The following is a 56207-nucleotide window of genomic DNA, read 5'->3' as shown; positions in this document are numbered from 1 at the left end:
GGCGGGGCAGGTGCTGGGGTCCCACGTCGCGCGCAGGTAGTCGGTTGCACCGAGCACGTACGCGCTATAGCGCGAGCGCATCAGTTCGAGCGCGCGCGGCGCCGCTTCGCCGCCGTCGATATAGCGGCCGCAGCATTGCGCGAAACGCGGGGCTTTGGTCGCGGTGCCCCCGCGTGCGTCGGGCGCGGCGCCGCCGCACGGACAGTCGACAGGTCTTTGCAGTGACAACAATGGCTCGTTCATTGAAATTTCAGTTGAGCGCGCGAGCGATCAGGATCTTCTGGATGTCGCTCGTGCCTTCGTAGATCTGGCACACGCGCACGTCGCGGTAAATCCGCTCGACCGGGAAGTCGCTCAGATAACCGTAGCCGCCGTGAGTCTGTAAGGCGGCCGAGCAGATGCGCTCGGCCGCTTCGGAGGCGAACAGTTTTGCCATCGCGGCTTCGGTCAGACACTGCTGGCCCGCGTCCTTCAGCGACGCCGCGTGCCAGATCAATTGACGCGCGGCTTCGAGTTGGGTCGCCATGTCGGCAAGGCGAAACTGCACCGCCTGGTGCGAGAACAGCGGCGCGCCGAAGCTCTCGCGTTCTTTTGCGTAAGTCAGCGCCGCCTCGAACGCGGCGCGTGCCATGCCGACGCTTTGCGCGGCGATACCGATGCGCCCGCCTTCGAGACCCGACAACGCGATCCGGTAGCCTTCGCCTTGCGCGCCGATCAGGTTCGCGGCCGGCACGCGGCACGCCTCGAATACGATTTGCGCGGTATCCGACGAATGCTGGCCGAGCTTGTCTTCGACCCGCGCGACCACGTAGCCCGGCGTGCCGGTGGGCACGATGAACGCGCTGATGCCGCGCTTGCCAGCGGCCTTGTCGGTGACGGCCATCACGATCGCGACGTCGCCGTTCTTGCCGCTCGTGATGAACTGTTTGACGCCATTCAGCACGTACGCGTCGCGCTCGCGTGTCGCGGTGGTGCGCAGCGCCGACGCATCCGAGCCCGCTTGCGGCTCGGTCAGGCAGAACGCGCCGAGCATCTCGCCGCGCGCGAGCGGCGTGAGCCAGTCGCGCTTCTGCGCGTCGTTGCCATAGGTGAGCAGGATGCTGCACACGGGGCAGTTGTTCACCGAGATCGCGGTCGACGTGCCGCCGTCGCCGGCCGCGATTTCTTCGAGGATCAACGCGAGCGCGAGCGCGTCCATGCCCGCGCCGCCATACGCTTCGGGCACCAGCACGCCATAAGCACCGAGCTCGGCGAGCTGCCGGTGCACGTCGCGCGGGAAGGTGCGCTCGCGGTCCCATTGCGCCGCGTACGGCGTGATCTCTTCGCGCACGAAGGTGCGCAGCGCGTCGCGCACCATCAGGTGATCCTGATCAAGCACCATGAGCGTGTCTCCGGTCCCATGCAACGTAGTTGTCTACCAGTCGAGCTGCGTGCCGTCGTGCTGAAAGAAGCGGCCGTGGAACGCGTCGCGCGATGCCGCCGCCTGCGCCAGCACCTCGCGCATGCCGGCGACGCTGCGCTCGGGATCGAGCGCGGCCTGCGCGCCGCCCATGTCGGTGCGCACCCAGCCGGGATGCAGCGACACGCAGGTCGCGCGCTGCGCGTCGAGCGACGCGAGCTTCAGCACGGCGTTCAGCGCCGCCTTGCTCGCGCGATACAGCCAGCCGGTCGTGCCGCTTGCATCGGCGATGCTGCCCATGCGACTCGAAATCACCGCGAGCACGCCGTCCGTTTCCTCGACGAGCGGCAGCAGGATTGGCAGCAGCTGCATCGGGCCGCGCACGTTCGTGTGCATTACGTGATCGAAGTCCTCGGCGGTGATCGTTTCGATGCCTTCGGTGCGCGGACCGTACACGCCCGACACCAGGATCGCGGCATCGAGCCGTTCGCCGTCGAGCTTCCAGCCGAGCGCCGCGATGTCTTCGGGCGCGGTGACATCGAGCGAGAAGGTTTCGGCGCCGAGTTCGCTGAGCGCGTCGAGCGCGGCGCCGTCGCGCGCGGTCGCGAGCACGCGCCAGCCGCTCTTTCTGTACTGCCGGACGAATTCCTGGCCGATGCCACGCGATGCACCGACGATCAACACTGTTTTCATCGTATTCCTCGAAGATTTTGTGGATGCATCAGATCAGTTCGACACCCATCGCGGTCGCCTCGCCGCCGCCGATACACAGCGTCGCGACACCGCGCTTCAGACCGCGATTCTTCAGCGCGCCGATCAGCGTGACGAGAATGCGCGCGCCCGAGGCGCCAATCGGATGGCCTAACGCGCACGCGCCGCCGTTCACGTTGACCTTGTTGTGCGGTAAATCGTGCTCTTTCATCGCGGCCATCGTGACGACCGCGAACGCTTCGTTGATCTCGTACAGATCGACGTCGCCGGCGCGCCAGCCGTTCTTCCCGAGCAGCTTGCGGATCGCGCCGACCGGCGCGGTGGTGAACTTCGCGGGCGCCTGCGCGAACGTCGAATGACCGACGACGCGCGCGAGCGGCGCCACGCCGAGCCGTTTCGCGGTCGACTCGCGCATCATCACGAGCGCGGCCGCGCCGTCCGAGATCGACGACGAGTTCGCCGCCGTCACGGTGCCGGTCTTGCTGAACGCGGGCTTCAGCGTGGGGATCTTGTCGAGGTTGGCCTTGAACGGCTGCTCGTCGCGCGCGATCGTGACGTCGCCGTTGCGGGCCGCTACGGTGACCGGCGCGATTTCCCAGTCGAACGAGCCGTCCTCGTTCGCGCGCTTTGCGCGGTTCAACGACTCGACCGCGAACGCGTCCTGCGCCTCGCGCGTGAAGTCGAACGACGCCGCGCACTCCTCGGCGAACGCGCCCATCAGACGGCCTTTGTCGTAGGCGTCTTCGAGGCCGTCGTAGAACATGTGGTCGAGCACCTGGCCGTGGCCCATGCGCATGCCGCCGCGCGCCTTCGGCAGCAGATACGGCGCGTTCGTCATGCTCTCCATGCCGCCCGCGACGATCACGTCGAGCGAGCCGGCGGCCAGCATGTCGTGCGCGAACATCGCCGCGCGCATGCCGGAGCCGCACATCTTGTTGACCGTCGTGCAGCCGGTGGCGAGCGGCAGACCCGCGCCGAGCGCGGCCTGGCGCGCGGGCGCCTGGCCGAGGCCGGCGGGCAGCACGCAACCGATCACCGCTTCGTCGATCTGCTCGGGCTTCAGACCCGCTCGTTCTACGGCCGCCTTGATCGCGACCGCGCCGAGTTGCGGCGCGCTCAGCGACGCGAAGTCGCCCTGAAAGCCGGCCATCGGCGTGCGCGCCGCGCTGACGATTACGATTGGATCGGCGTTGATACCACTGTGGTTTGCGTCACTCATGTTCGAGCTCCTTGGTCATAGCTTGGATGGCTACCGCCGCGCGTTGCCTGATGCGAACCCTTGTGGGATTCATCAAGCCACGCGCACATTTGGCTCGTTCGCCTGCGCATCGGTTGCTTCGGCGAACCGCTCCGGATAGCGCACGCAGAAGCGCACGCTCGGGTCGTACGGGAAAAAATCGGGCAGCTCGCCCTTTAGCAGAGAATCCTTGTATCGCTGCCACAGCTCGGGCTCGAAGAAATCCGCGTGATGCCGCATGAACGAGCGCCGCACGCGTGGATCGCCGAGCAGGAACGTGCCGTACGTCTCCGGGAAAATATCGTGCGGGCCTACCGCGTACCACGGCTCGTCCGACATTTCGTCTTCCTCGTTGCGCGGCGCCGGCACCGCACGCACGTTGCAGTCGGTCAGGTATTCGATTTCGTCGTAGTCGTAGAACACGACGCGGCCGTGTCGCGTGACACCGAAGTTCTTGTACAGCAAGTCGCCGGGGAAGATGTTCGCCTGGATCAGCTCCTTCACCGCATTGCCGTATTCCTTGATGCCGCGCTCGACGTCGTCGTCGTTGCCGTTCTGCAGGAACAGATTGAGCGGCACCATTCGTCGCTCTAGGTACAGATGGCGAATCACGAGGTTGTCGCCGTCGTACTCGATCAGCGACGGCACTTCCTTTTCGAGTTCGCGCAACAGCGTTTCGTCGAGCCGCGCGAGCGGCAGCGCGACGCTCGAATATTCGAGCGTGTCGGCCATCCGGCCGAGCCGGTCATGACGTTTGACGAGCAGATACTTCTGCTGGATCTGCGCGCGCGTGGTTTCCTTCGGCGGCGGAAAGTTGTCCTTGATCAGCTTGAACACATAGGGGAACGACGGCAACGTGAATACCAGCATCACGAGCCCCTTGATGCCGGGCGCGACGATGAAGCGGTCGCTCGAATGCTTCAGGTGATGCAGCAGATCACGATAGAACAGATTCTTGCCCTGCTTCTGCAGACCCACCGATGTATAGATTTCCGCCTTCGGCTTGCCCGGCATGATCGTGCGCAGAAACTCGACATACGCGGACGGCACTTCCATGTCGACCAGAAAATACGAGTGCGAGAAGCTGAAGATGATCAGCAACTGCTCGCGCTTGAGCAGCACGGTGTCGAGCGCGAGCACGCCCGGTTTCACGTGACGCAGCGGCACCGCGAACGGCAGCAGCGCCTCGCCGTTGATGATGCGTCCGACGATATACGCGCCCTTGTTGCGATAAAACAGCGACGACAACACGTGAATCTGGAAGTTCGGCGCTTCGTCGAACACGCCGAACGCTTCGCGAATCGACTGCATCACGCAGGCGACGTCGCGCGTCAGATCCTCGAACGGCGGATCGAGCTGGAAGTTCGTGACGACCCGTTCGAGCGTTGCGGCAAGTCCATCAGTACCGGGGTAATACGCGCGGTAGGTCGGCTTCGCGGCCGGTTCGTCGTTCTCGATGTATTCGGTCGAGATCGCCGGGCGCACGAAAATGAAATCGTTGTTGAAGTACGAGCGATGCAGAATCTTGCAGGAAACCGAATTAAAGAAGGTTTCCGCGCATTCCGGCTGACGGTGCGTGGTCAGGAGGCCGATGTAGTGCAGCTTGATCTGCTGCCACACTTCGCTGTCGATGTTCTCCGCGTCGTACTCGTCTTCGAGCAACTGCACGCATTCCTGCACGCGATCGTCGTACGACGTGATGCGGTCGCGCGCGAGCTTTTGCAGGCCGTGCCAGTCGCCGGCTTCGAACAGCGTCTTCGCGTGGATCGCCGCGTCGCGAAAGATCCGGTAGTGACGGTCGAACCCATCGAGCATCGTCTGCGCGACGTCGAAACCGATTTGCGACGATAACAGCTTGGGGAAGTGATTCATCACGCGCGCTCCGCAAACGCCGGTCAGAGTCAGGCCGCTTCAGGCAGGCTTCGCGTCGTGCCTCGCGCCATCGAGCAGCGCGCGCGCCTGCGCTTCATACTGCGCGAGATCTTCGAGCGTCGCGTCGAGATCTTCTCGCTGACGTTCGAGCACTTCGCGATGACGCGCGACCGTCGCGAGGAACGCGTGCAACTGCGATACGGTATCGGTCGGCGATTCGTAGACGTCGAGCAGGTCACGGATCTCCGACAGCGTGAAGCCGAGCCGCTTGCCGCGCAAGGTGAGCTTCAGACGCGTGCGGTCGCGGCCCGAATAGACGCGCCGCAAGCCGCTCGAACCCTCGCGGCTCGGTGAGAGTAAACCCTGGTCTTCGTAGAAACGGATCGCGCGTGGCGTGACGTCGAATTCGCGCGCGAGCTCGGTAATCGTGTATTGCGTATTCATCGGGACATCTCGTGGCCGCTTGGTCGGCACAAAACCGGATTGGACGATAGAATCGACGTTTACGTTATCGTCAACCTGAGCGGAAAGCAACCACAACCCGGCCGACCGGCATCGCACACCTCGCCATGCCGGAGGGTCGTCGGAGGAAGACAGTCCCCATGAATTCACTCGAACACCAGCTCGAATACCCCTTCAACGACACGATGCCCGACGCGGGCCGCACGATGGAAGTCGCGCCCGGCGTGCTTTGGCTGCGCATGCCGCTGCCATTCGCGCTCGACCATATCAACCTGTGGCTGCTGCGCGATGAGATCGACGGCCAGCAAGGCTGGACCGTGGTCGATTGCGGCATCACGTCGGACACGATCAAGGCGAATTGGGAGAGCGTGTTCGAATCGGTGCTCGACGGCCTGCCGGTGCTGCGCGTGATCGTCACGCATTGCCATCCGGATCACATCGGCCTGGCGCACTGGGTGTGTGGCGGTGGCGATAAAAAGCGTTGGGACGCGCGACTGTGGATGACGCTCGGCGAATACATGCAGGCGCGCGTGATGGCGACCGGCGACGGCTCGAACGCGGGTGGCGAGGCCGCGGCGCGGCACTTCGCGCGGCACGGTCTGACCGACACCGAATCGCTCGAAAAACTGCGCAATCGCAATAGCTACTACGCGAGCCTCGTGCCGGCGATTCCGGGGCAATACCGCCGTTTGCGCGAAGCCGAGGACGTGAGGATTGGCGGTAGGACGTGGCGCGTGGTGACGGGATTCGGCCACTCGCCTGAGCACTGCGCGCTGTACTGCGCGCAAACCGGCACGCTGATTTCCGGCGATATGGTGCTGCCGCGCATTTCGACCAACGTGTCGGTGTTCGATATCGAGCCTGAGGGTTCGCCGCTCGAACTGTATCTGGAGTCGCTCGGCCGCTACGAGACGATGCCTGAAGCTACGCTCGTGCTGCCGTCGCATGGCAAGCCGTTTCGCGGCGTGCGCACGCGCATTCAGCAACTGCGCGAGCATCACGACGCGCGGCTCGCCGAAGTGCGCGAAGCATGCGCGGAAAAGCCGCGCAGCGCCGCCGATATCGTGCCGTTGATGTTCAAGCGCCAGCTCGATATCCATCAGATGACATTCGCGATGGGTGAGGCGCTCGCGCATTTGCATCTGCTGTGGCGGGCGGGGGATTTGAAGCGGACGCAGGATGCGGATGGGGTGATTCGGTTTGCGGCGGTGTGATCTCGGCCGTTGGCTGCTGGCATAGAAGCGAGGACGAATAGGTCCGCGCTACGCGGAGGGCACTGAGCGGCGCAGCGATGCCAGGCGTCCTTTCGTGCGAACTACTTCAACGGCAAGTCAGAGGCAGCGTCGCGTAGTTGTTGGGCTCGCCGGTTGTTGAGTTCGGAAACGCAAGCCAAACGGCGCACTTCCTGCGCACTGCCGGCCCCACCACCACTTAGCGAAGCTGCGAATTCGCATTGAGTCTTACGGTACTCGGCGAATTTCCTGTTTGATGCGACGAATTTTGCCTTGGCCTGGTTGACGTACTTGTTGTCTTCATCCCATTTGGAGAGGGTGCCAGCCATCTTCTGCTCGGCTCGGCTGAGGGCCTTCTGACTGGCCTCTGCTTTTTCTGCCAGACAGTCCCGCATTCCCGCTTGCGAGAACGCGCTGCATTCTTCGCGCAGAGCCCGTTCGCTTGCAACGGGAGCAGTTGAGGCCGCAAGGACCATTGTTGGCAGGTAGGCGGTCAAACCGAAACAGATCAGCTTCATTGTGCGCATAGGGCTACCTTTCCTTGCGCACCATTGACAAAGCGTAATCAAGCTTCCTGGCGTAGTTGGGGTCGCCCCCTCCGTTGTAACGCTCCGCTATCACTGGCGCGGACATGGGACGCCAGCTTGTAACAGCGTTTTGAACTGAAGCTTTCCGGTACTTCAACACTTGTCCGGGGCGCAGAACAGTGGCGGTGGGATTCAGCTTTTTTAATGTGTCGATCGTGGTGCCCTGAGCCCTCGCCATCTTGTCGAGGCTATCTCCTGGCCTCACCGCGATTTCGTAAACCTCAGGGTCAGCACCAAGTACGCTTCTGTACTTAAAATGTGCCATGCGCATTAGCAAATAACCAATACCAGCACGAATGTTATACGCCGGTATCGTTCTGACAGAGGCCATTGTCAGCCGTCCTATCCAGGCTGACGGCACAATCAAATCACCGCCTTCTTTGCGTGAAAGCAGCGATGCTAATCCAGGATCGCCTGCAACCCCGATTTGCATCGGCTTGGCGTTCCACTGAGGATCGTGGGCACCTGTTTCGACCCACAACATCGCCTTGATAAGCTGCCAGTCCAAGGGAATGTACCCGGAATTGCCGCGAAGATGGCGGTTGTACTCATGGACTGCCATCTGGATCTCGCAGTCCCAAGAATTCCATTTGGCATCGCTTACAGCCTTGCTAACGCCATCCTGCCACCGTTCAAATCCTGTCCTCGTTGGAGCTTGCATTGCCATAACCATTCCTTCTGCCAAAGTGTGGGCGGCTACTTTGCAAGCAATTATCAGCTTCTTGCCTGAGGAAAATTGCATTAGGAATCGGTCTGGCGGGCGAAGGCCCGAGATCACGTCGAAAAAAGGTTACGCAGTGTCAGATGCAACCAGCCAATTCGCGCGTTGAATAAAAAAAGCCCGGTTCAAAAACCGGGCTTTCTTGCAGGGCCGCCTGCGCTAACCGCAGCGCAAAATCACTGCACCACCACCTCCCCAAAATTCTGCCGACCAAACGGACTCACGTGATACCCGCTCACGTTCGTGCGCGTGATCGCGGCAGCGGTCGGATAGCCGAGCGGAATCCACAGCGCTTCGTCGTGGATGATCTGCTGCGCGGCTTCATACGCTTTCGTGCGCTTGGCGATATCGGACGTCGCTCTGCCCTCGGCGATCAGCTTGTCGAGGTCCTGATCGCAGAAGCGCGCGAAGTTGATGCCCGACTTCACCGCGTTGCAACTGAAGAGCGGCGACAGATAATTGTCCGGATCGCCGTTGTCGCCGGCCCATCCCATGAACAGCGTGTCATGCTGACCCTGCTTCGCCTCCTTGATCAGCTCGCCCCATTCGATCACCTTGACGTCCGCCTTCACGCCGATCTTCGCGAAGTCGGCCTGCAGGAGTTCGGCACCGGCCTTCGGATTGGGATTGAGCACGCTGCCATTCGGACGCACCCAGATCGTCGTTTCAAAACCGTTCGGATAGCCCGCGTCGGCGAGCAGCTTCTTCGCCTTCGCCGGGTCGTACGGCCAGCCCTTGATCGAGTGGTTGTAGCTCCACGTATTCGGCGGAAACGGGTTGACGGCCGGCGTCGCGGTGTTGTCGAACACGGTCTTCAGATATGTCGTGCGGTCGAACGCCATGTTCAGCGCGGCGCGCACCTTCTGGTTTTCAAGTGGCTTCTGCTGCGTGTTCAGCGCGACGAAGGCTGTCATGAACGCGGGCGTCTGCACGATCGCGAGCGACTTGTCGTTCTTCGCGTCGGCGAGATCCTGCGGCTTCGGCGACAGCGCGATCTGGCATTCGCCAGCCTTCACCTTCTGCGCGCGCACGGTCGCGTCCGGCGTGATCGCGTAGATCAGGCGCTCGATCTTCGGCTTCGGTCCCCAGTAGGTCGGGTTCGCGTCATAACGGATCACCGCGTCTTTCGTATAGCTTTTCAGCACGAACGGGCCGGTGCCGATCGGCTTCGCATTCAGATCGACCTGCTGGCCGGCCTTCAGCAACTGATCCGCGTACTCGGCCGAATAGATCGACGCGAAGCCCATCGTCAGGATCGACAGGAACGTCGCGTTCGGCTCGTTCAGCTCGAACTTGACCGTGTTGTCGTCGACCTTGGTAATCGACTTGATCAGCTTCGGCAGCCCCATCGATTGCGCATGCGGGAAGCCGCTCGCGCCCGCCACCTTGTGCCACGGATTGCTGTCGTTGAGCATGCGGTCGAACGTGAAGATCACGTCGTCGGCATTCAGCGCGCGGGTGGGCTTGAAGTAGTCGGTGGTTTGGAACTGCACGTTGGGGCGCAGGTGAAATGTGTACGTCAGGCCGTCGGGGCTCACTTCCCACTTGTCGGCGAGCGCGGGCACGACCTTCTTCGCGGCTTCGTCGAACGACACCAGCGAGTTGAAGATCACGTCGGCCGATGCATTCGTCGTGACGAGCGAATTGAACTGCACGACGTCGAAGCCGTCGGGGCTCGATTCGGTACAGACGGTCAACGGTTTGGCGAGCACGAGCGCGGGCGCAGTGAGCAGGATGGCGGCTGCGAGCAGTTTGAAGCGCATAGGATCTCCGGTAACGAGCGCAGTCAGGCAGTGCGTCTGGTTGTGTTTATGGCGGCGATGCGTGAGCGGGCAGGTCAGCGGTCCCGGCGCGCGCGTCGCCACGATTGTGATACGTTCCCGGCGCCGTCGTACAAGTCGGGCGATCCCGGCCTGAGGCCTGGGCGCCAGGCCTTCGAGGCCTAGCCGGCGGCGCGCCTTCGCGAAAGCTTATCGAAGGGCCATTTTGGCGACAACAATTTAATCGACATATCCATATGGGGCGGCGCGGCCATGCTGCCGCCTCAGGCTGCGGTGGCCTGACGCAGCAGGTAGCCGATGCCACTTATTGCGCGCACGCCGTACCACGACGTCATTTCCCCATCGATCAGATCGATGCGCTTGCCGGTGAGACGCGGATCGCGCGCGAGCGCATCGCGATGCGCGGCCGTGAAGCGGTACGGCTCGCTCGACAGCAGCACGCGCTCGACCTGCGCGAGCCACGGCGCGTCGTCGAAGTCGAGCGTGGGGTAACGCGCGGCGCCCGCGCTGCCGCCGCGCACGTCGGGCAGCGTATGCCAGTTCACGAGGCGCAGCATCGCGGCGATATAGGTGTCGCGTGCGACGCTCATCCACGGTTCGCGCCAGATCAGGTACAGCACGCTCTGCGCGGCGAAGGCGTGAGCGCCGGCTTCGCGCAGACGCGCTTCGAGCGAGTCGCTCAAGCGCCGCGCTTCTTCTTCACGCCCGAAGATCGCGCCGAGCAGCGCGAACAGCGCGAGGTTGTCGTGCGGCGTCTGCGGATGGGTGACGACGATGTGCGGCACGAACGCGCGCAGTTGCTCGACGGTGTCGCGTTCGTTCTCGTCGACATTGACGATCAGATGGGTGGGGCGCAGCGCGCGGATCGCGTCCAGTTTGACGGCCTTCGTGCCGCCGACCTTCGGCACCGCCCGGACCTTGTCGCGCGGATGCACGCAAAAGCCGGTGCGCCCGACGATCTGCCGTTCGAGGCCGAGCGCGAAAAGCGTTTCGGTGAGGCTCGGCACCAGCGACACGATGCGCGCGTCGGTGCCCGCGGATTCGTGCGCGACGCCGGCTGCATCGACCGCACGGGACTGCATGGCTTACTCGGTGGCGGCGCGCGGCTTGCGCGGCGCGCGTTCGAACACGCGGTCGTAGAGCCAGCGCGGCAGCACATGCAGCAGCATCGCGGCCACGCGCATCTGCCACGGAAACACCCCGAACGACGTCTGCCGTTCGACTGCCCGCGCGACCTTCGCCGCGAAACGGTCGGGGTCCATCAGGAACGGCATGTTGTACGGATTGTGCTCGGTCATCGGCGTGCGGATATAGCCGGGCGCGATCGTGACGACCCCGATGCCGAACGGCCGCATCTCGACGCGCAACGCCTCGAGATACTTCAGGGCCGCCGATTTCGACGCGCTGTACGCGCCCGAACCGGGCAAGCCGCGCACGCCCGCGACGCTCGCAATGCCGACCAGCGTGCCGCGCTTCGATGCGGCCATCGCGGCGGCAAATGGCTCGAACGTCGCGACCATGCCGAAGTAATTGATGTCCATCACCTCGCGGAACGTGCGCAGATCGCCGTGACCCGTCAGCGCGCCGCGGCTGATGCCGGCGTTGGCGATCACGACGTCCGGCAGGCCGTGCGCGGCGATGAAGCGCGCGGCCGCATCGGCGAGCGCTTCTGCGTCGCGCACGTCGACTGCATAGATCGAGACGGTGCTCTGGGGATGGGACCGCTGGAACGCGGCGAGCGCGTCGCCGCGGCGGGCGACGAGGCCGAGAATCGCGCCGCGCCGTGCGTATTCGCCGGCGAGCGCAAGGCCGATGCCGCTCGAAGCGCCGGTAATGAAAACCTTCAGCGGAGAGCTCATACCGGCGCCTCGTGATTACATCTTCTTGGCGCGGACTTGCGAGACGAGGTAGTCGAGCACCTGGATCGTGCCCGGCAGGGTGCCGGTCGCGGCCGGGCCGGTTTCATACTTGCCCTGCACGGCGAGCGTCGGCACGCCGTCGATCTTGTAGTCGTCGAGCAGCTTCTTGTCCTTCTGCAGCGCGCTTTGCGTCGAGAACGAGTTGTACGCTTCCATGTACTTCTTCGGATCGACGCCGAGCGTCGCGAGGTATTTGCTCTGGTCTTCCGGCGTCAGCAGATAGTTCTTGTTGACATGGATTTCGTTGAACACCTTCGGCGTTAGTTCGTTCGCGACGCCGAGCGCGTCGAGCGCGTGGTACATCTTCGAGTGCGGGATGAAGTCGTCGCGGAAGGCGACCGGCACGCGGCGGAACACGACGTCCGGGCCCTGCTTCTTGACCCAGGCTTCGAGGAACGGGTCGAATTCATTGCAATGCGGGCAGCCGTACCAGAAGAATTCGGTGACTTCGATCTTGCCGGCCGGCACGTCGGTCGGTTGCGGCGAGGCCAGCACGGTGTAGTCCTTGCCGGCAACCGGCGCGGTCGGCGACGCATGCGCGCTGGCCGCGATCAGGCCTAGCGAGAGAAACAGGATGCTCAGCAGCTTTTTCATGTTGTGTAGACCCAGATAAGGCGGTAGCGCGGCGACGCCATGCTAAGGGCCCGTCGCCGCTGGTCGGATTCGGTGTGGCCGCCCGCCACAATACAGGTCGAAGCGGCCATCGTGCTTGTGACCCGCGCGCCGCGCCGATAGTTCGACGCGCCGTGCGAGCCGGCATTACCGTTTATTTATTGTTTGGTGAAGCGGATCACCGCGGTATCGACACCCGCGTCCGACAGACGCTGACGACTCGAATTCATGTCCTCGAACTTCGAGAACGGCCCGATGCGCACGCGGTAGTACGTGACGCCGCCGGCATCGCGCTGCGAGACCTTCGATTCGAAGCCCTGGAACGCGAGGCGCGCGCGCTGCTGTTCGGCATCGGCGGCGGTCTTGTACGCGCCGACCTGCAGGAAATAGCCGGTGTTCGCCTCGCCCGGCGCCGGAGCGGCGGGCGAGCCCGGCTTGGCGTTGGCGAGCGTGGTTGCGCTCTTAGGCGCGGAGCCTGCCGCCGTGGCGGCCGGCGCGCTCGAGGTCTGCGGCTTCTTCGCCGGCGCCGGCGCGACGATGCCGCCGGTGCCGTTCTCTTGCGCGGGATTCGGCGCGACCGCAGTGCCGTTGTTATTCGCGTTGCCGCCCGACGGCGGCACTTCGACGATCTGCGGTTCTTCGAGCATGCCCGACTGGGTCTGGGCGTTGGTCTGGCCCGGCGCGGTGTTCGGCGGAGCCGGTTGCGCGGCCTGCGGCACCGGCTGGCCCGGCGTCTTGCCTTGCAGCGGACGGTTTGGATCGTATTGCGGCTGGCTCGCACCGTTGTCGGTCGCCGCTGGCGGCGCGACCTTCGACACGAACGGCGTAGGTGCACGGGTGATATACAGCGCCACCACTACCGCGATCGCCAGGCCGACGATCAGGCCCAGCACGATGCCGAGAAAAGTGCCCCCGGTTTGCTTCGATTGCTTTGTTGTGCGGCGTGGTTTTGCCATCGTACGAATCACCTGCAAAAAGAATCCAGGAACGGCCGCCGATTATAACGACGGCCGCGCGCATATTACGCTGGAGGAGTTACATCTTGACGGGAGCGGAGACGCCGATCGTCGCGAGACCGTTGGCCAGCACCTGGCGCGTGGCCGCGAGCAGCGCGACGCGAGCGTTGCGTTCGGCCGCGTCGTCGACCAGCACGCGCTCGGCACGGTCATTGTAGAACGAGTGAAATTCGCCGGCGAGTTCGCGCAAGTAGAAGGCGACCGCGTGCGGCGCGAGTTCGTCGGCGGCGTGCTGCAGCATGTCCGGGAATTCGGCGAGCTTGTTGAGCAGCGCCATCGAGCGCTCGCTTGTCAGCGGCGCGAAGTCCACGCTCGCGAGCGCGTTCTCGTCCAGGCCGTAGCGCGCGTTGCACTCGGCGATCACCGAGCAGATGCGCGCGTGCGCATACTGCACGTAGTGCACCGGATTCTCGTCGTTCTGCTTCAGCGCGAGGTCGATGTCGAACACGAACTCGGTGTCCGCCTTGCGCGAGATCAGGAAAAAGCGCACCGCGTCGCGGCCGCGGCGAATGGTTTCCTCGTCGATCAGATCGACGGCCGCTTCCGAGCCCGGCGTCGCGCCGCCCGACCATTCGATCAGGTCGCGCACCGTCACGTAGCTGCCCGCGCGCTTCGAGATCTTCACTTCTTCGCCGTTGCGCATGACCGTGACCATCTTGTGCAGGATGTAGTCGGGGTAGCCCTTCGGAATGCCGATGCCGAGACCCTGCAGACCTGCGCGCACACGTGCGATCGTGCCGTGGTGATCCGAGCCCTGCACGTTGATGACCTTGGTGAAGCCGCGCTCCCACTTCGCGACGTGATAGGCGACGTCCGGCACGAAGTACGTGTAGGTGCCGTCGGTCTTGCGCATCACGCGGTCTTTGTCGTCGCCGTCGTCGGTGGTGCGCAGCCACAGCGCACCTTCCTGCTCGTAGGTCTTGCCCGCGGCGATCAGCGCGTCGACCGTTTTCTCGACGCGGCCTTCCGTGTACAGCGACGATTCCAGGTAGTACTGGTCGAACTTCACGCCGAACGCCTGCAGGTCCATGTCCTGCTCGCGACGCAGATACGTGACCGCGAAGCGGCGGATCGCCTCGAGGTCCTCGACGTCGCGCGCGCCGGTGACGGGCTCGCCGTCGCTCGCCTCGACCGTGATGCCGTTCAGATAGTCTTTCGCGATGTCGGCGATGTACTCGCCGTTATAGGCCGACGCGGGCCAGCCTTCGTCGCCGGGGCCGAGGCCGCGTGCGCGTGCCTGGGTCGACAGGGCGAGCGTGTGGATCTGCACGCCGGCGTCGTTGTAGTAGAACTCGCGGTGCACGTCCCAGCCCTGCGACGCGAGCACGTTCGCGAGCGCGTCGCCGAGCGCGGCCTGGCGGCCGTGGCCGACGTGCAGCGGGCCGGTGGGGTTGGCCGACACGAACTCGATCAGCACGTGCTTGCCTGCGTCGCGCCGTGAGCGGCCGTACGCGTCCTTCTCGGCGAACACGGCGGCGATCACGCCTTGCTTGGCGGCGGCCGTGAGCCGCAGGTTGATGAAGCCAGGGCCCGCCACTTCGGCGGTGTCGATCAGGCCTTTGGCCTGCGGATTGACGAGCAGCGCATCGACGATCTGTTGCGCGAGCTGGCGCGGATTGGCGCGCAGCGGCTTGGCGAGCTGCATCGCGACGTTGCACGCGACGTCGCCGTGCGCGGCGACTTTCGGGCGCTCCAGCGCGATGGCGGGCGAGACGAAGGCGGCTTCCGTCGCGCCTTGGGTGGCAGTCGCGACCTGCTTCACCGTCTCGGCGAGCAGTGTTTCGAGTGTGTGTTTGTGTGCGGGCAGCATGCTTGTTGCGAGTCCAGTGAGGCAATCCGGTAAGGCGGAAGAGGCGCCGGCCGAGGCCGGTGTCGCAAGCGTTGAACGCGGCAGCGCTTTGCGGCGCCGATGGCTGCGCCGCCGGCAGAGTGTCCCCCAGGCGATGCGACGAGATGCAAGCAGCGCAACCCGGTGGACTCCGCTCGGCGGCCCGCCGGCACGCAGGCTCGCGCGGCATGCGGATCGCGGCCGATGGTTCGACGCCCCCGCTTGGCACACGTGTGCGATGCTCGTCGAGCCTTGCCATACGTGGCGCTGGGCGGCGCGCTTTTCCGTTCAGACGGATTTTAGCAGGTGCTAATATGTTCAATGAGTTGCCCACGAGGGGCTGGGGCCGCCGCACCTTGCCGGCGCCACGTCAGGCGCGCGCTGTTGCCGCCCTTGGGACGCTCATGCGTTAACCCGACATAACGAAAAAGGGAACAGTCATGCTGATTACTTTCAAGTGCCACGCCTGCCCGGACGTGATGATGCTGGAGAATCTGGCGCAGTATCTGGTTGGCATTGTCGGCAAACGCCTTGGGCAGCGGGGCGTCATTACTCACGACGAACTGGGCCCGGCCATCGAGAAGCTCGAAGCGGCGATCACCTCCGACAAGCAGGAGCGCGCCGAGCACGAGGGCCATTTCCACGAGGGCGAAGACGGCCGCGATCGTCACGAGATTCCGCCCGGTCTCGCGCAGCGCGCGTATCCGTTCCTCGACATGCTGCGCGCGGCGCAGAAGGAAAACGCGGATATCGTCTGGGGGCTTTGATTTCTGCTGGGTCCCGAGCGCCGCGGCCCGGTCTCGGAAGGCCTTCATAAGCGCTTTTGGGGCGCACTCAAAGAAAGGAGCCCGCTTGACGCGGGCTCTTTGTCATTCAGAGGGCTTGTCCGCCTCGCCGCTCACTGGCTCGCGGGGGCCGCCGACGCTGCCGCGCCTTTCTTCATCTTTTGCTTCTTCGCCTTTTTGACATGCGCCTCGGTGGGGGGCGAGTAGGAGCTGACCGCGCTCGATCCGCCCGGCGCGGCGGGTTGTGCGAGCGCCACGGAAGCGCCCGCGGCCAGCGAAACAGCGGTCAATAACAGTGTCAGCTTCTTCATACGATTTTTCTCCGTTGACGGTTGCAATTTCGGTGAGCCGGCGCGTTGTGCTCGCGCCTGACGGGATGAAAGCCGACTCAGTCTACAAAGCCGAAATTGCCGTGGCGCCAAATATTCTGTCTTTCGGACTCGATATAGTCGCGCACGCGCGGCTCGGGCCGCACGGCCCGGCCACGTATCGCTTCACGCTCAAAGCAACGGCGCCAACGCGCGCTCGGCGTCCGCTTTCGTGAGCGACATCCGCTGCGCGTAGTCGTCGAGCTGATCCGCGCCGATCTTGCCGACCGAGAAATAGGTGCTGTCCGGATGCGCGAGGTAGAAGCCCGACACGCTCGCCGCCGGCAGCATCGCCAGCGATTCGGTCACGCTCATGTTGATTTCGTTCGCCTGCAGCACGTCGAACATGTCGCGCTTGACGAGGTGGTCGGGGCAGGCCGGATAGCCTGGCGCCGGGCGGATGCCGCGGTATTTTTCGGCGATCAGCTCGTCGCTGGAGAGGTTTTCGCTGTTCGCGTAGCCCCACAGGTCGCGCCGCACGCGCGCGTGCAACGCTTCGGCGAATGCTTCGGCGAGCCGGTCCGCGAGCGCCTTCAGCATGATCGCGCTGTAGTCGTCGAGATCCTTCTCGAACTGCCTCTCCTTCACGTCGACGCCAAGACCCGCCGTCACCGCGAACATGCCAATGTAGTCGGCGACGCCCGAGTCCCTCGGCGCGATGAAGTCGGCCAGCGAGCGGTTCGGTCGCATCACCCCGTCGACCACCGGCCGCACGCTCTGTTGACGCAGATTGCGCCACGTCAGCGCGACTTCGGTGCGCGATTCGTTCGTGTAGATTTCGATGTCGTCGTCATTCACCGTGTTGGCCGGCAACAGCGTGATCACGCCGTTGGCCTGCAGCCAGCGGCCCTGAATCAGGCGCGCGAGCATCGACTTGCCGTCGGAGAACGCGCGCCGCGCCGATTCGCCGACGATCTCGTCATTGAGAATCGCCGGATATGGGCCGGCGAGATCCCACGTCTGGAAGAACGGACCCCAGTCGATATAGTTCGCGAGCTCGTTCAGATCGAAGTTCTTGAACACGCGCCGGCCGATGAACTTCGGCTTGACCGGCTGATAGCCTGCCCAGTCGATCTTCGTCTTATTGGCGCGCGCTTGCGCGAGCGTGACCATCGGCTGTGCTTTTTTGTTCGCATGCTGATCGCGGATGCGGTTGTAGTCGGCATTCAGTTCGTCGATGTACTTCGCGGCGCCCTCGTCGGACAGCAGGCTCGAGGCGACCGATACCGAGCGCGACGCGTCCGGGACGTAGACCACCGGCCCGTCGTAGTGCGGAGAGATCTTCACCGCCGTGTGCACACGCGAGGTCGTCGCGCCGCCGATCAGGAGCGGAATCTTCTTGACGCGGAAGTAGTCGTCGCGCTGCATTTCCGATGCGACGTAGGCCATTTCTTCGAGACTCGGCGTAATCAGGCCCGACAGCCCGATGATGTCCGCGCCCTCGACCTTCGCCTTCGCGAGGATCTCGCTGCACGGGACCATCACGCCCATGTTGACCACTTCGAAGTTGTTGCACTGGAGCACGACCGACACGATGTTCTTGCCGATGTCGTGCACGTCGCCCTTCACGGTCGCGATGACGATCTTGCCCTTGGCGCGCACGTCGCCGCCGGCCGCCGCGAGCTGGCGCTTTTCTTCCTCGATGAACGGGATCAGATGCGCGACCGCCTGCTTCATTACGCGCGCCGACTTCACGACCTGCGGCAGGAACATCTTGCCCTGGCCGAACAGGTCGCCGACGATGTTCATGCCGTCCATCAGCGGACCTTCGATCACGTTGATCGGACGGCCGCCTGCAGCGGCGATCTTCGCGCGCACTTCCTCGGTGTCTTCGACGATGAACGTGGTGATGCCGCTCACGAGCGCATGCGCGAGACGCTTCTCGACCGGCTGCTTGCGCCACTCGAGGTTCTCTTCCTTCTTCGCGGCGCCGCTTTTGAACTTGTCGGCGATTTCGAGCAGGCGGTCGGTGCCGTCTTGACGGCGATTCAGCACGACGTCTTCGACGAGCTCGCGCAGTTCGGGATCGAGTTCGGCATACACGCCGAGCTGGCCCGCGTTGACGATGCCCATGTCCATCCCCGCCTGGATCGCGTGATAGAGGAACACGGTGTGAATCGCCTCGCGCACCGGATCGTTGCCGCGGAACGAGAACGACACGTTCGACACGCCGCCGCTCACCTTCGCGTACGGCAGGTTCTGCTTGATCCAGTGGGTCGCCTCGATGAAGTCGACCGCATAGTTGTTGTGTTCCTCGATGCCGGTCGCGATCGCAAAGATGTTCGGATCGAAGATGATGTCCTCGGGCGGAAAGCCGACTTCGTTGACGAGCACGTCGTACGAGCGCTTGCAAATCCCGGTCTTGCGCTGGAACGTATCGGCCTGGCCCTGTTCGTCGAACGCCATCACGACCGCAGCCGCGCCATAGCGGCGAATCAGCTTCGCATGATGAACGAACGCTTCCTTGCCTTCCTTCAGCGAGATCGAGTTGACGATCGCCTTGCCCTGCACGCACTTGAGACCCGCCTCGATCACGTCCCACTTCGACGAGTCGATCATGATCGGCACGCGCGCGATGTCCGGCTCCGACGCGATCAGATTCATGAAGCGGACCATTGCCGCTTTCGAATCGAGCATCGCCTCGTCCATGTTGATGTCGATTACCTGCGCGCCGTTCTCGACCTGGTGGCGCGCGACGGCCAATGCTTCGTCGAACTGATTGTTCAGGATCATTCGCGCGAACGCTTTCGAGCCGGTCACATTGGTGCGTTCGCCAACGTTGATGAAGAGCGTCCCGGACGTGACGTTGAACGGCTCGAGGCCGGCAAGGCGCATGGTGTGATCGGTCATGGCGTGTGTGCGAGTCGGGTGCGTGCGTTAAGGGACGTGCAGGACGTGCAGGGCGTCGGGGCGAAGTGTTTCAGGCGGGCTCAGGCCGCGTCGCGATACTGGCTCGGCCACTTGCGCGGCTTCAGCTCGGCGAGCGCCTTCGCGATCGCCGCGATGTGCTCGGGCGTCGTGCCGCAGCAGCCGCCCGCGATGTTCACGAGCCCCGCTTCGGCGAATTCCTTCAGCAGGCCAGAGGTATCCGCGGGCAATTCGTCGAAGCCGGTGTCGCTCATCGGGTTCGGCAGGCCGGCGTTCGGATAGCACGACACGTAGGTGTCGCACAGCTTCGCGAGCTCGGCGATGTACGGACGCATCAGCGCCGCGCCGAGCGCGCAGTTCAGGCCGAACGTGAGCGGCTTCGCGTGACGCAACGAGTTCCAGAAGGCCTCGACGGTCTGGCCCGACAGAATGCGGCCCGACGCATCGGTGACGGTGCCCGAGATCATGATCGGCAGACGCTCGCCGGTGTTTTCGAACAGCTCGTCGAGCGCGAACAGTGCGGCCTTCGCATTGAGCGTGTCGAAGATCGTTTCGACGAGGAACAGGTCCGCGCCGCCGTCGAGCAGCGCTTTCGCCTGCTCGTAGTACGCGGCGCGCAGTTCGTCGAAGGTCACGTTGCGCGCGCCCGGATCGTTGACGTCCGGCGAAATGCTGGCGGTTTTCGGCGTCGGGCCGATCGCGCCGGCGACGAAGCGCGGCTTGTCCGGCGTTGTGTATTTGTCGCACGCGGCGCGCGCGAGCTTCGCCGATTCGATGTTCATCTCGACGGCGAGCGATTCCATGCCGTAGTCGGCCTGCGCGACCGTGGTCGCGCCGAACGTGTTGGTCTCGATGATGTCCGCGCCCGCCGCGAGATACTGCTCGTGAATCTCGGCGATGATCTGCGGCTGGGTGATCGACAGCAGTTCGTTGTTGCCCTTGATGTCGCGCGCGTAGTCCTTGAGGCGCTCGCCGCGATAGCTGGCTTCGTCGAGCTTGTAGCGCTGGATCATCGTGCCCATCGCGCCGTCCAGAATCAGGATGCGCGAGTTCAGCAGCGCGGGCAGCGCTGCGCCGCGGGTGTAGGCGGGCTCCGAACGGACTGGCGTGATGGATTGAGCAGGCTGGGTCATGGCGGACGAGGGCTTGCGCCGGCGTTGGCGGAAAGCCTGTCATTGTAGCCGCAGCCGGGCGGATGCGCCCGCCGCGGAGGAGAGTGCGAGGCGCGGCCGGCAAAATCGACCGATACGAACGCGCCGCGCCGGGAATTCAGAAACGCGCTAACCAACGATGCAATAAAAAACGGCCCGGCAAGCCAAAGCCTGCCGGGCCGTTTCGCTGCCGCCGACCGCTTGATGGAACCCGCCGGCAAAGCCGCGCGGTGCGGTCGATCGATGTCGCCAGAGCGCCAGTTGAACCCCTCCTGTCAATGCAGGACCACCGGTTGATGCATCAGACTGTCGAATTGACCGAGGAATTCATCAACCTCGTCGAGCGTCGGCTCGCCTTCGATCAGCTTTTGCACATGCTCGCGAAAACGCGCCGCCATTGCCCCGTCGATGTAGATTTCGCGCTGCATGTTCTTGTCGACAATCTCGTAGCCGCCCGACTTCATGGCAAGCAGACCTTCTTGCGGAGGAAACTCGACGACACAGTAGTTAGGGCTGTTATAGATCATTTGCATGGCGACACTCCTTATTTCCGTTGGGCTCCTGCCCTTTTCTGCACCGTAGGTGGAGCATGTGGGATGGAATTCAAGGGGTGGGTCCGGACGACGCAAGTAAAAACTCCGGACCTGACGGTTAGACTCGCCGCTCCAGAAACGATTCAAGCAAGGCGGCGAAACGCTGTGATTGCTCGATTGGCGCGAGATGCGCGGCGTCCAGCAACTCGAAGCGGGCGCCCTCGATCGCCTCCGCTATTGCCTGCGTAGCAGCAGGGGGCGTGCCAGTGTCGTGACGTCCGGCCACCGTCAGCGTCGGCGAGCGGATTGCGCCGTGCTGGCCGCGAAGGTCGAAATCGCGCAGTGCCTCGCAGGCCATCGCAAAACCTTCCGGCGAGGTGCGCGCAAATGTCTCACGGATCGGCTCGACCGCTTCGGGATGGCCGGCCTGAAAGTCGGCCGTGAGCCAACGCGCCATCGTCGACGGTAACAGCGCCTCCATGCCGTCGCTGCGCGCGGTGTGGGCGCGCTGATTCCACAACTCACGGTTCTCGGGCGGAGTGCCGCCGGTGCTGTCGGCAATCGTCAGCGTGTCGATGCGCGATGGATGGTCGAGCGCGAACTGCTGCGCAATCATGCCGCCGAGCGACAGGCCGACCAGGTGCGTCGTCCGCGCGCCGAGGGCATCGAGCAGTTTGGCGAGATCGTCGGCCAGATCGCGCATGGCGAACGGCTCGCGCGCAACCGCGCTGTGGCCGTGGCCGCGCACGTCGTAGCGCAGCACCGTGTAATCGTCGCGGAAATAGCCTGCCATCTGATCCCAGATGGAAAGATCGCCGCCCAACTGATGGATGAACGTGAGCCACGGGCCGCCGCCTTCGTTGCTCAGCACGTAGCGTGTGTCGATACCGTTGATGTTCACTTGCATGCGGACTCCTTTGAAGGAAACGCAGTGAAAAAGCGCGGTGGGTCGCCTCGTTCGCGCGAACGGGGCTCCATTGACGTGCGAGTCAGCGTTGCAAAGGAAGTTTCGCCGATCTCGAGCAGATCTGCTCGTGACACTGTGTCACGAAAAGTGTCACGGTTTGATGATGGTCGGAGCGGTCGAATCGACCGGTGCAACTGGGGCGGCCTCGGGTGTTACTGCCGATGCGTCGGCCGGCGCCGGCGTTGCAGGGCCCGTGGCAGCGGGGGCTGCGGGTGCAGCAGGCGTGGCCGGCGCGCCACCATTGCCGCGGTCATCCGGCGACGTGCCATCGACATTCAGCTTGCCGCGCCACACCAGTTCGAACTGGGTACCGTTCGGCTCCGTCTGCAGTATGCGCGCCGGCAGCCAGCCAAGGGACGGGGCGAGCCACACATCGACGCGGCGCTGGTCGCCATCGTGCCGCGGCAGACGTTTGAAGTGACGCGTCTGCAGATAGCCTTGCGCGGCGCGGATCGTTTCGTCGCCGATCGTCTCGATCGGCCAGTTCTCCCCGCTATCGGTATCGACGACGAAAAACTGTCGCGTCACGCCAGGCTTATAGGCATCAGGATCGCCGCGCACGAGGCTCGCGAGCTGCATCACGACACTGAAGCGATCCTGCGCGCCGTCGGGCAACGGCAACGAGGCGGGCGTGCGCGTAAAGCCCACCTTCTTGTCGTTGCGATTGAAGATCGCGATGTCTTCGGCGCGACGGCCACGCTTTTCGCTGTACTGCGCCGGCGCGAGGCCAAAGGCATCGATGCCGCCGTGGCTCGAAAACACGAACGGACCGACGAACGGCAGCGGCACTGATACGACCATTTCGTAGCCCTGCCCGTCGCTCGCCCAATGGATCGTGCCGGGCGCGTTGCGCACGCCGTTGTAGAACGTGTCGTAGTCGAGTTCGGCCGACGGCGGTACCGAAAACTTCACTCCCTGCGACGCTTGCGGCGCGCTGGCCGCGGCAGGGGCGCTCGCGACGGCGCCACTGGCATTCGCATGGGCCGATGCATTCGCGTTCGCGGTGGCGGGTGGCGCGCTAGCCGCCACCTCCGATGCCGGCGTGGCCGCGGGCTCGTTCGGTTTGGCCGGTTGCAACGCGGTCATCACATGCTGCTCGCGCGGCGGCCTCGCCGCGGGCTTGCGTGCTGGCGCGGGCGGATGCGGTGCCGGCACGGCGGGCTGTGGCGCGGGTTGACGCTCGACCCTTTCGGGCGTCAGCAGCACGACCTGCACCGGCACATGCTCGCGATTCGCCGGATTCAGATCCACGCGATTGCGCTCGAACCATTGCGCCGCGATCCAGTGCACAACCGCGACGGCCGCGAGGACGGCGATCCAGCGCCACGCGCGCGCGCCGCGTCCCGGCCCGCTACCAAAAGCGGGCAGGCGATCATGACGGCGGTTGGCGGAAGCAAAATCCATCGGCGCTTGAATCGGTGAGAGCGTGAAAGGATACGGTGCGTATCAACCGTTGTCACCACGCGGGGTCGCGCTATAGCCGAGTTCGTACGACAGCTTGTGCGCGCATTCGCGCAGCGCGGTATCGATCTCGCCGCCCCAGCGGATATCGAACGCCCCTTCATGGCCGAGCGCGACGAGACCGAGCGCGAGTTCGCCGGTCGAATCGAACACCGGCAACGAAAACGCGTGGATCGTCGGCAGCAGCATGCCTTCGACGCGCGCAGCCTCGTGCTCGCGCACCTCGGCGAGCACCTTGTCGACCTCTTCGCGGGTGCGTGGCGCGCCGCTATACGACGAGCGCCGCGAGTCGGCCAGCTCGCGCTCGAGCATCACGGCGGTCTTGCCGGACGGCAGGTAGGCGGCGAACAGCAGACCGGTCGCCGAACTGAGCAAGGGCATCACGTCGCCGAGCTTCAGCGACGCCTTGGCCGGATAGCTCGACTCCATCCAGTGCACCATCGTCGGTCCCTGATTGCCCCAAACCGCGATGCCGACGGTCAGGTCGAGCCGGTCGCGCAGTTCGGCGAGCGCGATGCGCGCGAGCTTCACACCGTCGACGCGAGCAAGCCGCGCGAGCCCCAGCTGCAAAGCGAAGCCGCCGAGTTCGTAACGGCCCGACAGCGGGTCCTGCGCGACCACGCCGAGACGCAGAAAGCTGACCAGATAGCGATGCGCCTTCGCCGGACTCATGCCCGCGCGCTGCGCGAGATCGCGCAGCATCATCGCGCGCGGCTCGTGGGTCAGCACGTCGAGCAGCCTGAAACCGACCTCGATCGACTGGATGCCCGAGCGCAGTTTTTCTTCGCCGGGTTCGCCGGGTTCGTCATCGGCGCCGGTGGCGTCGGTTGCATGGGCGGGATCGAGCAGATCGTCGGCGGACGCGGGGTCGGTGCGGGTGCGGATCGTGCCGGAGCGGGCGTTGGCGGACATGTGCAAAAGGCGCGGGCAGCGCGTTCGGTGATCGTAATGGAGACGGCTACGGTGACACGACGACGAACACGCAGATATTGGGCCGCGCCGATTCACCATCGTAGAATACATTCCTTCCATCGTCACTAATACACGGTTCACAGCTCTATGAAACTTGCCTCGCTGAAGGACGGCACGCGCGACGGTCAACTGATCGTCGTGTCCCGCGACCTGCACACGGCGGCCATCGCCGACGCGATCGCGCCCACGCTGCAGCGCGTGCTAGACGACTGGGCCTTCTACGCGCCGCAACTGCACGACCTTTACGATGCGCTGAACCAGGGCCGTGCGCGCAACAGCTTTTCATTCGACGCCAAAGAGTGCATGGCGCCGCTGCCGCGCGCGTTCCAGTGGGCCGACGGCTCGTCGTACGTGAACCACGTCGAGCTCGTGCGGCGCGCGCGCGGCGCGCAAATGCCGCCCGAATTCTGGACCGACCCGCTGATGTACCAGGGCGGTAGCGACGACTTCATCGGCCCGCGCGACGACGTGGCGTGCGCATCGGAAGAGTACGGCATCGACTTCGAGGCCGAGGTCGCGGTCGTCACCGGCGATGTGCGGATGGGCGCGACGCCCGAGCAGGCCCTGCGCGGCGTGCGGCTGGTCACGCTCGTCAACGACGTGTCGCTGCGCAACCTGATCCCCGCCGAACTCGCGAAGGGCTTCGGCTTTTTCCAGAGCAAGCCGGCCACCTCATTCGCGCCGGTCGCCGTGACGCCCGACGAGCTCGGCGAACACTGGCGCGAAGGCCGCGTGCATCGGCCGATGATCGTCCACTGGAACGGCAGGAAGGTCGGCCAGCCCGACGCGGGCACCGATATGGTGTTTCACTTCGGTCAGCTGATCGCGCATGCCGCGAAAACGCGCAATCTGCGTGCTGGTGCCATCGTCGGTTCGGGCACGGTGTCGAACAAGGACGCGAAACGCGGCTACTGCTGTATCGCCGAGAAGCGCTGCCTCGAAACGATCGAGCACGGCGCGCCGCAAACGGAGTTCATGAAATACGGCGACACCGTGAGGATCGAAATGTTCGACGATGCGGGCAAGTCGATTTTCGGTGCGATCGAGCAGAGCATCGCGCCGCTCGAATGAAGCGCGGCGCTCACGCGGCAATGCTTTGACGCGGGCGGCACGCGCGAAAGGGTTTCGCCCGATGCCGCCACTTGCGCGCGCGGCTACACTGCGGCAAACATCACAACGAAAACCCCGACGTGAGGAGACAGCATGCCGCGATTGGACTTCTCCGCAGCTGGACGTCGGCGCGCTTGCGCGTCGCCCGTTGAAGCGCGCACGAGCGTGCGTGGCTTGCCTCAACGTGGTCGGCGCTTCGCGCGGCGCGCCGCGACGCTGTGGGCCGCGCTTGCCTGCGCGTTGCCGCTGACATCGTTCGCGCAGGTGAAGATCGGTCTCGTGCTGTCGCTGACCGGGCCGGCCGCGTCGCTCGGCATTCCCGCGCGCGACACGGTCGCGCTGCTACCCAAACTGATCGGCGGGCAGAACGTCGAGTACATCGTGCTGGACGATGCATCGGACACGACCCACGCCGTGCAGGACACCAGGAAGCTCATCAGCGAGAATCACGTCGACGCGATCATCGGCTCGTCGATCACGCCGAATTCGCTCGCGATGATCGACGTGGTCGCCGAGGGCGAAACGCCGATGATCTCGCTGGCGTCGTCCGCGAAAATCATCGAACCGGTCGACGCGAAACGTCGCTGGGTCTTCAAGACGCCGCAGACCGACGCGATGATGGCCTCGGCGATCGCCGAGCATGCGAGCGGACACGGCGTGAAGACGATCGCGTTCATCGGCCAGGCCGACGCGCTCGGCGAGACGTTCTACGCCGAGGTCGCGAAGTTCGCGCAGCTGCATCACATCGACGTGGTCGCGAGCGAGCGTTTCAATCGCACCGATCCGAGCGTGACCGGCCAGGTGCTGAAGATTCTCGCGACCCACCCCGACGCGGTAGTGGTCGGCGCCGCCGGCACGCCTGCCGCGTTGCCGCCGAAAACGCTGCGCGAGCGCGGCTACAAAGGCGTCATCTATCACAACCACGGCGTCGGCAATAACGACTTCCTGCGCGTGTGCGGCGCCGATTGCAACGGCACCTTCCTGCCCGCGAGCCCGGTGCTGGTCGCCACGCAATTGCCGGCCGATCATCCGGCCAGGCGTCTCGCGCTCGATTACATTGCGCGCTTCGAGGCGCGGCACGGCGCGGGCAGCGTGTCGGCATTCGGTTCGTACACGTCGGACGCGGGCGCGTTGCTCGAGCATGCGATTCCGCTCGCGCTGAAAGCCGGCGCGCCCGGCACGCCGCCGTTTCGCCGCGCGCTGCGCGACGCGCTCGAAGGAACACGCGGTCTCGCGGACACCAATGGCGTCGTCAACATGAGCGCGGCCGATCATCTCGGGCTCGATCAGCGCGCCCGCGTGATGGTCGAAATCACCAATGGCAAGTGGCTTTATCAGCCGGCATTGAACGGGGCGCGCCGTTCCGCGCGCGACTGAACGAATCTCCTCCGGACTGCTCACCATGCCTCAGCCATCGCAACCGAACGACGCGTACTACGCGCACTACCAGTCGCTGCGTTTGCAGCGTCATCCGCATGGCGTGCTCGAAGTCGTGATGAGCGGCGAGGGCGCGAATAAAAGCGGCCTCGCGACCGCGAACGCACGCATGCATTACGAGCTCGCGGAAATCTGGCGCGATATCGATCGCGATCCCGATACGCGCGTCGCGATCATTCGCGGCGAGGGTAAAGGCTTTTCGGCCGGCGGCGATCTGCAGCTCGTCGAGGACATGGCGAACGATTTCGAGGTGCGCACGCGTGTGTGGCGCGAAGCGCGCGATCTCGTCTACAACGTGATCAACTGCGGCAAGCCGATCGTGTCGGCGATGCACGGGCCGGCGGTCGGCGCGGGGCTCGTCGCGGGGCTGCTCGCCGATATCTCGATCGCGGCGAAGACGGCCCGCATCATCGACGGACACACGCGCCTCGGCGTCGCCGCGGGCGATCATGCGGCGATCGTCTGGCCGCTCCTGTGCGGCATGGCGAAGGCGAAGTACTACCTGCTGCTGTGCGAGCCGGTGAGCGGCGAGGAGGCGGAGCGCATCGGGCTCGTGTCGCTGGCCGTCGACGAAAGCGATCTGCTGCCGAAGGCGTTCGAAGTCGCGCGCAAGCTGGCCGACGGTTCGCAGACCGCCATCCGTTGGACCAAGTACGCGTTGAACAACTGGCTGCGCACGGCGGGGCCGGCGTTCGATACGTCGCTCGCGCTGGAATTCATGGGCTTCGCGGGACCCGACGTGCGCGAGGGCCTGAGCTCGTTGCGCGAGCGGCGCGCGCCCGATTTTGGCGCGGGCGGTCCACGTAACGACCAACGATCGTGATGTCATACCCCACACGGTATGATCGAATCGACGCGCGCGGCATCGCGCGCTCCACCTATCATCCAGCACCGAGGCGACAACCATGACCGACACCACTGGCTCCGCGCCGCCCTTTCCCGGCTTCCCCGGTTTTCCGCCCGCTGAAATGCTCGATCGCATGTGGAGCATGATTCGGCTGTCGCCGTTCGGCGCCGCCATGACGGGCGCGCAGCCGGGTGGGGGCACGAGTCCGTCGCTGTCGATGATGTCCGACATGATGGCGCCGCTCACCAGCGTCGAGGAGCTCGACAAGCGCATCACCGACATGCGCGCGGTCGAGCAATGGCTGAAGCTGAATCTGAGCATGCTGCAGTCGGCGATCCAGGCGCTCGAAGTGCAACGTGCGACGCTCGCGACGCTGCGCGCGTTCGGCGCGTTCGCGCAATCGTCGATGTCGCAGGCGGCGGCTGCTGCGTCGGGTGCCGCCGCGAGTGACGCGCCGAACACCGCCCCGAGCCCCGCCCGGGGGCCGAGTTGGACGAAGCCGGCCGAGCCCACGCCCGAAAGCGCCACGCAGGCCGACAGCGACGAAGAGGAAGCGCCCGCGGCGCCCGGCTTCGATGCGTCCGCGTGGTGGAATCTGCTGCAATCGCAGTTCAACCAGATCGCGCAGTTCGCGATGACGCAGCCGTCCGTCGCGGTCGCCGCGGCGGGCGGGGGCACGCAGGGCAAGCCGGAAGCGTCGAAGGCCGCGGATGCGTCGGGCGCCGATGCGTCGGGCGCCGCCGCGCAAAACGCGAAGCCCGCCGTCAAACGGCCGGCGGCGAAGCGCGCCGCGCCGTCGGCCAAACGCGCGGCCGGAACGAGCGCGGCAACGCCGAAAAAGTCGACGTGAGCCGGACGGCGCGCCGGGAATCAGTGGCCGTTGATGAAGGCGACTGATCGGCTGCGTTTTTCCCTATTCCAGCGCCGGCGGTTTCCGCCCGAGCGAATCGCCGACTTTATTGAGAGAAGTCAATACCACAGTGCGCTCGCGCCGCTTCTGTCACGGGTTTCGTGGGAGGCGCGTGCTATCATCGTGTAAGCTTGATCTGGCTTTGGGGCGTGCGCCGAAAACAACCAATCCCGCCGCCCTCGCGTCATTCGCCGCCGGCGCTACCGGTGCAGGGCGGGACGGTGCGGTTGTCGACCCAGACTGGCTCGACCTCAGGCAAAGGGTATCCCTCCCCGCGGTTGGCCACGGCGCCTGATTCACGCTTCAGGCGCCAATACAAAAGCCCGGACTTCTTTGCTGCCCGATGCTTCTGGGCGGCTGATTAACGCGTAAAATTGAATGCTTGGCCGATAAACGGCGCGTCCGTTCGTCGTAGATAAAACGGCTACACGTAGCAGCAACAGACACACACAGTATGTGCAGAACAGGGGTGGGACTATGAACACCATGCTTTATCCGGAACTTTACAAATCGCTCGAATCCGTTCGATGGGACATGGAGAAGGACATTCCCTGGGACAAATTCGATGCATCGCTGTTGACCGATGAGCAAGCCGCGACGATCAAGATGAACGCGATCACGGAATGGTCGGCGTTGCCCGCCACGGAAATGTTTCTGCGTGACAATCATCACGACAGCGATTTCTCCGCATTCATGAGCGTGTGGTTCTTCGAGGAGCAGAAGCACTCGCTGGTGCTGATGGAATACCTGCGCCGCTTCAAGCCGGAACTGGTCCCGACCGAAGAGGAACTCCACGCAGTGCGTTTCGAGTTCGATCCCGCACCGCCGCTCGAAACGCTGATGTTGCACTTCTGCGGCGAAATCCGCCTGAATCACTGGTATCGCCGCGCCGCCGAATGGCATACCGAGCCAGTCATCAAGCACATCTACGAAACTATCTCGCGCGACGAAGCGCGCCACGGCGGCGCGTATCTGCGCTATATGAAGAAGGCGATGGCGCAAACCGGCGACATCGCGCGTGCCGCGTTCGCGAAGATCGGCGTGCTGATGGCGTCGGCGCGTCGCACCGAAAAGCCGCTGCACCCCACCAACCTGCACGTGAACCAGGCGCTGTTCCCGCGCGACACGATCCAGTCGCGTCTGCCGGATCCGGAATGGCTCGAGCGCTGGCTCGACGAGCAGATCCGTTTCGACGACGGCTGGGAAAAGAAGGTCATCGAACGCATTCTGCATAACCTGTCGCTGCTGTTCGAACGCACGTTCAACACAGCGCAGGAACTGAACCGTTATCGCAAGGAAGTGGTCGCGCGTCTGCAAGCCGCTGAACAAAACCCGGCGCAGCAGCAGCCGGCGTAACGACTCAGGCGTTGCAGCACCGTATCAAACGGCGGTCCGGCAAGCGTGAGCTTGCCGGACCGTTTTGCTTCGGGCCGTCCAGCGTGTATCGTGACGGCACCTGGCATTCCTGTTCCCGTCACGCCCCAACTCCCTAATTCCCCAACTCTGTGACCGTGCGATGACCGCCATCTTTGAACGCAAGATTCTGACGCGCGATGCCCTGGTGAAGCTTCGTCCTTCGCTGCGCGCGCCCGTCGTGTTTACGAACGGCGTGTTCGATATCCTGCATCGTGGTCACGTGACCTATCTGGCCGACGCAAAGGCGCTGGGCGCGTGCCTGATCGTTGGTGTCAATAGCGACGCGTCGGTGCGGATGCTCGGCAAAGGCGACGACCGGCCGATCAACAACGAGGCCGACCGCATGGCCTTGCTAGCGGCGCTGGAAAGCGTCGATTACGTGGTGGGCTTCGGCGAGAAGACGCCGGTCGAGCTGATTTCCGCGCTGCGCCCGGACGTGCTCGTGAAGGGCGGCGACTACGACATGGACGCGCTGCCCGAATCGGCGCTCGTGCGCGGTTGGGGCGGCAAGGCGCTCGCGATTGCGTTCGAGCACGATCGCTCGACGAGCGCGCTGTTGAAGAAGGTGCGGACGCAGGGTTGATGCCGCCCGTTACCGCAACACGCGCGGCGCACTGCTGAACTTCAAACCGACCGCGTCGCTCACCTGATTACTGCGGCAACTCCGATGTCGAAATCGGCGTCTGCGGCGCGGGTCCGCCAACCACCGCCTGGTCGGCCGCATCGGCGGCGCTGACCGGCCGCACCTTCAGCCAGTCCGGATGAATCTGGCGATTCAGATGATTCGGCTCGCGTCCGCTGGCGGTGGGTGTGGGGCCGAAGGCGCCAAGCAGCGCGACGAAAGCCAGCACGTTGACAACAATCAGAATGGCGATCGGCCAGCGAAGCATTGTGGGTGTTTCCAATTCAGAAAGAAGTTGAGCCTGGGGCGTGCGGGAAAGACTCGGGTTCGGAAAATGGGCGGCGAATTGCGCGCAACTCAGGCGCACGTTCTACACGTACATCACGCGCCACCCGGTCGTGAATCGAACGCTAGCCACGGCAGGCAATCAGCCGCTTTGCCGCGCCGTATCCTCGGCTGCGATCAGCGCAAGCCCTGACAGCACCAGCGAATCGTGGCGAGTATGCGGCACTTTCAGGGCGCTCGCCACTTCGTCGGCGGCGCCGCCGCTGACTACGAGACGCACCGGCACCTGCCACTCATCCTGCAGGTCCCGCCACATCCGCTCAATCAATCCGGCCTGCGCCAGCGTGCAGCCCGCCGACAGCGAGCGCGGCGTATCCGTTGCGAAGAACGGCCCGCGACGGACCGCGCCGGTGGTATCGGCGGCGTCGAGCAGGCCGCGCGCGTGCGCGGCGTCGAGCATCGGCAGTTGCGCGGTGTGCTCACCGAGCGAGCGCATCATCAGCGTCCAGCCCGGCGCAATCAATCCGCCGATAAACGCGCCATCGGCGCGCAAGGCCTCGAGCGTCGTCGCGGTGCCGAAGGTCGCGAGCAGCAGATGCTCGCCGGGAAAGGTCGCGTGCGCGCCGATCATGCCGGCCCAGCGGTCGCTGCCGAGCGAGTCCGGTGTCGTGTAGCAATTGGTCACGCCGCATCGACGAGCACTTGCGCGGATCGTCGCGAGCGGCAGTCGCGGCCAGTGCGCGTCGACGAGCGCCGCGATGTGCGTCGCGACCTCCGCGCCCGCGACGTTGGAGAGCCACGCGCCGCATGGCGCCGGCCAGTCAGTCCAAGCGGGTTGCGCACCCGACCGCGCGCGTGGCCCGGCAAGGCCGTCATGCGCGAGCGCGCCGCTCGCCAACTGCGTCCCATCGGGCTGCACCAGCGCCCACTTGATCCGGCTATTGCCCGCGTCGATCAGCAGATATGGCGCGCGCTGCGTCATGCGACACCGTGGGCGAGACGCAGCGACACGTCGCCGGTCGCGATGCTCTGGCGGCCCTCAGCCGTATCGAGCAGCAACTGGCCACGCTCGTCAACGCCCGCCGCGACGCCGCGCGCGAGCTCCTGGCCTTGTTCGAGCAGCACGACGTCGCGGCCCGCGTAAGCATGCACCGCGTTCCAGCGCGGCTGGAACGGCGCGAAGCCTTCGGCGCCGAAGCGCTGCAGCATCGGTTCGAGCGCGTTCAATTCGGCTGCCAGCGTATCGGTCAGATTCGCGTTCGGCAGCGAGCGTTGCAACGCGGTCGGCACGGTGCCGAGCGCCTGCGGCGGTACCTCGGCGTTCAGCGCGCCGACCTTCGCCGCGAGTTCGTCGGCGCCTTTCACGTTGGTGCCGATGCCGATCACGACCGCGCTCGCGTCGTCGGTGCTCCACGCGGTTTCGATCAGGATGCCGGCGAGCTTGTCGCCTTCGAGCAGCACGTCGTTCGGCCACTTCAGCGCGATCTGTCCGGGACCCGCGACCGGCAGCGAGCGCAGCCCGTCGACGAGCGCGACGCCCACCGCGAGACTCAAGCCCCCGAGCCCTTCGAGCGGTCGCGGCAAGACGCACGCGACCGAAAACAGCAGCGCGTTGCCGGGCTCCGCGTACCACGGCCGCCCACGGCGGCCGCGCCCAGCGGTCTGCAGATACGCGACCCGCACGATCGGCCGCGGCAGCGCGTTCGCGCGGCGCGGCAGGGCTTTCACGTGGGCCATCAGGTCGGCGTTGGTCGAGCCGGTTTCTTCGACGATTTCGATCGGCCAGTCATGCGCATGCGCGCCGAACAGCTTGACCGCGCGTTCGCGATCGATGCGCCAGTCGGTCGAAGCCGACGACGAGGCTGGTGCCGCGCTTGTCGCTGCGGACGGGGAGGCGGGAGTCTTGGAGGCATTCATGTCCCATATTGTAGCCACAGCGAACCCGCCCGGGACTCGAATGCGCAGCGGTGAACGGCGACGCCGATCGATGTGCATCAGTGCGGACCGGCGGCCGAGCCTTCGTTACAATGGCCGCTAATCCGATAACCAGATTCACGCGATCCTTGAACAATGACACTCCGCCCGGCCTTGAAGTCGCGGCCGGCAGCCAAGGCAAGATCGTCCGTCTCTCGGGCCAGTGGACGGCGCTCGCGCTCGCGCGCGATCGCGACACCGGGCACGTGATTCCGGAACTGCGTTCGCTGACCGGCGCGCAGGGCATCGGCGAGTGGGACCTGTCGCGCGTCGACAGGATGGACCACGTCGGCGGCCAGGCGCTGTGGCGCGTGTGGGGCCGCAAGATGCCGCCGGGCACCGCGCTCACGGACACGCAGCGCGACATCTTCGAGCGCATCGCGCTGCTCGACACGGTGCGCGAGAGCGCCGAGCCGGTCACGCGCCTCGATCCCTTTACGCGTCTGGGCCTCGGGCTCTTCTCGTTCGTCGAGCACATGCAGGGCGGCGTCGCGATGCTCGGGCGCTTCGTGCTCGATCTGCTCGCGATCGTGCGCAAGCCGAAACTCACGCCGTGGACCGAAATCTCCGCGAACATCTACAACGCCGGCGCTCGGGCGCTGCCGATCACCGCGCTGGTCGCGTTCCTGATCGGCATCGTGTTGAGCTATCTGTCGGCACAGCAATTGCGCATGTTTGGCGCGAACCAGTTCATCGTCAATATTCTCGGCCTCGCGGTGATTCGCGAACTCGGCCCGGTGCTGTCGGCGATTCTGGTGGCGGGCCGCTCGGGCTCGGCGATCACCGCGCAGATCGGCGTGATGCGCGTGACCGAGGAGCTCGACGCGATGCGCGTAATGGGCATCCCGCACGGCCTGCGGCTGATCCTGCCGCGCGTGATCGCACTGGCCGTCGCGATGCCGCTGCTCGTGATGTGGACCAACGTGATCTCGTTGACGGGCGGCGCGCTCGCCGCGAAGCTCGTGCTCGGCATCGACATGAGCTTCTTCGCGCGCCAGCTGCCGAACGTCGTGCCGATCGCGAACCTGTGGATCGGGCTTGGCAAGGGCGCGGTATTCGGCATGCTGATCGCGATCGCCGGCTGTCATTTCGGCTTCCGTATCAAAGCCAATTCGCAGAGTCTCGGCGAAGGCACGACGACCTCGGTGGTCACGTCGATCACCATCGTGATTCTCGCGGACGCGGTGTTCGCGATCCTCTTTCAAAACGTGGGGCTAGGATGATCGCGCCACTCACCGAAGCCGTACGCGGCCAACCCGTACCGTCGATCGCCGAGCCGGTGATCGAGGTGATCGACATCACCAAGCGCTACGGCCGCAACATCGTGCATCAGCATCTGAGCCTCGAGGTGCGGCGCGGCGAGATCGTGTCGATCGTCGGCGGCTCGGGTTCGGGCAAGACCACGCTGGTGCGGCAGATTCTCGGCCTCGAGCGCCCGTCCAGGGGCACGATCAAGCTGTTCGGCGAAGACCTCGCAACGATCTCGCCCGACACCGCGCTGCTGATGCGCAGCCGCTCCGGCATGCTGTTCCAGCGCGGCGCGCTGTTCTCGTCGCTGTCGGTGTTCGACAACGTCGCGCAACCGGTGCGCGAGCTCGGCAAGGTGCCCGAAGACCTGCTGCGCGACATCGTGATGCTGAAGCTCGAAATGGTCGGGCTGCCGTGCAAGCACGCGTCGAAGATGCCATCGGCGCTGTCGGGCGGCATGATCAAGCGGGTTGGCATCGCGCGCGCGATCGCGCTCGAACCCGAACTGCTGTTCCTCGACGAACCGACCGCCGGCCTCGACCCGGAGGCGTCCGACGAATTCGTCGAGCTGATCTCAGGGCTGCATCGCGCGCTCGGTCTGACGGTCGTGATGATCACGCACGATCTCGATACGATGGTCGCACTGTCGACACGCGTGGCCGTGCTGGCCGATCGCAAAGTGCTCGTCAACGCGCCGGTCGAGGAGGCCGCGGGCGTCGACCATCCGTTCATCCACGAATATTTCCTCGGCCTGCGCGGGCGCCGCGCGCTGCAGGCGCTGCCGCCGGAGCGCCGCGCGAAGCTGCCGCAGGCGGCGCTCGAGCCGGCGTCGTCCGAGTTGCCGCTGTGAGGCGGGCCGCCATGAACCGGGCCGCTATGAACCAGGGAAACTGACAATGGAAAACAAAGCGCATGCGTTCTGGGCCGGGCTCTTCACGGTCGTGCTGACGGCGGCGATCGCGCTGGCGGCGTATCTGTTCAACGTCGACCGCACCGAGCGGGTGCCGTATGACCTGATCGCGCGCACCAGCGTGAACGGCCTCTTTGCGGACGCGGCGGTGCGCTTTCGCGGGCTCGACGTCGGCCGTGTGCAGTCGATCAAGTTCGATCCGAAACATCCGGGGCAGATCCTGATCCGCATCATGGTCGACGAGCACGCGCCGATCACGCATTCGACGTTCGGCAGCCTCGGCTTGCAGGGCGTGACCGGCATCGCGTTCATCCAGCTCGACGATACCGGGCGCGATCTGACCCCGCTGCCGTCGTCGGCCCAAAAGGTCGCACAATTGCCGATGCGCCCGGGTCTGTTCGACCAGTTGCAGCAACGCGGCGACGTGCTGCTGCGCAAGCTCGAAAAAGTCACCGACAACGTGAACAACATGCTCTCGCCGGAAATGGTCGCGCAGCTGCACGACACCGCGGCGAGCATCGCGCAGGCGGCCTCGGGCGTCGCGACGCTGACTCGTGAGATGGCGCCCGTCGCCAGCAAGCTGCCCGGCACGATCGACCAGCTGAACCGCACGCTCGCGTCGACCAACCAGATGATCACCGGCCTGAACCGTCCGGACGGGCCCCTCGAGCGCAATCTGGACAAGGTCGGCACGGCCGCGCAGCAGGCGGGCGATGCGCTCGCGCAGATGAACATGTCGCTGCAGGACCTGTCCGCCCGGGTCGGCTACGAGACGCTGCCGCGCGTCAATTCGCTGACCGAGGACGTGCGCGCGGCGGCGCAATCGATCGACCGCGCCGCCGACACCTTCAACACCAATCCGCGCAGCGTGCTGTTCGGCGCGCCGCGCCCGGCGCCGGGTCCGGGCGAGGCCGGCTTCGCGTGGCCCGCCGCTACCGCGCCCGCAGCTCACTGAATCCGCAGGCTAGAACAGAGGAAGATGCCCATGTCACGCTCGATTCACCGACTGTTGTCCGCGCGCGCCGCGCTCGCGGCGCTGCTTGCGTTCGGCGTGCTGGCGGCGGGCTGCGCGGGCACGTCCGCAGTGGTGTCGGATGTCCGCTACGACTTCGGACCACCGCCGCAGGCCGCCGCGGCGAGCCGGCTGCCGGCCGTCAAGGTGCTGGAGGTCAGCGCGCCGTCCGTGCTCGAATCCGACCGGATGACTTATCGGCTGAGCTACGCCGACGCGCAGCAGACGGCCGCCTACGCCAACAGCCACTGGACGATGATGCCGTCGCAACTGCTGACGCAGCGCCTGCGCAACGCGCTGAGCGAGCGCGGCACCGTGCTGACGGGCGCGGACGGCGTGAGCGCGCCGGTGCTGCGGGTCGATCTGACCGAGTTCGAGCAGGTGTTCGACAGCCAGACGGACAGCCACGGCGCGATCACCGCGCGCGCGACGCTGATGCAGGGCGGCAAGGTGATCGGCCAGCAGACCTTCGTCGCGCACGCGCCCGCGCATTCGGCGGATGCGGCCGGCGGCGCGCGGGCGCTCGCCGCGGCCAGCGACGACCTCGTCGCGCAGATCACCACGTGGCTCGGCTCGCAGGCGCTGGTCGCCGCGCAATGACGGGCGGGCAGCGCACGCAACGGAGCGCTGCATGAGCGAACGCCCCTGGCTGCGCCGCCCGTCGACGCTGGCCCGTCAGGCGCTGCTGCTTTACACGGCGCTGATCGTCTACGGGTCGTGGTATCCGTTCTCGGGCTGGCGCTCGCTCGGCATCACGCCGTTCGCCTATCTGTTCGATCCGATGCCGCAGTACCTGACGGCGTTCGACGTCGTCACCAACGTGCTCGGCTATATGCCGTTCGGCGCGCTGGTGGTGCTCGCGGTGTACCCGCGTTGGCGCGGCACGCTGGCCGTCGCGCTCGCGTTCGTGTTGGGCGGTCTGCTGTCAGGCACGATGGAAGCCGTGCAGACCTATCTGCCGACACGCGTCGCCTCCAATCTCGATCTCGCCGCCAACACGCTGGGCGCGCTCGTCGGCGCGGCGGTGATGTCGCCGTTGACCGGCGCGCTGCTCGACCGCGGCCTGCTCAGGCGTTTGCGGTTGCTGTGGTTCGAGCGCGGCCATGCGACGCTCGCGTGCCTCGTCGCCGCGTGGCCGTTTGCGACGATGTATCCGTCGCCGCGTCTGTTCGGTCTCGGCAACTGGCCGCGCGCGCTGTGGCTGAGCGTCGATCCGGCCACCCAGGACGCGCTGCTCGCGTGGACGCCGTCCGCGTGGCATGTCGGCGCATGGCCGGCGGCGGCCGCCGCGTGGCTGGACGACGACACATGGGAAGCGCTGATCACGGCGCTAAACCTGTTCGCGGCGCTCGCGCTTGCATCGCTGCCGACGCGCCGTCATGCGCCGCGCGTGCGCCTGTTGTTCGTGTTCATCGTCGCGACCTTGTGCGTGAAGGCCGGCGCGACGTTCCTGCAATCGCAATCGGGCCTCGCGTTCGACTGGGCGACGCCCGGCGCGCTAATCGGACTCGTGTGCGGCACCGTCGCGGCGCTCGTCGCGCTGCCGCTGCGGCGGCGGTTGCGTGCGACGCTCGCCGGGGTCGCGCTGGTCGTCGCACTCGTGTTCGTCAATCTGCTGCCGGTGAACCCGTATTTCGACGCCGTGCTCGCCGACTGGCGGCAGGGACGCTATCTGCATTTCAACGGGCTCGCGCGCTGGCTCGCATGGATATGGCCCTATGCGGCACTGGTGTGGCTCGCGTTCGCGGTCGAGCGGGCGTGGCTCAAGCGGCGCGCGAGGCGGGCGTGACGTGCTTGCGCGCCGGCCGCCAGGTCCCGACGCCCGCACAGCCCGGTCGCTATAATCGTCCGCACCGCCATTGCACTTCCTTTCAGGCTCGCCTCCCGAACATCATGGATTCCTTCTACAAGCACCACGTTTTCTTCTGTCTGAATCAACGCGACCCCGGCGCCGAGCGTCCGAGCTGCGCGAACTGCAACGCACAGGCGATGCAGGAATACGCGAAACAACGCGTGAAGCAACTCGGCCTGGCCGGGCCCGGCCAGGTGCGCATCAACAAGGCCGGCTGCCTCGATCGCTGCGAACTGGGCCCGACGCTCGTCGTGTATCCCGAGGCGGTCTGGTACACCTACGTCGACGAGAGCGACATCGACGAGATCGTCGAATCGCATCTTGCGAACGGCAAGATCGTCGAGCGTCTGAAGATCGATCAATAGCGCGAACCACAAAACGATCCATCCCGATGAACGTCAACACGAAGAAGTATCTGATCGACGGCCCGGTCGGCAAGATCGAGGTCGCGCTGGACCTGCCCGACGGCGTGCGCGAAAAAGGCGCCGCGCCACGCGGCATCGCGCTCGTCGCGCATCCGCATCCGCTGTTTGGCGGCACGATGGACAACAAGGTCGCGCAGACCCTCGCGCGCACGCTCGTGCAGCTGAACTACGTCACTTACCGGTCGAATTTCCGCGGCGTCGGCCAGACCCAGGGCGAGCACGACGCGGGCGTCGGCGAGCGCGACGATCTGCGCGCGGTGCTCGAGCACATGCGCGCAGATCCGGACTACGGCGATCTGCCGCTCGTATTGGCGGGCTTTTCGTTCGGCACCGTGGTGCTGTCGCACGTCGCGGCGAAGCTGCGCGATGAAGGCCGGGAAATCGAGCGCATCGTGTTCGTCGGTACCGCGGCGAGCCGCTGGGACGTCGCACCCGTGCCCGAAAGCACACTCGTGATCCACGGCGAAGTCGACGAGACCGTTCCCGTCCAGTCCGTATTCGACTGGGCGCGGCCGCAGGAACTGCCGGTCGTCGTGATTCCGGGCGCCGAGCACTTTCTGCATCGCAAGCTTCACATCCTGAAGCGGATCATCGTCGACGCCTGGCGCTGAAAACGCGCGACGCGCATTTTGCGGGGGACAGGTGCGCGCAAACGTGTGCAAATCGACGACACGCGCGCGAAGCTGACCAGGTAGCGCGCGTATAATGGGCGCTCTTTTTTTGGGCACAGCGCCGCCCAGCCGGCAGAATCGCGCGCCGCGGAATCATTTCGCGGGAGGGCGCGGCCGGGTGCGCAGCGCTGCGCTCGCGAACCGATTGCGTCGCCATCAGTCCAACGGGCGCCCGCCGTTTTACGGCCAGATGCCCCGCCGACCGGCTCCCCCAACTCCGCGCGCTGTCGCGCAACGAATTTTTCTGCACGAATCGACCCTATGCGTTTCTCCTCCTCTGGCCGCACGTCATTCCCGTCACTCGCTTCTTTCGTTCCCGCTTCGCTCAATCGCGCCATCGCCGTCGGCCTCGTGCTGCCGGCCACGCTCGTCGCCAGCACCGCGTTCGCGCAGGTGCCGCCGCCGGGCGTCAGCGCGCGCTCGTGGGTGCTCGTCGACGCGACCAGCAACCAGGTGCTCGCGTCCGCCAATGCCGACGAGCGCGTCGAGCCGGCGTCGTTGACCAAGCTGATGACCGCGTATCTCGTGTTCGAGGCGCTCGACACGAAGAAGATCACGATGGATCAGAGCATCGAGCCGAGCGAAGCCGTGCGGCGCGTGCGCAACGACGAATCGCGCATGTTCATCGAGGCGCTCAAGCCGGTGACCGTGCACGACCTCGTGTACGGCATGATCGTGCAGTCGGGCAACGACGCGGCAATTGCGCTCGCCGAACTGGTGGGCGGCAGCGAGGCGCAGTTCGTCGACATGATGAACAAGGAGGCGCAAAAGCTCGGCATGACGCACACGCATTTCGCCGACGTGAACGGCATGCCCGACCCGCAGCACTACACGACCGCGGGCGATCTCGCGATCCTGTCGGCCCGCCTGATTCGCGACTATCCCGAGTACTACAACATCTTCTCGGTCAAGGAATTCACGTACAACAAGATCAAGCAGCCGAACCGCAACCGTCTGCTGTGGATCGACCCGACCGTCGACGGTCTGAAGACCGGTCACACGCAAGCGGCCGGCTACTGCCTGATCGCGAGCGCGAAGCGTCCGCTGCCGGGCACGACCGACGCGTCGCGCCGTCTCGTCTCGGTGATGATGGGCGAGACCAAGGAGCACGACCGCGTGCAGGACAGCCTGAAGATGCTCAACTACGGCTACACCGCCTACGACACGACGCGTCTGTACAAGGCGAACCAGGTCGTGGCCACGCCGCGCGTCTACAAGGGTTCGCAGGACAGCGTGCAGGTCGGCGTGAAAAGCGACCAGTACATCACGCTGCCGAAGGGCGCCGCCGACAAGGCGAAGCCGCAGATCGAACTCAACGATCCGCTCGTCGCGCCGATCGCAAACGGCCAGCAGATCGGCACCGCCAAGCTCGTCGCCGACGGCAAGGTGCTCGCGCAATTCCCGGTGGTCGCGCTGCAGCCCGTGCAGCAAGCCGGTGTGGTGGGCCGCGTGTGGGATTCGCTGATGCTGATGTTCAACAAGAAAAAGTAAGGGCTACGTCGCAATGACCGTTGTCTCCGAGGTTTCGCCGGACCCGATCGTTCATCTGAACGGCGAACTGGTGCCGTTGTCCGAAGCGCGCGTGCCGGTGCTCGACCGCGGCTTCATTTTCGGCGACGGCATTTACGAAGTGGCGCCGTTGTACGCGCACGCGAGCGGACGGCGCACCGCGTTTCGTCTGAAGCAGCATCTGGCGCGTCTCGCGCGCTCGGTCGGCAAGATCGGCATCGCCAATCCGCTCGACGACGCTGGCTGGCGCGAGCTGATCGGACGCGTGGCCGAGGCCAACGAAACGGACGGCGGCTTGCGTGCCGATCAGGACGCGATCGCATACATCCAGGTCACGCGTGGCGTGGCGAAGCGCGCTCACGCATTTCCGGCCGGCGTGAAGCCGACCGTGTTCGTGATGGTCACCGCGCTGAACCTGCCCGCCGCCGCGCAGCGCGCAAGCGGTGTCCCGTGCGTGAGCGCCGAGGATCGTCGCTGGCTCAATTGCGACATCAAGTCGGTGTCGCTGCTCGGCAACGTGCTGATGGCGCAATACGCGGCCGAAAACGACGCCTTCGAGACGCTGCAGTTCCGCGATGGTTTGCTGACCGAAGGGTCGTCGTCGAACGTGTGGATCGTGAAGGACGGCGTGCTGGCCGCGCCGCCGCGCAGCAACAGGATTCTCGAAGGGATCCGCTATGGGCTCATCGAGGAGCTGACGGCCGAATGCGGTATCCGCTTCGAAGCGCGCGACATCACCGAAGCTGAAGTGCGCGCGGCCGATGAAATCATCGTCAGCTCGGCGACCAAGGAAGTGCTGCCGGTCACGCGGCTCGATGGCGCGCCGGTCGGCGCGGGCCGCCCGGGCGCGGTGTTTGCGGAGCTGTATGCGGCGTATCAGCGAGCCAAGGCGGCTGAAGCCGCCGCGGCGGAAGAAGGAGTAGAGAATGAATCCCGAGAACGACTCACTGTTTGAATTCCCCTGCGATTTCCCGATCAAGATCATGGGCAAATCGCACCCCGAGTTTGCCGCGACGATCGTCGAAGTGGTGCGCGTGTTCGATAGCGAGGTCGATGCGTCGCGCGTCGAGACGCGGCCGTCGAGCAGCGGCACCTACACGGGGCTGACCGTCCACGTGCGGGCGACGAGCCGCGCGCATCTCGACGACATCTATCGCGCGCTGACCGGCCATCCGATGGTCAAGGTCGTGCTGTAACACCGCGCGGTTTTTCACCTTACGGCGCGACGCGCAACGCGTCCGCCGTCACTCCCTGCGCCGCCAGGCGCGCGCTCGCCGCGGGACCCGCCTCGCAGGCGAGATCGAACAGCAGCCTGAAGCGCGCCACCTCGTCGAACAACCAGTCGCGAAACGCCTTGACCCGCGCGGTCCCCAGCGTCTGCGGCAGGCAGACCAAATAGTATTGCCACGGGCTCGGCCCATCCACATCAAAGAGCCGCACGAGCCGGCCCGCCGCGATTTCGTGCATCGCGAGCGAGCGGCGCGTCAGCGCGACCCCCTGGCCGTCGACGGCCGCCTGCAACAGATTCGACGAATCCTGATACAGCACGCCGCGCTTCGGCTCCGGCCAGTCGGTGAGGCCGGCGGCGTCGAACCATGGGCGCCATAGCTCGTCGTCGGAGCGCAGCAGCGGGACTTTGGCGAGATCGGCCGGGGTTTGCGGCAGCTTGCCGCCGTTGAAGTTGGGCGAGCAGGCGGGGAAGAAAATCTCGTCGAGCAGCAGCTCGGCGTGCAGCCCCGGATATTTGCCGAAGCCGAAACGGATCGCGACGTCGACGTCGTCGCGCGCGAAGTCCGTCAGCGCATTGGTGGTCAGCAACTCGAGATCCCACTGCGGATTTGCCTCGATAAAGCTGCCGATGCGCGGCGTCACCCAGCGTGCCGCGAACGACGACAGCATCGATATCACGAGGCGCCGCTCGCGGTCGCCGGCACGGATCGCGCGAGTCGCGTCGGCGAGCTCCATCAACGCGGCGCGCACCTGGGTGGCGTAGCGACGGCCGGTTTCGGTGAGGCGCACGCGCTTGCCGTCGCGCGCGAACAGCGACACGCCGAGCTCGGCCTCGAGCGCGCGGATCTGGTGGCTGACCGCGCCGTGCGTGACGAACAATTCGTCGGCGGCGCGCGAAAAGCTTTCGTGGCGGGCGGCGGCTTCGAACGCCTTGATCGCGTTCAGGGCGGGGAGTTGACGCAGGTCCATCGCAATATTTCTCACATAGACGTGAAAATTGATCGTTTTGCCCAAGTCCTTGCTGCACATAGGATTCTAGTCATGAAACGATTTTTGGCGAGGGCCTCATGCGAGAAATTTCCTCTAGTATTGCATATGAAATCCGCACTGGCGACACGCTGCCGCTGAAGGTCGCGCGCAGCACGAAGTTGCGCGTGCATGGCGGCGCGGTGTGGGTCACGCGCAGCGACGACACGAAGGACTACTGGCTGCAGCCCGGGCAGACGCTGCATCTGCGGCGCGGCGAGCGGCTCTGGCTCAGCGCCGAGGGCGCCACGTTCGCGAAGGTTACGTTCTCGGTGCCGACGCGCTGCGACGAGCGCGCGCTGAACTGGCTCGCTCGCATCGGCGAGCGCTGGATGATGCGTGTGCGCGGCGGCTGGCGCACCGTTTGACGGTGGCGCGGCGCAAAACCCGTGCATGACGCCGGGGCCGGCAGCGTACCGGCCCCGGCTGTGCAGGTTCCCGGTGGCCGCGGGCGCGGTTTCCGAGATTTCGGTAAACTCCCGGAATCATGTGCGCCACCCCGGTCTCTCCGTCTCCGCTACCTGCCATCGAGCCGCTCATGCTGCGCTGGCTCGGCCGCGAACCCTACGAAGCCAGTTTCGACGCGATGCGCGCCTTCACCGACGCCCGCACCGCCGAAACCGCCGACGAAATCTGGCTCGTCGAGCATCCGCCCGTCTTCACGCTCGGCCAGGCCGGCGATCCGGCGCACCTGCTCGCGGCAGACAGCAACATTCCGCTCGTCAAGGTCGACCGCGGCGGGCAGATCACGTATCACGGGCCCGGCCAGGTGGTCGCCTATCTGCTGCTCGACCTGCGCCGGCGCAAGCTGATGGTGCGCGAGCTGGTCACCCGGATCGAGCAGGCCGTGATCGACACCCTCGCGGCGTATAATCTCGCCGGAGAACGCAAGGCGGGCGCCCCCGGCATCTACGTGGCGCCCGGGCCCGACGCCGGGCTCCATGCCGGCGCCAAGATCGCGGCGCTTGGCCTGAAAATCCGCAACGGCTGCAGCTATCACGGCGTGAGTCTGAACGTGAACATGAACCTGCGGCCGTTTCTCGCGATCAATCCATGCGGCTACGCGGGGCTCGAAACAGTCGACATGGCGACGCTCGGCATCGCCGCCGGCTGGGACGACGTGGCCCGTACCCTCGCAGCAAGTCTCACCGCAAACCTCGACGGCAATCCCGCGGCCGTCGCCCAACCGCAGGCCGGTGCGCTCACCGCCTGACTGGATCGAACGAATGACTGACGTAACCGCGAATTCCGCAGCAGCCGCCCCCGCGCCCGAAGGCGTGCCGGCCCCCGCTGCCTACGACGCCACCGCAAAGCAGAAAGCGCAAGCCAAGACCGCGCGCATCCCGATCAAGGTCGTTCCGATCGAAAAGCTGAAGAAGCCGGACTGGATCCGCGTGAAGGCGGCCACCGGCAATTCGCGCTTCTACGAGATCAAGCAGATCCTGCGCGAGCACAATCTTCACACGGTGTGTGAAGAGGCGAGCTGCCCGAACATCGGCGAATGTTTCGGCAAGGGCACCGCGACCTTCATGATCATGGGCGACAAGTGCACGCGCCGCTGCCCGTTCTGCGACGTCGGCCACGGCCGTCCCGATCCGCTCGACGCCGACGAACCGGCCAACCTCGCGCGCACCATCGCTGCGCTGAAGTTGAAGTACGTGGTGATCACCAGCGTCGACCGTGATGATCTGCGCGACGGTGGCGCGGCGCACTTCGTCGAATGTATCCGTCAGACGCGCGAGCTGTCGCCGCAAACGCGTATCGAAATCCTGACGCCGGACTTCCGTGGCCGCCTCGACCGCGCGCTCGGCATCCTGAATGCGGCGCCGCCCGACGTGATGAACCACAACCTCGAAACGGTGCCGCGTCTGTACAAGGAAGCGCGCCCGGGGTCGGATTACGCGCATTCGCTGAAGCTGCTGAAGGACTTCAAGGCGCTGCATCCGCACGTCGCGACCAAATCCGGCCTGATGGTCGGCCTCGGCGAAACCGAAGAGGAAATCCTGCAAGTGATGCGCGATCTGCGCGAGCACGACGTCGACATGCTGACGATCGGCCAGTACCTGCAGCCGTCGGAGCACCATCTGCCGGTCCGCGCTTACGTGCATCCGGACACCTTCAAGATGTACGAGGAAGAGGCGTACAAGATGGGCTTCTCGCACGCCGCGGTGGGCGCGATGGTTCGTTCGAGCTATCACGCCGACGTGCAGGCGCATGGAGCCGGCGTGGTCTGACGCGCTCGCACCTCGCCGCTGTTGCCTCGCTTCACGCCCGCAGAAACGAAAAGCCCGCCGATGTGCGGGCTTTTTTCATAGACCGCTCTTCTATCAGCAAGGAAACGACACGTGGCAACCCCGATGGATCGCGGGACCTCCGCACAATGGCCTTATCCGCGGCTGATCGCGCACCGCTGCGGCGGTACGCTTGCGCCGGAAAACACCTTGGCCGGTTTCGACGCCTGCGTGCGCTACGGCTATCGCATGGTCGAATTCGACGCGAAGCTGTCCGCCGACAACGCGCTGTTCCTGCTGCATGACGACACGCTCGATCGCACGACCAACGGCCACGGGCCGGCGGCCACGCACACATGGCAGCAACTCGCCGCTCTGGATGCCGGCGGGTGGCGCGGCGCGGAGTTCGCCGGCACGCGGCTGCCGACGCTGGCCGACGCGGCCGAGCGTTGCGCGCGCGACGGCATCGCGGCGAACATCGAGATCAAGCCGTGTCCGGGCCGCGAAGTCATCACCGGCGCACTGGTCGCCCAAGGCGCGCTCGAGCTTTGGCAAGGGCAGACGCCGCCGCTGGTGTCGTCGTTTTCGTTCGATGCGCTCGCCGCCGCGCGCGATGCCGCGCCATCGCTGCCGCGCGGCATGCTGTTCGAGCGGGTGCCGGCGGACTGGCTGCGCATCGTGCGCGAACTCGACTGCGTCTCGCTGCACGCGAGTCACCGCTATCTGAGCGAACCGCTGGTCGCGCGGATCCGCGCGGCCGGGCTGCGCGTGCTCGCCTACACGGTGAACGATCCGGCGCGCGCGCGGTTGCTCGAAGAATGGGGCGTCGACATGATCTGCACGGACCGGATCGATCTGTTGACGTGACGTTGCGCTCGCAAGCTCCGCACAAACCCCTGCGGGTTTCCCCGCAAACGCGCGCGCACCGAATTCCGGATTCCCCGACAGCGCTCGTCCGGATTTCCGGAAACCCGGACGGCGCGCGCCGAGCTGTGCCGGAAACCCCATAAAAATCAAGGCTTCCAGTCTGAAATCAAACTGGCATCGACCTTGCGAAAGAAAGCGCGTGGCCGCCACGGCCCGACAAAAAAGCAAGGAGACAAAATGTCCGATTTCCCTTCCCGGTATTTCTGAATTCGTCGTCTTTGCAGCGGTCCGCTAACGTGCGCCCGCGCGACGACGTTTCGTTCGCGTGTCGCGCTTCGCGGCGGGTCATCAGCTCATATCCCTCGCAGGAACCATCGTGAAGAAACCTATCCATAAAGTGCTGTACGTCCAGGTGATCGTGGCGATCATCGTCGGCATCGTACTCGGGCATTTCTACCCGAACCTCGCCGTTGACATGAAGCCGCTCGGCGATGGCTTCATCAAGCTGATCAAGATGGTGATCGGGCCGATCATCTTCTGCACGGTCGTGACGGGCATCGCCGGCATGGAGGACATGAAGAAGGTTGGACGCGTCGGCGGCAAGGCGCTGTTGTACTTCGAAATCGTCTCGACCTTCGCGCTGGTGCTCGGCCTCGCCGCCACGCACCTGCTGCGACCCGGCGCCGGCTTCAACGTCGATCCGGCCTCGCTCGACGGCCGCGCGGTTGCGTCGTATGCCGCGAAGGCGCACGGCCAGTCGACGGTCGACTTCTTCATGCACATCATTCCGGACACGCTGTTGTCGGCGTTCGCGCAGGGTGAGATCCTGCAGATCCTGCTGATCGCGCTGCTGTTCGGCGCCGTGCTCGCGACGGCCGGTGAGAAGGGCAAGCCGGTGACCAACTTCATCGAAGGGCTCTCGCACATCCTGTTCGGCATGGTGCGCATCATCACGAAGCTCGCGCCGATCGGCGCGTTCGGCGCGATGGCCTTCACGATCGGCAAGTACGGCATCGGCTCGCTGCTGCCGATGCTCAAGCTGGTCGGCACGTTCTATCTGACCTCGATCGTGTTCGTGGTGGTCGTGCTCGGCGCGATCGCGCGGGCGGTGGGCTTCAACATCCTGCGTTTCGTCGCATACATCAAGGAAGAGATGCTGATCGTGCTCGGCACGAGCTCGTCCGAAGCCGCGCTGCCGCAGCTGATGCTGAAACTCGAAAAGCTCGGCTGCTCGCGCTCGGTGGTGGGCCTCGTGGTGCCGACCGGCTACTCGTTCAACCTCGACGGCACCAACATCTACATGACGATGGCGGTGCTGTTCATCGCCCAGGCGACCAACACCGACCTTACGTGGGGCCAGCAGCTGACGCTGCTCGCGGTGACGATGCTGACCTCGAAGGGTGCGAGCGGCGTGACCGGGGCGGGCTTCATCACGCTCGCGGCGACGCTGGCCGTGGTGCCGACGATTCCGCTGTCGGGCATGGTGCTGATCCTTGGCATCGACCGGTTCATGAGCGAGTGCCGCGCGCTGACGAACATCGTCGGCAACGGTGTCGCGACGGTCGTCGTGTCGGCCTGGGAAAAGGAGCTCGATCGCAACAAGCTGAACAAGGTGCTGCGCGGCGAGGTGGCGGTCAAAGAGCCGGCCGGCGTTTGAATCGCGCCTCGCCAACCCTGTCGTGACCAGCGCGGACGCTTAAGCATGAAACCGGCGTCCGCGCGTCCTTTCGAGGCGTCTGCCGGCGAGACCGCCGGCAAAAGTCGCGGCCCAGCCCGCGACGCGTCTGCCGGCGACGCCTTGCCGCCCTATGCCACAATGTCCGATGCACATCGATCGGACTTTGCCAACGTGACCCGCCGCCTGCTGATTCTCTTCGCGCTCGCAGCCGGGCTCGCGGCGGCATGCTGGCTCACCTACAGCCTTGCGTGGAAAAGCGGAGTCGACACGCTGCGGCGCAACGCCGCCGTGCGCGCCGAGCGCACCGCGAGCGCGCTCAAGAGCACGCTCGAACGCTACGAATCGCTGCCGTATCTGCTCGCCGAGCATCCGATCGTGCAGGACGTGCTGATCGATCCGAATCCCGCCAACGTCAAGCGCGCGAATCTCTATCTCGACGACCTGAACCGCCACGCGCGCGCGACGGTCACCTACATCATTTCGCTCGACGGCTACTGCATCGCCGCCAGCAACTGGCGCGGGCCGGGCAGCTTCGTCGGCGCGGGCTATCAGTTCCGGCCGTATTTCGTCGATGCAATGAAAGGCGGCGTCGGCCGCTTCTTCGGCATCGGCACGATTTCGCAGGCGCCCGGCTACTACATCTCGCAGCCGGTGCGGCGCGACGGCAAGATCGTCGGTGTGGCGGTCGTCAAGCTCGATCTCGAATGGTTTCAGGGCGTGGACGCGTCCGAGCCGCTCGTCGTCACCGACGATCATGGCGTGATCTTCCTGTCGTCGGTGCCGGCATGGAAGTACCACACGATTCGGCCGCTGCCCGGCCAGATCGCCGATTCGATCTACCTGGCTCGCCAGTACGCGCAGCAGCCGATCGAGCCGCTACCGGTGACGGTCGAGCGCATACTCGAAGGCAATGCGCAGATCCTGCGCATCGGCGGCGGGCGCTCCGCGCCGCGCTTCCTCGCGTCACGTCACGCCATGGGCGAGCCGGACTGGCATCTGATCACGATGTCGCCGGTCGATCCGGTCGATGCCGACGCGCGCAAGGCGACCATCGTCACCGGCTTCGGCTATGTGTCGCTGGTGCTGCTCGCGTTCTACTGGCGCATGCGGCGCGCGCGCGTGCGCGAAATGATGCGCAGCCGCGCGCTGCTGCAGAAGGCCTATGCCGAGCTGAACCAGCGCGTCGCCGAGCGCACCGCCGATCTGTCCGAGGCGAACGAGCAGTTGCACAAGGAAGTCGCCGAGCGTACACGCGCCGAGCAGGAACTGCGCGCCGCGCAAGACGAACTGATCCAGGCGAGCAAGCTGGCCGCGCTCGGTCAGATGGCGGCCGGCATCACGCACGAGCTGAACCAGCCGCTCGCCGCGCTGCGCAGTTTTTCCGATAACACGCGCGTGCTGCTCGAACGCGGCGATCAGGCATCGGCGCGCGAGAATCTCGAAGCGATCGCGGCGCTCACCGAGCGCATGGGCAAGATCACGAACCAGCTGAAGCTGTTCGTCGGCCGCGCGCGGCCGCGCAGCGCGCGCGCGTCGATCGTGCGGGCCCTGCGCAACGTCGTCGCGTTGCTGCAAAAGCGCCTGCAGGGCGTCGAACTCGAGTTCGTGCTGATCGATACCGCGGCCGACACCGACACCGACACCGACGCCGCCGCTGCGGCAGGCGGCGCGCGCACGCCGCTGAATCTCGCCGACGATCATCCGGAGCTGGTCGCGAATTGCGACGATCTGCGGCTCGAACAGGTGCTGATCAACCTGCTCGGCAACGCGCTCGACGCAACCGCCGGCATGAACCCGCCGCATATCACGGTCGAGGTGGAGGCCGGCGACGCGAACCTGTCGATCGCGGTCGGCGACAACGGCCCCGGCATTCCCGACGACGTGTTGCCGCACCTGTTCGAACCGTTTTTCACGACGAAGGAAATGGGCCAGGGGCTCGGCCTTGGCCTCGCGATTTCATCGTCGATCGCGCGCGATTGCGGCGGCTCGCTCGTCGCGCGCAACGCGCCGCACGGTGGCGCATCATTCGTGTTGACGCTGCGTCGTGCGCGAGTGCAGACCAGCCCCTCGCACGATTCGCTGACCGCGGGCTCCTGATTTCACCCCGAAGCATCACCCGGAACACGCAATGAACGACGGCCTGCAAGTGCTGTATATCGAAGACGACGAACTGGTGCGCCGCGCGAGCGTGCAGAGCCTGCAACTGGCGGGCTTCGACGTGGTCGGCCATGCGTCGGTCGAGGCCGCGGCGAAGCTGATCAGCGCGGACTTCTCCGGCGTGATCGTCAGCGATATCCGGCTGCCCGGCGCGAGCGGTCTCGACCTGCTCGCGCAGTGCCACGAGCGCGCGCCCGACGTGCCGGTGATTCTGGTCACCGGCCACGGCGATATCTCGATGGCCGTGCAGGCGATGCGCGATGGCGCCTACGACTTCATCGAAAAGCCGTTCGCGTCCGAGCGGCTGATCGAAACCGTGCGGCGCGCGCTGGAGCGCCGCAAGCTCGTGCTCGAAAACCTCGCGCTGCGCCGTGAGCTGGCCGGGCAGAACGCGGTCGCGCCGCGCATCATCGGCCGCAGTCCGGCGATCGAGCAGGTGCGACGGCTGATCGCCAACGTCGCGCCGACCGATGCGTCCGTCCTGATCAACGGTGATACCGGCGCGGGCAAGGAGCTGATCGCGCGCAGCCTGCACGAGCTGTCGCCGCGGCGTGACAAGCCGTTCATCGCAGTGAACTGCGGCGCGCTGCCCGAGCCGATGTTCGAATCGGAGATGTTCGGCTACGAGCCGGGCGCGTTCACCGGCGCGGCCAAACGGCGGATCGGCAAGCTCGAACATGCGTCGGGCGGCACGCTGTTTCTCGACGAGATCGAGAGCATGCCGCTCGCGCTGCAGGTCAAGCTGCTGCGCGTGCTGCAGGACGGCGTGCTGGAACGGCTCGGCTCGAATCAGCCGATTCGCGTCAATTGCCGCGTGGTCGCGGCTGCAAAAGGCGACATGGCCGAGCACGTCGCGGATGGCTCGTTCCGGCGCGATCTGCTGTACCGGCTCAACGTGGTGACGATCGCGCTGCCGCCTTTGAGCGAGCGTCGCGAGGACATCGTGCCGCTGTTCGAGCATTTCCTGCTCGATGCTGCCGTCCGTTATCAGCGGCCGGCGCCGATGCTCACCGATCGCCAACGTGCGAGTCTGATGCAGCGAGACTGGCCGGGCAACGTGCGCGAGCTGCGTAATGCCGCCGACCGCTTCGTGCTCGGCATCGCCGACGAACCGGTGCTGTCGTTCGGCGAAGACGGCGGGGCTAACCATCCGCTGAAGGAGCGTGTCGAGCAGTTCGAGCGCGCGATGATCGCCGAGGCGTTGGAGCACGCGGGCGGCGTGGTCGCGGTCGCGGCGGACCGGCTGCAGCTCGGCAAGGCGACGCTCTACGAGAAGATCAAGCGATATGGCCTTGCGGCCAAAGGGGAAGGGGAGCGGTGAAGGCGGACGCCGGCGGCGGGAGGTTGCGCCGGCGCGTGGGATCTGCTTGCGCCGGCTTAAGCCGCGCCAGCCTTCAGCGCTTTCGCGAGCAACTGGTCGAGTTCCGCGAACTGCGGCTCGCCGACATAGCGCTTCAGGATCTTGCCGTCTTTATCGACGACGAAGGTGGTCGGCGTGAGCTGCACGTTGCCGAACCGCTTGGCGGCCGAGCCGTCGTCCATCGCGACCTTGAACGGCAGCTGACGCGTTTGCGTGTAATTGGTCACGTACATCGGCGCGTCGTAGTTCATTGCCACCGCGACGAATTCGAGGCCCTGGCCCTTGAAGCGGTTATAGGTCTCGACCATCTGCGGCATTTCCTTCATGCAGGTGTCGCAACTCGTTGCCCAGAAGTTGACCAGATAAACCTTGCCTTTGAGGTCCGCTGTCGTGAGCTTCTGTCCCGATAGCAGCGTGAAGGTCGCATCGGGTACGCGCTGCTGGCCGGCAAACGCGAAGTAACCGGCGACGGCGAGCGCAATGGCCACGGCCACCGCAATCAGATAGCGAAGCGGGTTCGTGCGCCGGACGGCGGTCGGTGAATTGGAACTCATGGACGGAACCTCGTGAGTCGCGCGCGGCGCGGAACAATGGGGCGGTGTGGTGGCCCGCGGGCCGGTACTGAACAACCCTTCTATTCTAGCTCCAATGGGTTCGGCTGCGCCGAAATGGCGGGACGACTGCGCTCCGCGCGTCGGCCCGGCAGTCGATCAGCGGATAATGGCGCTTTACGCTCCGAGAAGCCCGATCTTCCGTCCCATGCTCCGAACCGTTCTTCGCGTCTGCTCTTTAGTTGCCCGCGTTTCTTGCCGTTTTCCGTTGACGAGCCGATTGCCCGCCCGCCGTGCGGGCGTCTTCCAACCGGCGGGCCTATTTCTCCGCGCATTCACGCGATCCGGTCACGCTCGAACCGTGATCGGCGCGGCGACGGCCGCGTTGGCGCTCGGCGTCGCGCTCAGCGCCTGCTCACCGACCTTCGACTGGCGCACCGTGATGAACAACGACAAGGGCTACACGGTCGACTTCCCAGCCAAGCCGGACAACGATCAGCGCGCGGTGCAGATCGGCGGCACACCGATGCAGATGGCAATGCAGACCGCCGAAGCGGGCGATGCGGTCTTTGCGGTCGGCACCGTGATGCTGCCCGACGACAGCGACGCGACCCAGCGTGCCGCGCTCGATTTCCTGCGCGCGGGACTGGCGCGCAATGTCGGCGCGACGCCCGATGCTCACCCAGCGCAAATCCCGCTGGCGGCGGGCGGCAAGATACCGGGGCTGGAAATGACGGTGAGCGGCGCGGCGGGCGCCAGACACGAGACGCGCACGGTGTATGCGCGGCTCGTCGCGCGCGGCCGGCACGTGTACCAGGCGGCGATCATCGCCGATCAACCGCTGCCGCAAGACCAGGTCGACCAGTTTTTTTCGTCGTTCCAGCTGTACTGAATGCGGTATTTTTGGCCGGTCGGGCGCCCCTCGGAGTGCCGAACGCAGTGAAAGTTCCTTCGCAGGTTTGTACGCTAATTGCCGGTTTACGTTGAGATTTTTGAGTTACGCGCACAGCCTGTGGATAACTCTGTTGAGAAGTCGGCCTCAATGGCCGCAAAAGCCCATCAGGCGGGCCTTCCGGCAAAATCCACAGGCGTAGGGAATTTAAAAAAATACAATAAAATCAATGGCTTGGCGAGATGCTCGTCTGCGCGCTTTTGAGTTGTATCCAAATCTAACAGGATCGCGCATGTGTGAATAAGTCAAGTCTTGACAGTCGTTTTTTCTCCTCATAACGAGCCAAAAGCGCGGCGGTATTGGATTGCCTCGGCGACCTGCGCGGCGCTCGGCATCGCCGCGCCAGCCAGGTCCGCGACGGTGCGCGCGACCTTCAACACCCGGTAGTACGCCCGCGCCGACCAGCCAAAGCGCTCGCCGGCTTCGCGCAGCAGCGCCTCGCCCGCTGCGTCCGGGCGGCATACATCGTCCACTTCGCGTCCGTCCAGCTCGCGGTTGGTCTTGCCTTGCCGGGCCAGTTGCCGCTCGCGCGCAGCGCTCACGCGCTCTGCGATCGCCACGCTTGCTTCGCCGGTGGTGGCGGCGCGTGCTGCGAGTTCGGTGGCGGTCAGTGCTGGAATTTCGAGCTGGATGTCGATGCGGTCGAGCAGCGGTCCCGACAATTTACGCAAATAGCGCGCCGCAACTTCAGGCGTACAGCGGCAGCGCCCGCCCGGATCGCCGCGCCAGCCGCACGGGCACGGGTTCATTGCGGCGATCAGTTGGCAGGCGGCGGGGAAATCCGCTTGCCAGGCGGCGCGCGAGATCGTGATGCGGCCAGCTTCGAGCGGCTCGCGCAGCGTTTCGAGCACCACGCGATCGAATTCGGGAAGCTCGTCCAGAAAAAGCACGCCCAGATGCGCGAGCGTGATCTCGCCAGGCTGCGGCGGATTGCGTCCGCCGACCAGCGCCGCCGCGCTCGACGAATGGTGCGGCGCGCGAAACGGCCGCTGGCGCCACTGCGACGGCTTGAAGCCGATGCGGCTCGCGGACAGTAGCGCGGCGGAGGCGAGCGCTTCGTCGTCGGTCATGGGCGGCAGCAAGCTGGGCAGGCGTGCCGCGAGCATCGACTTGCCGGCGCCGGGCGGTCCGATCAGCAGGACGTGATGGCCGCCGGCCGCCGCGACTTCGAGGGCGCGCCGAGCGGCGCGCTGGCCAATCACGTCGGCCATGTCCGGCGCCGGGGCAGCGGCGTGCTCGTTGAGCTCGGGCGCGGCGACAGGACTAAGACGCGCGTCCGGCGAGCCTGCGAGATGCGCGCATAGCGACGGCAGATCGGCGGCGCCGAACACGTCGACGCCGGGCACGAGCGCCGCTTCCGCCGCGCTCGCGGCCGGCAGGTAAAGCTGCGGGGTATGGAAGGCCGGTGCGGCTAGTTGATCGAGGAGGGCGGGCAAAGCAGAACGCGCTTCAGATGAAGCGTCGGCGTCGCCGGCGTTCGCCAGAGCGCCGCGCGCGGTGCCGCAGGCCATCGCGAACGCGCCGCGCATCGGCCGCAGCGCGCCGGTCAGCGAGAGCTCGCCTGCAAACTCGCGATGGAGCAGCGATTCGACGGGAATCTGCCCGCTTGCGGCGAGGATGCCGAGCGCGATCGGCAGATCGAAACGACCGGATTCTTTCGGTAGATCGGCCGGCGCGAGGTTGACGGTGATGCGGCGGACTGGAAAATCGAAACCGCAGTTCTGCAGCGCCGCGCGCACGCGTTCACGGCTCTCGCGCACTTCCAGGTCGGGCAGGCCGACGATCGAAAAGGACGGCAGCCCATTGGCGAGGTGAACCTCGACGGTCACTTCGGGCGCACGGCCAGCGGCCGGCGCGCGGCTGCGCACCACGGCAAGCGACATATTCTCTCCCGTCGGACGGCGCGCTCACATCGCGCGCAAATCCCCTAAAACGCTGATGACGTCACGGCCCGCTTGCCTGTGATGAGCGGCACTGCGCAGCGAAGGCTGCGAGCAGCGCTTACGGCGTCTGCGTGAGCGGCAATTTCTGCTCGAGCTCGGCGACGCGGCGCTCGAGTTCTTCGAGGCGCGCGCGCGTACGCACGAGCACTTGGGTCTGCGTATCGAATTCCTCGCGCGTGACCAGATCGAGCTTCGAGAAGCCCTGCGACAGCATTGCCTTGACGTTGCGTTCGACATCCTTGGCCGGCGAATTCTTGAACAGATCGCTGACGCGAGCCTGGAAGTCGTTAAAAACGTCGTTCGGTTGTTTCATCGTGTTCCCCTTGGTGCACAAAAAAAGTGCATGTTTCATTGCGCCCGTGCCCCGTTACGGCGAACGGGCGATCCTGGTGCGCGCGACGTATTGGTTGCCGCGGCCGCGTGAGCGTGTTTGGTGCGCGCCCTCGCGTTCAGAACGTTCGAACACTCTAGCAACGATCCCCCCGCCGCGCCACCGCCCGCCGCGCCGCTGGCCGTTCGGACAAGGCCGCTCGGGCGCGCTGCGCCACGCGCGCGAGGCGCGCTCCGACACAACATGGCATAGGAGTTGCTGTTACTGCCCCGCGCGCGCACTGCCAGGGCGCTTTTCCCGGTAGCGCAGGAGACCGCCGTCACGGATACGCCACGGGGCATAACGGATCAGCAACAACTAGCGAGGATTTCATGAAACTCATTACCGCAATCATCAAGCCGTTCAAGCTGGATGAAGCGCGCGAAGCCCTGTCGGCGATCGGCGTGTCGGGCATCACGGTGACCGAAGTCAAAGGCTTCGGACGGCAGAAGGGCCACACCGAGCTGTATCGGGGCGCCGAATACGTCGTCGACTTTCTGCCGAAGGTGAAGATCGAAGCGGCGGTATCGGACGACATCGTCGATCAGGCGATCGAGGCGCTCGAGCGCGCCGCGCGTACCGGCAAGATCGGCGACGGCAAGATCTTCGTCACGCCGATCGAGCAGGTGGTTCGGATCCGCACCGGCGAGACCGGCGCGGACGCACTGTAAAAGACCAGAACATAGCGACACGGACAGCGACAAGAGGAAAACCAAGATGCGCAAACTAATGATGTCCCTGCTGATGGCCGGCTCGCTGCTCGCGGGCGGTGTCGGCACCGCCCTCGCGGACGATGCGTCCGCTCCCGCAGCCGCCTCCGTTCCCGATACGACGGCGAGCGCGCCCGCACCGGACGCCTCCGCCGCAGCCGCTGCCCCGGCGGCCTCGGCTCCCGCCGCCGATGCGTCCGCCGCGCCGGCCGCAAGCGCACCGGCCGCCGCCGATGCATCGGCCGCCGCCGCGGCCGCGCCGGCCACCCCAACCGCACCGTTCTCGGTCGATTCATCGAAGATCAACTCCGGCGACACCGCGTGGATGCTGACCTCCACCGCGCTCGTGCTGTTCATGACGATCCCGGGTCTCGCGCTGTTCTACGGCGGCATGGTCCGCAAGAAGAACGTGCTCGCGACGC

54 protein-coding genes and 2 pseudogenes (1 of these 56 running past the window's edge) are annotated in these 56207 nt (G+C 65.5%); 28 read left to right on the top strand and 28 right to left on the bottom strand.

Translation table 11 applies throughout. The features are described from left to right. The 6 genes from F6X37_RS20330 to F6X37_RS20305 all read right to left on the bottom strand — a co-directional run. Positions 1–243 carry the 5' portion of a YchJ family protein gene (locus F6X37_RS20330; protein WP_187612550.1) on the bottom strand. The gene continues 213 nt to the left of window position 1, outside the view, so the window shows 243 of its 456 coding nt (coding positions 1–243); it begins with the start codon at positions 241–243; the stop codon falls past the left edge of the window. A gap of 7 nt (positions 244–250) precedes the next feature. After that, entirely contained in the window at positions 251–1381 is a 1131-nt protein-coding gene (locus F6X37_RS20325) for an acyl-CoA dehydrogenase family protein (RefSeq protein ID WP_187612549.1), read from the bottom strand. Positions 1382–1414: 33 nt separating this feature from the next. After that, positions 1415–2092, bottom strand: coding sequence for an SDR family oxidoreductase (locus F6X37_RS20320; protein ID WP_187612548.1), 678 nt, complete (start codon positions 2090–2092; stop codon positions 1415–1417). Between the two features lie 28 nt (positions 2093–2120). Further along, positions 2121–3329, bottom strand: a complete 1209-nt coding sequence (locus F6X37_RS20315; protein ID WP_090802779.1) for an acetyl-CoA C-acetyltransferase — start codon at positions 3327–3329, stop codon at positions 2121–2123. A gap of 72 nt (positions 3330–3401) precedes the next feature. Beyond that, a complete protein-coding gene (gene aceK / locus F6X37_RS20310) occupies positions 3402–5219 on the bottom strand; it encodes a bifunctional isocitrate dehydrogenase kinase/phosphatase (protein WP_187612547.1) in 1818 nt (605 codons plus the stop codon). A 39-nt stretch (positions 5220–5258) separates the two neighbouring features. Further along, complete coding sequence (locus F6X37_RS20305; protein ID WP_187612546.1) at positions 5259–5663, bottom strand: MerR family transcriptional regulator; 405 nt, start codon at positions 5661–5663, stop codon at positions 5259–5261. Positions 5664–5821: 158 nt separating this feature from the next. Here F6X37_RS20305 and F6X37_RS20300 point away from each other — a divergent pair, with 158 nt between their 5' ends. Next, positions 5822–6895 (top strand): MBL fold metallo-hydrolase, encoded by a 1074-nt coding sequence (locus F6X37_RS20300; RefSeq protein ID WP_187612545.1) that lies wholly within the window; start codon positions 5822–5824, stop codon positions 6893–6895. A gap of 101 nt (positions 6896–6996) precedes the next feature. On the opposite strand, the gene F6X37_RS20295 is transcribed toward F6X37_RS20300, so the two are convergent. The 8 genes from F6X37_RS20295 to argS all read right to left on the bottom strand — a co-directional run bounded on the left by F6X37_RS20295 (position 6997) and on the right by argS (position 15359). After that, a complete protein-coding gene (locus tag F6X37_RS20295) occupies positions 6997–7440 on the bottom strand; it encodes a lysozyme inhibitor LprI family protein (RefSeq protein ID WP_187612544.1) in 444 nt (147 codons plus the stop codon). 4 nt (positions 7441–7444) lie between these two features. Then, complete coding sequence (locus tag F6X37_RS20290; protein WP_316251987.1) at positions 7445–8242, bottom strand: LysM domain-containing protein; 798 nt, start codon at positions 8240–8242, stop codon at positions 7445–7447. 155 nt (positions 8243–8397) lie between these two features. Continuing rightward, on the bottom strand, positions 8398–9984 hold the full coding sequence (locus F6X37_RS20285) for an ABC transporter substrate-binding protein (RefSeq protein WP_187612543.1): 1587 nt from the start codon (positions 9982–9984) through the stop codon (positions 8398–8400). 281 nt (positions 9985–10265) lie between these two features. Next, entirely contained in the window at positions 10266–11084 is an 819-nt protein-coding gene (locus F6X37_RS20280) for a helical backbone metal receptor (protein ID WP_187612542.1), read from the bottom strand. A 3-nt stretch (positions 11085–11087) separates the two neighbouring features. Further along, positions 11088–11861, bottom strand: coding sequence for an SDR family oxidoreductase (locus F6X37_RS20275; protein ID WP_187612541.1), 774 nt, complete (start codon positions 11859–11861; stop codon positions 11088–11090). Between the two features lie 15 nt (positions 11862–11876). Continuing rightward, positions 11877–12515: a thiol:disulfide interchange protein DsbA/DsbL gene (locus tag F6X37_RS20270; protein WP_187612540.1), complete on the bottom strand. Its 639-nt coding sequence runs from the start codon at positions 12513–12515 to the stop codon at positions 11877–11879. A 176-nt stretch (positions 12516–12691) separates the two neighbouring features. Beyond that, a complete protein-coding gene (locus F6X37_RS20265; protein ID WP_262419976.1) occupies positions 12692–13489 on the bottom strand; it encodes an SPOR domain-containing protein in 798 nt (265 codons plus the stop codon). A 79-nt stretch (positions 13490–13568) separates the two neighbouring features. Continuing rightward, positions 13569–15359, bottom strand: coding sequence for an arginine--tRNA ligase (gene argS, locus F6X37_RS20260; protein ID WP_187612538.1), 1791 nt, complete (start codon positions 15357–15359; stop codon positions 13569–13571). Between the two features lie 458 nt (positions 15360–15817). Here argS and F6X37_RS20255 point away from each other — a divergent pair, with 458 nt between their 5' ends. Beyond that, positions 15818–16144 carry a DUF1840 domain-containing protein gene (locus tag F6X37_RS20255; RefSeq protein ID WP_018419249.1) on the top strand — a complete coding sequence of 109 codons (327 nt, stop codon included), beginning with the start codon at positions 15818–15820 and terminating at the stop codon, positions 16142–16144. 131 nt (positions 16145–16275) lie between these two features. Here F6X37_RS20255 and F6X37_RS20250 read toward each other — a convergent pair whose 3' ends face one another. From F6X37_RS20250 to F6X37_RS20220, 7 genes and pseudogenes are all read right to left on the bottom strand, one after another. Next, entirely contained in the window at positions 16276–16473 is a 198-nt protein-coding gene (locus F6X37_RS20250) for a hypothetical protein (RefSeq protein ID WP_018419250.1), read from the bottom strand. A gap of 189 nt (positions 16474–16662) precedes the next feature. Continuing rightward, positions 16663–19392, bottom strand: a pseudogene (gene metH / locus F6X37_RS20245) (methionine synthase); the annotation flags it as partial. A gap of 68 nt (positions 19393–19460) precedes the next feature. Beyond that, positions 19461–20531: a homocysteine S-methyltransferase family protein gene (locus F6X37_RS20240; protein ID WP_187612536.1), complete on the bottom strand. Its 1071-nt coding sequence runs from the start codon at positions 20529–20531 to the stop codon at positions 19461–19463. 293 nt (positions 20532–20824) lie between these two features. After that, positions 20825–21082, bottom strand: coding sequence for a DUF3567 domain-containing protein (locus F6X37_RS20235; protein WP_062125693.1), 258 nt, complete (start codon positions 21080–21082; stop codon positions 20825–20827). Between the two features lie 118 nt (positions 21083–21200). Beyond that, positions 21201–21989, bottom strand: a complete 789-nt coding sequence (locus F6X37_RS20230; protein WP_187612535.1) for an alpha/beta fold hydrolase — start codon at positions 21987–21989, stop codon at positions 21201–21203. A gap of 150 nt (positions 21990–22139) precedes the next feature. Further along, the gene (locus tag F6X37_RS20225) at positions 22140–23453 is read right to left on the bottom strand and encodes a DUF3108 domain-containing protein (protein ID WP_187612534.1); all 1314 of its coding nucleotides are present in this window, start codon (positions 23451–23453) and stop codon (positions 22140–22142) included. Positions 23454–23495: 42 nt separating this feature from the next. Then, positions 23496–24422, bottom strand: a complete 927-nt coding sequence (locus F6X37_RS20220; protein WP_187612533.1) for an IclR family transcriptional regulator — start codon at positions 24420–24422, stop codon at positions 23496–23498. Between the two features lie 147 nt (positions 24423–24569). On the opposite strand from F6X37_RS20220, the gene F6X37_RS20215 reads away from it, so the two are divergent. The 6 genes from F6X37_RS20215 to rfaE2 all read left to right on the top strand — a co-directional run bounded on the left by F6X37_RS20215 (position 24570) and on the right by rfaE2 (position 30785). Then, on the top strand, positions 24570–25553 hold the full coding sequence (locus tag F6X37_RS20215) for a fumarylacetoacetate hydrolase family protein (protein ID WP_090802809.1): 984 nt from the start codon (positions 24570–24572) through the stop codon (positions 25551–25553). A 132-nt stretch (positions 25554–25685) separates the two neighbouring features. Continuing rightward, positions 25686–26969, top strand: a complete 1284-nt coding sequence (locus tag F6X37_RS20210) for an ABC transporter substrate-binding protein (RefSeq protein ID WP_187612532.1) — start codon at positions 25686–25688, stop codon at positions 26967–26969. A gap of 25 nt (positions 26970–26994) precedes the next feature. Further along, the gene (locus F6X37_RS20205) at positions 26995–27852 is read left to right on the top strand and encodes an enoyl-CoA hydratase/isomerase family protein (protein WP_090802811.1); all 858 of its coding nucleotides are present in this window, start codon (positions 26995–26997) and stop codon (positions 27850–27852) included. An 82-nt stretch (positions 27853–27934) separates the two neighbouring features. Continuing rightward, positions 27935–28726 carry a PhaM family polyhydroxyalkanoate granule multifunctional regulatory protein gene (locus F6X37_RS20200; protein ID WP_187612531.1) on the top strand — a complete coding sequence of 264 codons (792 nt, stop codon included), beginning with the start codon at positions 27935–27937 and terminating at the stop codon, positions 28724–28726. A gap of 537 nt (positions 28727–29263) precedes the next feature. Further along, the gene (locus tag F6X37_RS20195; protein ID WP_184026492.1) at positions 29264–30142 is read left to right on the top strand and encodes a ferritin-like domain-containing protein; all 879 of its coding nucleotides are present in this window, start codon (positions 29264–29266) and stop codon (positions 30140–30142) included. 160 nt (positions 30143–30302) lie between these two features. Continuing rightward, a complete protein-coding gene (gene rfaE2 / locus F6X37_RS20190) occupies positions 30303–30785 on the top strand; it encodes a D-glycero-beta-D-manno-heptose 1-phosphate adenylyltransferase (protein ID WP_187612530.1) in 483 nt (160 codons plus the stop codon). A gap of 67 nt (positions 30786–30852) precedes the next feature. On the opposite strand, the gene F6X37_RS20185 is transcribed toward rfaE2, so the two are convergent. The 3 genes from F6X37_RS20185 to F6X37_RS20175 all read right to left on the bottom strand — a co-directional run bounded on the left by F6X37_RS20185 (position 30853) and on the right by F6X37_RS20175 (position 33026). Next, entirely contained in the window at positions 30853–31092 is a 240-nt protein-coding gene (locus tag F6X37_RS20185) for a hypothetical protein (protein ID WP_187612529.1), read from the bottom strand. A 159-nt stretch (positions 31093–31251) separates the two neighbouring features. Then, positions 31252–32091, bottom strand: coding sequence for a type III pantothenate kinase (locus F6X37_RS20180; RefSeq protein ID WP_187612528.1), 840 nt, complete (start codon positions 32089–32091; stop codon positions 31252–31254). Continuing rightward, entirely contained in the window at positions 32088–33026 is a 939-nt protein-coding gene (locus F6X37_RS20175) for a biotin--[acetyl-CoA-carboxylase] ligase (protein WP_187612527.1), read from the bottom strand. The genes F6X37_RS20180 and F6X37_RS20175 overlap by 4 nt, the downstream gene beginning before the upstream one ends. A 146-nt stretch (positions 33027–33172) precedes the next feature. On the opposite strand from F6X37_RS20175, the gene F6X37_RS20170 reads away from it, so the two are divergent. From F6X37_RS20170 to F6X37_RS20125, 10 genes are all read left to right on the top strand, one after another. Further along, entirely contained in the window at positions 33173–34306 is a 1134-nt protein-coding gene (locus tag F6X37_RS20170) for an MlaE family ABC transporter permease (RefSeq protein ID WP_090802823.1), read from the top strand. Further along, positions 34303–35181 carry an ABC transporter ATP-binding protein gene (locus F6X37_RS20165; protein WP_090802824.1) on the top strand — a complete coding sequence of 293 codons (879 nt, stop codon included), beginning with the start codon at positions 34303–34305 and terminating at the stop codon, positions 35179–35181. The genes F6X37_RS20170 and F6X37_RS20165 overlap by 4 nt, the downstream gene beginning before the upstream one ends. A 46-nt stretch (positions 35182–35227) precedes the next feature. Then, positions 35228–36196: an MlaD family protein gene (locus F6X37_RS20160; protein ID WP_187612526.1), complete on the top strand. Its 969-nt coding sequence runs from the start codon at positions 35228–35230 to the stop codon at positions 36194–36196. Between the two features lie 30 nt (positions 36197–36226). Then, entirely contained in the window at positions 36227–36853 is a 627-nt protein-coding gene (locus F6X37_RS20155) for an ABC-type transport auxiliary lipoprotein family protein (RefSeq protein WP_187612525.1), read from the top strand. Between the two features lie 31 nt (positions 36854–36884). Beyond that, positions 36885–38042 carry a VanZ family protein gene (locus F6X37_RS20150; RefSeq protein WP_187612524.1) on the top strand — a complete coding sequence of 386 codons (1158 nt, stop codon included), beginning with the start codon at positions 36885–36887 and terminating at the stop codon, positions 38040–38042. A 104-nt stretch (positions 38043–38146) separates the two neighbouring features. Continuing rightward, the gene (locus F6X37_RS20145) at positions 38147–38470 is read left to right on the top strand and encodes a (2Fe-2S) ferredoxin domain-containing protein (protein WP_090802831.1); all 324 of its coding nucleotides are present in this window, start codon (positions 38147–38149) and stop codon (positions 38468–38470) included. A 26-nt stretch (positions 38471–38496) separates the two neighbouring features. After that, positions 38497–39141: an alpha/beta hydrolase gene (locus F6X37_RS20140; protein ID WP_090802833.1), complete on the top strand. Its 645-nt coding sequence runs from the start codon at positions 38497–38499 to the stop codon at positions 39139–39141. Positions 39142–39462: 321 nt separating this feature from the next. Then, positions 39463–40692, top strand: coding sequence for a D-alanyl-D-alanine carboxypeptidase family protein (locus F6X37_RS20135; protein ID WP_187612523.1), 1230 nt, complete (start codon positions 39463–39465; stop codon positions 40690–40692). 13 nt (positions 40693–40705) lie between these two features. Beyond that, the gene (locus F6X37_RS20130; protein ID WP_090802837.1) at positions 40706–41665 is read left to right on the top strand and encodes a D-amino acid aminotransferase; all 960 of its coding nucleotides are present in this window, start codon (positions 40706–40708) and stop codon (positions 41663–41665) included. Next, positions 41637–41906 carry a DUF493 family protein gene (locus F6X37_RS20125; RefSeq protein WP_129960330.1) on the top strand — a complete coding sequence of 90 codons (270 nt, stop codon included), beginning with the start codon at positions 41637–41639 and terminating at the stop codon, positions 41904–41906. The genes F6X37_RS20130 and F6X37_RS20125 overlap by 29 nt, the downstream gene beginning before the upstream one ends. A 19-nt stretch (positions 41907–41925) precedes the next feature. On the opposite strand, the gene F6X37_RS20120 is transcribed toward F6X37_RS20125, so the two are convergent. Further along, entirely contained in the window at positions 41926–42909 is a 984-nt protein-coding gene (locus F6X37_RS20120) for a transcriptional regulator GcvA (RefSeq protein ID WP_184062584.1), read from the bottom strand. Between the two features lie 98 nt (positions 42910–43007). Between F6X37_RS20120 and F6X37_RS20115 the strand changes: the two genes are divergently transcribed. From F6X37_RS20115 to F6X37_RS20085, 7 genes are all read left to right on the top strand, one after another. After that, entirely contained in the window at positions 43008–43334 is a 327-nt protein-coding gene (locus F6X37_RS20115; RefSeq protein ID WP_184002639.1) for a DUF2917 domain-containing protein, read from the top strand. 119 nt (positions 43335–43453) lie between these two features. Next, positions 43454–44179, top strand: coding sequence for a lipoyl(octanoyl) transferase LipB (lipB, locus tag F6X37_RS20110; RefSeq protein ID WP_187612522.1), 726 nt, complete (start codon positions 43454–43456; stop codon positions 44177–44179). Positions 44180–44192: 13 nt separating this feature from the next. Next, entirely contained in the window at positions 44193–45200 is a 1008-nt protein-coding gene (lipA, locus tag F6X37_RS20105) for a lipoyl synthase (RefSeq protein ID WP_187612521.1), read from the top strand. A 111-nt stretch (positions 45201–45311) separates the two neighbouring features. Further along, positions 45312–46064, top strand: coding sequence for a glycerophosphodiester phosphodiesterase (ugpQ, locus tag F6X37_RS20100; protein WP_187612520.1), 753 nt, complete (start codon positions 45312–45314; stop codon positions 46062–46064). Positions 46065–46440: 376 nt separating this feature from the next. Then, positions 46441–47721, top strand: a complete 1281-nt coding sequence (locus F6X37_RS20095; protein WP_187612519.1) for a dicarboxylate/amino acid:cation symporter — start codon at positions 46441–46443, stop codon at positions 47719–47721. 45 nt (positions 47722–47766) lie between these two features. Continuing rightward, positions 47767–49839 (top strand): ATP-binding protein, encoded by a 2073-nt coding sequence (locus tag F6X37_RS20090; RefSeq protein ID WP_187612518.1) that lies wholly within the window; start codon positions 47767–47769, stop codon positions 49837–49839. Positions 49840–49870: 31 nt separating this feature from the next. After that, a complete protein-coding gene (locus tag F6X37_RS20085; protein WP_187612517.1) occupies positions 49871–51220 on the top strand; it encodes a sigma-54-dependent transcriptional regulator in 1350 nt (449 codons plus the stop codon). Between the two features lie 56 nt (positions 51221–51276). Here the strand turns inward: F6X37_RS20085 and F6X37_RS20080 are convergent, their stop codons facing one another. Then, on the bottom strand, positions 51277–51813 hold the full coding sequence (locus F6X37_RS20080; RefSeq protein WP_184026536.1) for a TlpA disulfide reductase family protein: 537 nt from the start codon (positions 51811–51813) through the stop codon (positions 51277–51279). A gap of 166 nt (positions 51814–51979) precedes the next feature. On the opposite strand from F6X37_RS20080, the gene F6X37_RS20075 reads away from it, so the two are divergent. Further along, entirely contained in the window at positions 51980–52702 is a 723-nt protein-coding gene (locus F6X37_RS20075; protein ID WP_410451384.1) for a hypothetical protein, read from the top strand. 332 nt (positions 52703–53034) lie between these two features. On the opposite strand, the gene F6X37_RS20070 is transcribed toward F6X37_RS20075, so the two are convergent. Both F6X37_RS20070 and F6X37_RS20065 read right to left on the bottom strand, forming a co-directional pair. Continuing rightward, positions 53035–54645, bottom strand: coding sequence for a YifB family Mg chelatase-like AAA ATPase (locus tag F6X37_RS20070; protein WP_187612516.1), 1611 nt, complete (start codon positions 54643–54645; stop codon positions 53035–53037). A 118-nt stretch (positions 54646–54763) separates the two neighbouring features. Then, complete coding sequence (locus tag F6X37_RS20065) at positions 54764–55018, bottom strand: accessory factor UbiK family protein (RefSeq protein WP_026228952.1); 255 nt, start codon at positions 55016–55018, stop codon at positions 54764–54766. Between the two features lie 389 nt (positions 55019–55407). Between F6X37_RS20065 and F6X37_RS20060 the strand changes: the two genes are divergently transcribed. After that, on the top strand, positions 55408–55746 hold the full coding sequence (locus tag F6X37_RS20060; RefSeq protein WP_013088261.1) for a P-II family nitrogen regulator: 339 nt from the start codon (positions 55408–55410) through the stop codon (positions 55744–55746). Between the two features lie 46 nt (positions 55747–55792). Further along, a pseudogene (locus tag F6X37_RS36995) lies at positions 55793–56207 on the top strand (ammonium transporter); the annotation flags it as partial.

Origin of the sequence: Paraburkholderia sp. 31.1, from assembly GCF_014397645.1 — a bacterium.
Taxonomy (GTDB): Bacteria; Pseudomonadota; Gammaproteobacteria; order Burkholderiales; family Burkholderiaceae; genus Paraburkholderia; species Paraburkholderia tuberum.
This window is presented reverse-complemented; position numbering and strand designations above follow the sequence as displayed.

Coding starts and splice junctions, on each gene's coding strand:
- F6X37_RS20325 (WP_187612549.1), bottom strand. CDS start 1,381: ATGGTGCTTGATCAGGATCACCTGATGGTGCGCGACGCGCTGCGCACC.
- F6X37_RS20320 (WP_187612548.1), bottom strand. CDS start 2,092: ATGAAAACAGTGTTGATCGTCGGTGCATCGCGTGGCATCGGCCAGGAA.
- F6X37_RS20315 (WP_090802779.1), bottom strand. CDS start 3,329: ATGAGTGACGCAAACCACAGTGGTATCAACGCCGATCCAATCGTAATC.
- aceK (WP_187612547.1), bottom strand. CDS start 5,219: ATGAATCACTTCCCCAAGCTGTTATCGTCGCAAATCGGTTTCGACGTC.
- F6X37_RS20305 (WP_187612546.1), bottom strand. CDS start 5,663: ATGAATACGCAATACACGATTACCGAGCTCGCGCGCGAATTCGACGTC.
- F6X37_RS20300 (WP_187612545.1), top strand. CDS start 5,822: ATGAATTCACTCGAACACCAGCTCGAATACCCCTTCAACGACACGATG.
- F6X37_RS20295 (WP_187612544.1), bottom strand. CDS start 7,440: ATGCGCACAATGAAGCTGATCTGTTTCGGTTTGACCGCCTACCTGCCA.
- F6X37_RS20290 (WP_316251987.1), bottom strand. CDS start 8,242: ATGCAATTTTCCTCAGGCAAGAAGCTGATAATTGCTTGCAAAGTAGCC.
- F6X37_RS20285 (WP_187612543.1), bottom strand. CDS start 9,984: ATGCGCTTCAAACTGCTCGCAGCCGCCATCCTGCTCACTGCGCCCGCG.
- F6X37_RS20280 (WP_187612542.1), bottom strand. CDS start 11,084: ATGCAGTCCCGTGCGGTCGATGCAGCCGGCGTCGCGCACGAATCCGCG.
- F6X37_RS20275 (WP_187612541.1), bottom strand. CDS start 11,861: ATGAGCTCTCCGCTGAAGGTTTTCATTACCGGCGCTTCGAGCGGCATC.
- F6X37_RS20270 (WP_187612540.1), bottom strand. CDS start 12,515: ATGAAAAAGCTGCTGAGCATCCTGTTTCTCTCGCTAGGCCTGATCGCG.
- F6X37_RS20265 (WP_262419976.1), bottom strand. CDS start 13,489: ATGGCAAAACCACGCCGCACAACAAAGCAATCGAAGCAAACCGGGGGC.
- argS (WP_187612538.1), bottom strand. CDS start 15,359: ATGCTGCCCGCACACAAACACACACTCGAAACACTGCTCGCCGAGACG.
- F6X37_RS20255 (WP_018419249.1), top strand. CDS start 15,818: ATGCTGATTACTTTCAAGTGCCACGCCTGCCCGGACGTGATGATGCTG.
- F6X37_RS20250 (WP_018419250.1), bottom strand. CDS start 16,473: ATGAAGAAGCTGACACTGTTATTGACCGCTGTTTCGCTGGCCGCGGGC.
- F6X37_RS20240 (WP_187612536.1), bottom strand. CDS start 20,531: ATGACCCAGCCTGCTCAATCCATCACGCCAGTCCGTTCGGAGCCCGCC.
- F6X37_RS20235 (WP_062125693.1), bottom strand. CDS start 21,082: ATGCAAATGATCTATAACAGCCCTAACTACTGTGTCGTCGAGTTTCCT.
- F6X37_RS20230 (WP_187612535.1), bottom strand. CDS start 21,989: ATGCAAGTGAACATCAACGGTATCGACACACGCTACGTGCTGAGCAAC.
- F6X37_RS20225 (WP_187612534.1), bottom strand. CDS start 23,453: ATGGATTTTGCTTCCGCCAACCGCCGTCATGATCGCCTGCCCGCTTTT.
- F6X37_RS20220 (WP_187612533.1), bottom strand. CDS start 24,422: ATGTCCGCCAACGCCCGCTCCGGCACGATCCGCACCCGCACCGACCCC.
- F6X37_RS20215 (WP_090802809.1), top strand. CDS start 24,570: ATGAAACTTGCCTCGCTGAAGGACGGCACGCGCGACGGTCAACTGATC.
- F6X37_RS20210 (WP_187612532.1), top strand. CDS start 25,686: ATGCCGCGATTGGACTTCTCCGCAGCTGGACGTCGGCGCGCTTGCGCG.
- F6X37_RS20205 (WP_090802811.1), top strand. CDS start 26,995: ATGCCTCAGCCATCGCAACCGAACGACGCGTACTACGCGCACTACCAG.
- F6X37_RS20200 (WP_187612531.1), top strand. CDS start 27,935: ATGACCGACACCACTGGCTCCGCGCCGCCCTTTCCCGGCTTCCCCGGT.
- F6X37_RS20195 (WP_184026492.1), top strand. CDS start 29,264: ATGAACACCATGCTTTATCCGGAACTTTACAAATCGCTCGAATCCGTT.
- rfaE2 (WP_187612530.1), top strand. CDS start 30,303: ATGACCGCCATCTTTGAACGCAAGATTCTGACGCGCGATGCCCTGGTG.
- F6X37_RS20185 (WP_187612529.1), bottom strand. CDS start 31,092: ATGCTTCGCTGGCCGATCGCCATTCTGATTGTTGTCAACGTGCTGGCT.
- F6X37_RS20180 (WP_187612528.1), bottom strand. CDS start 32,091: ATGACGCAGCGCGCGCCATATCTGCTGATCGACGCGGGCAATAGCCGG.
- F6X37_RS20175 (WP_187612527.1), bottom strand. CDS start 33,026: ATGAATGCCTCCAAGACTCCCGCCTCCCCGTCCGCAGCGACAAGCGCG.
- F6X37_RS20165 (WP_090802824.1), top strand. CDS start 34,303: ATGATCGCGCCACTCACCGAAGCCGTACGCGGCCAACCCGTACCGTCG.
- F6X37_RS20160 (WP_187612526.1), top strand. CDS start 35,228: ATGGAAAACAAAGCGCATGCGTTCTGGGCCGGGCTCTTCACGGTCGTG.
- F6X37_RS20155 (WP_187612525.1), top strand. CDS start 36,227: ATGTCACGCTCGATTCACCGACTGTTGTCCGCGCGCGCCGCGCTCGCG.
- F6X37_RS20150 (WP_187612524.1), top strand. CDS start 36,885: ATGAGCGAACGCCCCTGGCTGCGCCGCCCGTCGACGCTGGCCCGTCAG.
- F6X37_RS20145 (WP_090802831.1), top strand. CDS start 38,147: ATGGATTCCTTCTACAAGCACCACGTTTTCTTCTGTCTGAATCAACGC.
- F6X37_RS20140 (WP_090802833.1), top strand. CDS start 38,497: ATGAACGTCAACACGAAGAAGTATCTGATCGACGGCCCGGTCGGCAAG.
- F6X37_RS20135 (WP_187612523.1), top strand. CDS start 39,463: ATGCGTTTCTCCTCCTCTGGCCGCACGTCATTCCCGTCACTCGCTTCT.
- F6X37_RS20130 (WP_090802837.1), top strand. CDS start 40,706: ATGACCGTTGTCTCCGAGGTTTCGCCGGACCCGATCGTTCATCTGAAC.
- F6X37_RS20125 (WP_129960330.1), top strand. CDS start 41,637: ATGAATCCCGAGAACGACTCACTGTTTGAATTCCCCTGCGATTTCCCG.
- F6X37_RS20120 (WP_184062584.1), bottom strand. CDS start 42,909: ATGGACCTGCGTCAACTCCCCGCCCTGAACGCGATCAAGGCGTTCGAA.
- F6X37_RS20115 (WP_184002639.1), top strand. CDS start 43,008: ATGCGAGAAATTTCCTCTAGTATTGCATATGAAATCCGCACTGGCGAC.
- lipB (WP_187612522.1), top strand. CDS start 43,454: ATGTGCGCCACCCCGGTCTCTCCGTCTCCGCTACCTGCCATCGAGCCG.
- lipA (WP_187612521.1), top strand. CDS start 44,193: ATGACTGACGTAACCGCGAATTCCGCAGCAGCCGCCCCCGCGCCCGAA.
- F6X37_RS20090 (WP_187612518.1), top strand. CDS start 47,767: ATGAAACCGGCGTCCGCGCGTCCTTTCGAGGCGTCTGCCGGCGAGACC.
- F6X37_RS20085 (WP_187612517.1), top strand. CDS start 49,871: ATGAACGACGGCCTGCAAGTGCTGTATATCGAAGACGACGAACTGGTG.
- F6X37_RS20080 (WP_184026536.1), bottom strand. CDS start 51,813: ATGAGTTCCAATTCACCGACCGCCGTCCGGCGCACGAACCCGCTTCGC.
- F6X37_RS20075 (WP_410451384.1), top strand. CDS start 51,980: ATGGCGCTTTACGCTCCGAGAAGCCCGATCTTCCGTCCCATGCTCCGA.
- F6X37_RS20070 (WP_187612516.1), bottom strand. CDS start 54,645: ATGTCGCTTGCCGTGGTGCGCAGCCGCGCGCCGGCCGCTGGCCGTGCG.
- F6X37_RS20065 (WP_026228952.1), bottom strand. CDS start 55,018: ATGAAACAACCGAACGACGTTTTTAACGACTTCCAGGCTCGCGTCAGC.
- F6X37_RS20060 (WP_013088261.1), top strand. CDS start 55,408: ATGAAACTCATTACCGCAATCATCAAGCCGTTCAAGCTGGATGAAGCG.